At 57.3% G+C, this 55,198-nt stretch carries 54 protein-coding genes and 3 tRNA genes (1 of these 57 cut by a window edge); 28 read left to right on the top strand and 29 right to left on the bottom strand.

Translation table 11 applies throughout. The features are described 5' to 3' along the window. Nucleotides 1-168 precede the first annotated feature (168 nt). Entirely contained in the window at nt 169-2,193 is a 2,025-nt protein-coding gene (gene tkt, locus GOW16_RS07980) for a transketolase (RefSeq protein ID WP_170412889.1), read from the top strand. A gap of 54 nt (nt 2,194-2,247) precedes the next feature. Here tkt and GOW16_RS07975 read toward each other — a convergent pair whose 3' ends face one another. Together GOW16_RS07975 and GOW16_RS07970 are read right to left on the bottom strand one after the other, a co-directional pair. Beyond that, nucleotides 2,248-2,661 (bottom strand): hypothetical protein, encoded by a 414-nt coding sequence (locus GOW16_RS07975; RefSeq protein ID WP_170412887.1) that lies wholly within the window; start codon nt 2,659-2,661, stop codon nt 2,248-2,250. A gap of 14 nt (nt 2,662-2,675) precedes the next feature. Beyond that, nucleotides 2,676-3,647: a DUF808 domain-containing protein gene (locus tag GOW16_RS07970; RefSeq protein ID WP_170412884.1), complete on the bottom strand. Its 972-nt coding sequence runs from the start codon at nt 3,645-3,647 to the stop codon at nt 2,676-2,678. A 181-nt stretch (nt 3,648-3,828) separates the two neighbouring features. Here GOW16_RS07970 and gap (GOW16_RS07965) point away from each other — a divergent pair, with 181 nt between their 5' ends. The 3 genes from gap (GOW16_RS07965) to gap (GOW16_RS07955) all read left to right on the top strand — a co-directional run bounded on the left by gap (GOW16_RS07965) (nt 3,829) and on the right by gap (GOW16_RS07955) (nt 6,132). Beyond that, nucleotides 3,829-4,830, top strand: a complete 1,002-nt coding sequence (gene gap / locus GOW16_RS07965) for a type I glyceraldehyde-3-phosphate dehydrogenase (RefSeq protein WP_170412881.1) — start codon at nt 3,829-3,831, stop codon at nt 4,828-4,830. A gap of 71 nt (nt 4,831-4,901) precedes the next feature. Then, complete coding sequence (locus GOW16_RS07960) at nt 4,902-5,045, top strand: hypothetical protein (RefSeq protein ID WP_170412878.1); 144 nt, start codon at nt 4,902-4,904, stop codon at nt 5,043-5,045. Between the two features lie 82 nt (nt 5,046-5,127). Then, on the top strand, nt 5,128-6,132 hold the full coding sequence (gene gap / locus GOW16_RS07955; protein WP_170412875.1) for a type I glyceraldehyde-3-phosphate dehydrogenase: 1,005 nt from the start codon (nt 5,128-5,130) through the stop codon (nt 6,130-6,132). Here gap (GOW16_RS07955) and coaD read toward each other — a convergent pair. From coaD to GOW16_RS07940, 3 genes are all read right to left on the bottom strand, one after another. Continuing rightward, nucleotides 6,124-6,615 (bottom strand): pantetheine-phosphate adenylyltransferase, encoded by a 492-nt coding sequence (coaD, locus tag GOW16_RS07950; RefSeq protein ID WP_170412872.1) that lies wholly within the window; start codon nt 6,613-6,615, stop codon nt 6,124-6,126. The genes gap (GOW16_RS07955) and coaD overlap by 9 nt on opposite strands. A gap of 85 nt (nt 6,616-6,700) precedes the next feature. Then, nucleotides 6,701-7,138 (bottom strand): CBS domain-containing protein, encoded by a 438-nt coding sequence (locus GOW16_RS07945; protein WP_170412869.1) that lies wholly within the window; start codon nt 7,136-7,138, stop codon nt 6,701-6,703. 60 nt (nt 7,139-7,198) lie between these two features. Continuing rightward, nucleotides 7,199-8,101, bottom strand: coding sequence for a LysR family transcriptional regulator (locus GOW16_RS07940; RefSeq protein ID WP_170412866.1), 903 nt, complete (start codon nt 8,099-8,101; stop codon nt 7,199-7,201). Nucleotides 8,102-8,205: 104 nt separating this feature from the next. Between GOW16_RS07940 and GOW16_RS07935 the strand changes: the two genes are divergently transcribed. Further along, nucleotides 8,206-9,705, top strand: a complete 1,500-nt coding sequence (locus tag GOW16_RS07935) for a CoA-acylating methylmalonate-semialdehyde dehydrogenase (RefSeq protein WP_170412861.1) — start codon at nt 8,206-8,208, stop codon at nt 9,703-9,705. Nucleotides 9,706-9,771: 66 nt separating this feature from the next. Here the strand turns inward: GOW16_RS07935 and GOW16_RS07930 are convergent, their stop codons facing one another. Further along, on the bottom strand, nt 9,772-10,557 hold the full coding sequence (locus GOW16_RS07930; RefSeq protein ID WP_170412858.1) for an EF-hand domain-containing protein: 786 nt from the start codon (nt 10,555-10,557) through the stop codon (nt 9,772-9,774). Nucleotides 10,558-10,808: 251 nt separating this feature from the next. On the opposite strand from GOW16_RS07930, the gene GOW16_RS07925 reads away from it, so the two are divergent. Beyond that, nucleotides 10,809-11,408, top strand: a complete 600-nt coding sequence (locus tag GOW16_RS07925; RefSeq protein WP_170412855.1) for a L,D-transpeptidase — start codon at nt 10,809-10,811, stop codon at nt 11,406-11,408. Nucleotides 11,409-11,460: 52 nt separating this feature from the next. On the opposite strand, the gene GOW16_RS07920 is transcribed toward GOW16_RS07925, so the two are convergent. After that, entirely contained in the window at nt 11,461-11,937 is a 477-nt protein-coding gene (locus tag GOW16_RS07920) for a fasciclin domain-containing protein (RefSeq protein WP_170412851.1), read from the bottom strand. Between the two features lie 71 nt (nt 11,938-12,008). Then, nucleotides 12,009-12,860 (bottom strand): class I SAM-dependent methyltransferase, encoded by an 852-nt coding sequence (locus tag GOW16_RS07915; RefSeq protein ID WP_170412848.1) that lies wholly within the window; start codon nt 12,858-12,860, stop codon nt 12,009-12,011. 139 nt (nt 12,861-12,999) lie between these two features. Here GOW16_RS07915 and GOW16_RS07910 point away from each other — a divergent pair, with 139 nt between their 5' ends. The 5 genes from GOW16_RS07910 (at nt 13,000) to GOW16_RS07890 (ending at nt 17,729) form a co-directional block, all read left to right on the top strand. Beyond that, complete coding sequence (locus GOW16_RS07910; protein ID WP_170412843.1) at nt 13,000-14,115, top strand: carboxylate-amine ligase; 1,116 nt, start codon at nt 13,000-13,002, stop codon at nt 14,113-14,115. A gap of 117 nt (nt 14,116-14,232) precedes the next feature. Continuing rightward, on the top strand, nt 14,233-15,375 hold the full coding sequence (locus tag GOW16_RS07905; RefSeq protein WP_170412840.1) for an acyl-CoA dehydrogenase family protein: 1,143 nt from the start codon (nt 14,233-14,235) through the stop codon (nt 15,373-15,375). 7 nt (nt 15,376-15,382) lie between these two features. After that, a complete protein-coding gene (locus GOW16_RS07900; protein WP_170412837.1) occupies nt 15,383-16,423 on the top strand; it encodes an enoyl-CoA hydratase/isomerase family protein in 1,041 nt (346 codons plus the stop codon). 3 nt (nt 16,424-16,426) lie between these two features. Beyond that, a complete protein-coding gene (gene mmsB, locus GOW16_RS07895; protein WP_170412833.1) occupies nt 16,427-17,299 on the top strand; it encodes a 3-hydroxyisobutyrate dehydrogenase in 873 nt (290 codons plus the stop codon). A gap of 97 nt (nt 17,300-17,396) precedes the next feature. Continuing rightward, nucleotides 17,397-17,729, top strand: a complete 333-nt coding sequence (locus tag GOW16_RS07890) for a hypothetical protein (protein WP_170412830.1) — start codon at nt 17,397-17,399, stop codon at nt 17,727-17,729. Nucleotides 17,730-17,739: 10 nt separating this feature from the next. Here GOW16_RS07890 and uvrA read toward each other — a convergent pair whose 3' ends face one another. The 3 genes from uvrA to GOW16_RS07875 all read right to left on the bottom strand — a co-directional run bounded on the left by uvrA (nt 17,740) and on the right by GOW16_RS07875 (nt 20,973). Beyond that, nucleotides 17,740-20,598 (bottom strand): excinuclease ABC subunit UvrA, encoded by a 2,859-nt coding sequence (gene uvrA / locus GOW16_RS07885; protein WP_170412826.1) that lies wholly within the window; start codon nt 20,596-20,598, stop codon nt 17,740-17,742. A 175-nt stretch (nt 20,599-20,773) separates the two neighbouring features. After that, nucleotides 20,774-20,850, bottom strand: a tRNA-Asp gene (locus GOW16_RS07880). 46 nt (nt 20,851-20,896) lie between these two features. Further along, nucleotides 20,897-20,973, bottom strand: a tRNA-Asp gene (locus GOW16_RS07875). Nucleotides 20,974-21,185: 212 nt separating this feature from the next. Here GOW16_RS07875 and GOW16_RS07870 point away from each other — a divergent pair. Together GOW16_RS07870 and GOW16_RS07865 are read left to right on the top strand one after the other, a co-directional pair. After that, nucleotides 21,186-21,260: transfer RNA gene (locus GOW16_RS07870), tRNA-Val, on the top strand. A 126-nt stretch (nt 21,261-21,386) separates the two neighbouring features. After that, nucleotides 21,387-22,973 (top strand): APC family permease, encoded by a 1,587-nt coding sequence (locus GOW16_RS07865; RefSeq protein ID WP_170412823.1) that lies wholly within the window; start codon nt 21,387-21,389, stop codon nt 22,971-22,973. 51 nt (nt 22,974-23,024) lie between these two features. Here GOW16_RS07865 and lon read toward each other — a convergent pair whose 3' ends face one another. The 3 genes from lon to GOW16_RS07850 form a co-directional block, all read right to left on the bottom strand. Continuing rightward, the gene (gene lon / locus GOW16_RS07860) at nt 23,025-25,433 is read right to left on the bottom strand and encodes an endopeptidase La (RefSeq protein ID WP_170412820.1); all 2,409 of its coding nucleotides are present in this window, start codon (nt 25,431-25,433) and stop codon (nt 23,025-23,027) included. A gap of 211 nt (nt 25,434-25,644) precedes the next feature. Further along, entirely contained in the window at nt 25,645-26,775 is a 1,131-nt protein-coding gene (gene tgt / locus GOW16_RS07855) for a tRNA guanosine(34) transglycosylase Tgt (protein WP_170412817.1), read from the bottom strand. 64 nt (nt 26,776-26,839) lie between these two features. Beyond that, the gene (locus GOW16_RS07850) at nt 26,840-27,751 is read right to left on the bottom strand and encodes a nucleoside hydrolase (protein WP_170412815.1); all 912 of its coding nucleotides are present in this window, start codon (nt 27,749-27,751) and stop codon (nt 26,840-26,842) included. A gap of 177 nt (nt 27,752-27,928) precedes the next feature. Here GOW16_RS07850 and GOW16_RS07845 point away from each other — a divergent pair, with 177 nt between their 5' ends. The 3 genes from GOW16_RS07845 (at nt 27,929) to GOW16_RS07835 (ending at nt 29,557) form a co-directional block, all read left to right on the top strand. Further along, nucleotides 27,929-28,819, top strand: coding sequence for an SPFH domain-containing protein (locus tag GOW16_RS07845; protein ID WP_170412813.1), 891 nt, complete (start codon nt 27,929-27,931; stop codon nt 28,817-28,819). Continuing rightward, entirely contained in the window at nt 28,819-29,097 is a 279-nt protein-coding gene (locus GOW16_RS07840) for an NfeD family protein (protein ID WP_170412811.1), read from the top strand. Before GOW16_RS07845 ends, GOW16_RS07840 begins: the two co-directional genes overlap by 1 nt. A 97-nt stretch (nt 29,098-29,194) precedes the next feature. Further along, entirely contained in the window at nt 29,195-29,557 is a 363-nt protein-coding gene (locus tag GOW16_RS07835; RefSeq protein ID WP_170412809.1) for an SUF system Fe-S cluster assembly protein, read from the top strand. A gap of 94 nt (nt 29,558-29,651) precedes the next feature. On the opposite strand, the gene GOW16_RS07830 is transcribed toward GOW16_RS07835, so the two are convergent. Further along, a complete protein-coding gene (locus GOW16_RS07830; protein WP_254429716.1) occupies nt 29,652-29,912 on the bottom strand; it encodes a hypothetical protein in 261 nt (86 codons plus the stop codon). Between the two features lie 273 nt (nt 29,913-30,185). Between GOW16_RS07830 and GOW16_RS07825 the strand changes: the two genes are divergently transcribed. Beyond that, nucleotides 30,186-30,551, top strand: a complete 366-nt coding sequence (locus GOW16_RS07825) for a HesB/IscA family protein (protein WP_170412805.1) — start codon at nt 30,186-30,188, stop codon at nt 30,549-30,551. Here GOW16_RS07825 and GOW16_RS07820 read toward each other — a convergent pair. Next, nucleotides 30,548-31,459, bottom strand: a complete 912-nt coding sequence (locus GOW16_RS07820; RefSeq protein ID WP_170412803.1) for an isopenicillin N synthase family dioxygenase — start codon at nt 31,457-31,459, stop codon at nt 30,548-30,550. The two genes, GOW16_RS07825 and GOW16_RS07820, sit on opposite strands and share 4 nt — an antisense overlap. Nucleotides 31,460-31,582: 123 nt before the next feature. On the opposite strand from GOW16_RS07820, the gene tpiA reads away from it, so the two are divergent. Continuing rightward, the gene (gene tpiA, locus GOW16_RS07815; protein ID WP_170412801.1) at nt 31,583-32,332 is read left to right on the top strand and encodes a triose-phosphate isomerase; all 750 of its coding nucleotides are present in this window, start codon (nt 31,583-31,585) and stop codon (nt 32,330-32,332) included. A 2-nt stretch (nt 32,333-32,334) separates the two neighbouring features. Here the strand turns inward: tpiA and GOW16_RS07810 are convergent, their stop codons facing one another. Beyond that, the gene (locus GOW16_RS07810; RefSeq protein ID WP_170412798.1) at nt 32,335-32,646 is read right to left on the bottom strand and encodes a DMT family transporter; all 312 of its coding nucleotides are present in this window, start codon (nt 32,644-32,646) and stop codon (nt 32,335-32,337) included. A gap of 203 nt (nt 32,647-32,849) precedes the next feature. On the opposite strand from GOW16_RS07810, the gene GOW16_RS07805 reads away from it, so the two are divergent. Next, nucleotides 32,850-33,674, top strand: coding sequence for a hypothetical protein (locus GOW16_RS07805; RefSeq protein ID WP_170412796.1), 825 nt, complete (start codon nt 32,850-32,852; stop codon nt 33,672-33,674). Nucleotides 33,675-33,725: 51 nt separating this feature from the next. Here GOW16_RS07805 and GOW16_RS07800 read toward each other — a convergent pair whose 3' ends face one another. The 5 genes from GOW16_RS07800 to GOW16_RS07780 all read right to left on the bottom strand — a co-directional run bounded on the left by GOW16_RS07800 (nt 33,726) and on the right by GOW16_RS07780 (nt 40,227). Continuing rightward, on the bottom strand, nt 33,726-35,102 hold the full coding sequence (locus GOW16_RS07800; RefSeq protein WP_170412793.1) for a TRAP transporter large permease: 1,377 nt from the start codon (nt 35,100-35,102) through the stop codon (nt 33,726-33,728). After that, nucleotides 35,102-35,779 carry a TRAP transporter small permease gene (locus GOW16_RS07795; RefSeq protein ID WP_170412790.1) on the bottom strand — a complete coding sequence of 226 codons (678 nt, stop codon included), beginning with the start codon at nt 35,777-35,779 and terminating at the stop codon, nt 35,102-35,104. Before GOW16_RS07795 ends, GOW16_RS07800 begins: the two co-directional genes overlap by 1 nt. Nucleotides 35,780-35,895: 116 nt before the next feature. After that, complete coding sequence (locus tag GOW16_RS07790; protein ID WP_170412787.1) at nt 35,896-36,897, bottom strand: DctP family TRAP transporter solute-binding subunit; 1,002 nt, start codon at nt 36,895-36,897, stop codon at nt 35,896-35,898. A gap of 370 nt (nt 36,898-37,267) precedes the next feature. Continuing rightward, nucleotides 37,268-38,497: a sigma-54-dependent transcriptional regulator gene (locus tag GOW16_RS07785; RefSeq protein WP_170412784.1), complete on the bottom strand. Its 1,230-nt coding sequence runs from the start codon at nt 38,495-38,497 to the stop codon at nt 37,268-37,270. Beyond that, entirely contained in the window at nt 38,494-40,227 is a 1,734-nt protein-coding gene (locus GOW16_RS07780; RefSeq protein WP_170412781.1) for a sensor histidine kinase, read from the bottom strand. The genes GOW16_RS07785 and GOW16_RS07780 overlap by 4 nt, the downstream gene beginning before the upstream one ends. A gap of 47 nt (nt 40,228-40,274) precedes the next feature. On the opposite strand from GOW16_RS07780, the gene GOW16_RS07775 reads away from it, so the two are divergent. After that, a complete protein-coding gene (locus GOW16_RS07775; RefSeq protein ID WP_170413379.1) occupies nt 40,275-41,456 on the top strand; it encodes a cytochrome P450 in 1,182 nt (393 codons plus the stop codon). Here GOW16_RS07775 and GOW16_RS07770 read toward each other — a convergent pair. Continuing rightward, nucleotides 41,453-41,932, bottom strand: a complete 480-nt coding sequence (locus GOW16_RS07770; protein WP_170412778.1) for an Lrp/AsnC family transcriptional regulator — start codon at nt 41,930-41,932, stop codon at nt 41,453-41,455. The genes GOW16_RS07775 and GOW16_RS07770 overlap by 4 nt on opposite strands. 143 nt (nt 41,933-42,075) lie before the next feature. Between GOW16_RS07770 and cobA the strand changes: the two genes are divergently transcribed. The 7 genes from cobA (at nt 42,076) to infC (ending at nt 47,704) form a co-directional block, all read left to right on the top strand. Next, entirely contained in the window at nt 42,076-42,852 is a 777-nt protein-coding gene (gene cobA, locus GOW16_RS07765) for a uroporphyrinogen-III C-methyltransferase (protein WP_170412775.1), read from the top strand. Continuing rightward, nucleotides 42,852-43,166: a DUF2849 domain-containing protein gene (locus GOW16_RS07760; protein ID WP_170412772.1), complete on the top strand. Its 315-nt coding sequence runs from the start codon at nt 42,852-42,854 to the stop codon at nt 43,164-43,166. Before cobA ends, GOW16_RS07760 begins: the two co-directional genes overlap by 1 nt. Nucleotides 43,167-43,234: 68 nt before the next feature. Beyond that, nucleotides 43,235-44,899 carry a nitrite/sulfite reductase gene (locus tag GOW16_RS07755; RefSeq protein WP_170412767.1) on the top strand — a complete coding sequence of 555 codons (1,665 nt, stop codon included), beginning with the start codon at nt 43,235-43,237 and terminating at the stop codon, nt 44,897-44,899. Continuing rightward, nucleotides 44,889-45,650 carry a phosphoadenylyl-sulfate reductase gene (locus GOW16_RS07750; protein WP_170412763.1) on the top strand — a complete coding sequence of 254 codons (762 nt, stop codon included), beginning with the start codon at nt 44,889-44,891 and terminating at the stop codon, nt 45,648-45,650. The genes GOW16_RS07755 and GOW16_RS07750 overlap by 11 nt, the downstream gene beginning before the upstream one ends. Continuing rightward, nucleotides 45,647-46,054: a DUF934 domain-containing protein gene (locus GOW16_RS07745; RefSeq protein ID WP_170412760.1), complete on the top strand. Its 408-nt coding sequence runs from the start codon at nt 45,647-45,649 to the stop codon at nt 46,052-46,054. The genes GOW16_RS07750 and GOW16_RS07745 overlap by 4 nt, the downstream gene beginning before the upstream one ends. Nucleotides 46,055-46,161: 107 nt before the next feature. Then, nucleotides 46,162-46,995, top strand: coding sequence for a ferredoxin--NADP reductase (locus GOW16_RS07740; RefSeq protein ID WP_170413376.1), 834 nt, complete (start codon nt 46,162-46,164; stop codon nt 46,993-46,995). A 118-nt stretch (nt 46,996-47,113) separates the two neighbouring features. Continuing rightward, complete coding sequence (infC, locus tag GOW16_RS07735) at nt 47,114-47,704, top strand: translation initiation factor IF-3 (RefSeq protein ID WP_438826267.1); 591 nt, start codon at nt 47,114-47,116, stop codon at nt 47,702-47,704. A gap of 105 nt (nt 47,705-47,809) precedes the next feature. Here the strand turns inward: infC and GOW16_RS07730 are convergent, their stop codons facing one another. Together GOW16_RS07730 and GOW16_RS07725 are read right to left on the bottom strand one after the other, a co-directional pair. Beyond that, nucleotides 47,810-49,132 (bottom strand): aspartate aminotransferase family protein, encoded by a 1,323-nt coding sequence (locus tag GOW16_RS07730; protein WP_170412758.1) that lies wholly within the window; start codon nt 49,130-49,132, stop codon nt 47,810-47,812. After that, complete coding sequence (locus tag GOW16_RS07725; RefSeq protein ID WP_170412752.1) at nt 49,129-49,899, bottom strand: 3-keto-5-aminohexanoate cleavage protein; 771 nt, start codon at nt 49,897-49,899, stop codon at nt 49,129-49,131. The genes GOW16_RS07730 and GOW16_RS07725 overlap by 4 nt, the downstream gene beginning before the upstream one ends. 162 nt (nt 49,900-50,061) lie before the next feature. Between GOW16_RS07725 and GOW16_RS07720 the strand changes: the two genes are divergently transcribed. Then, nucleotides 50,062-50,889, top strand: a complete 828-nt coding sequence (locus GOW16_RS07720) for a MurR/RpiR family transcriptional regulator (protein WP_254429715.1) — start codon at nt 50,062-50,064, stop codon at nt 50,887-50,889. Between the two features lie 45 nt (nt 50,890-50,934). Here the strand turns inward: GOW16_RS07720 and GOW16_RS07715 are convergent, their stop codons facing one another. From GOW16_RS07715 to GOW16_RS07700, 4 genes are all read right to left on the bottom strand, one after another. Then, nucleotides 50,935-51,726 (bottom strand): FAD binding domain-containing protein, encoded by a 792-nt coding sequence (locus GOW16_RS07715; protein WP_170412746.1) that lies wholly within the window; start codon nt 51,724-51,726, stop codon nt 50,935-50,937. 94 nt (nt 51,727-51,820) lie between these two features. Continuing rightward, on the bottom strand, nt 51,821-54,181 hold the full coding sequence (locus GOW16_RS07710) for a xanthine dehydrogenase family protein molybdopterin-binding subunit (RefSeq protein ID WP_170412743.1): 2,361 nt from the start codon (nt 54,179-54,181) through the stop codon (nt 51,821-51,823). Between the two features lie 79 nt (nt 54,182-54,260). Next, entirely contained in the window at nt 54,261-54,746 is a 486-nt protein-coding gene (locus tag GOW16_RS07705) for a (2Fe-2S)-binding protein (protein ID WP_170412740.1), read from the bottom strand. 153 nt (nt 54,747-54,899) lie between these two features. Continuing rightward, nucleotides 54,900-55,198 carry the 3' portion of a molybdopterin-binding protein gene (locus tag GOW16_RS07700; protein WP_170412737.1) on the bottom strand. It continues 703 nt past the right edge of the window, so 299 of the gene's 1,002 nt are visible here — the last part of the coding sequence; its start codon lies off the right edge, out of view; the stop codon is at nt 54,900-54,902.

Raw genomic sequence — 55,198 nt, 5'->3', positions numbered from 1 at the left:
TTGGCCTAGTCTAACCGAATGAAACGGAAAATACCCACTGTTTGCTTTCAACCACTTGGAAAGCATTCTTGAACCACAAAAACAACGCAATCCCCAGTTCTGCTTGCACTTTGGGGGGTGGATGGTATTGAGCGCGTCATCTGCCTGTAATCCAAAGGAACAACGCCCGTGGACCTGACTGCGCTGCGCAATGCCAATCCTGAACACTGGAACAAGGCTGCGGCCATCCGCACCCTGACCCTTGACGCCGTCGCCGCCGCCAATTCCGGCCATTCCGGCATGCCGATGGGCATGGCCGACGTTGCGACCGTGCTGTTTGAAAAGCACCTGAAATTCGACGCCTCGGCCCCAAACTGGCCCGACCGCGACCGGTTCATCCTGTCCGCGGGACACGGCTCGATGCTGGTCTACTCGTTGCTCTACCTCACAGGCCACGCTGACGTGACGCTGGACGAGATCAAGAATTTCCGCCAACTGGGCGCGAAAACTGCCGGGCACCCGGAAAACTTCCTGGTGGAGGGTATCGAGACCACTACCGGTCCGCTGGGTCAGGGTATTTCCAACGCTGTGGGCTTTGCCATGGCCGAAGAAATCCAGCGCGCACACTACGGTAAAAAGGTTGTCGACCACTATACTTACGTGATCGCGGGCGATGGTTGCCTGATGGAAGGCGTCAGCCAAGAGGCTATCACCTTGGCTGGCCGTCATGAGCTGAGCAAGCTGATCGTTTTCTGGGACAACAACAACATCACCATCGACGGCACGGTGGATATCGCCGATCGCACCGATCAGGTGCGCCGTTTCAAGGCTTCGGGCTGGAACGTGATTGAAATCGATGGTCATGATCCGATCGCGATTGATGCAGCCATTGTGCACGCCAAATCGTCGAACAAACCAACCATGATCGCCTGCGAAAGCCATATTGCGCTAGGTCACGCTGCACAAGATACTTCCAAGGGACACGGCGCATTGACCGATCAGGATCAGCTGAAAGCCGCCAAAGATGGCTATGGCTGGCCCCACGACGCCTTTGTGGTTCCCGCTGATGTCAAATCGGCTTGGGAGGCCATCGGCGCCCGCGGCGCTGCCGAGCGCGCAGCGTGGGAAGAGCGTTTTGCACAGATTTCTGAGCGCAAGCAGGCCGAATTCAACCGAGCCTATGCCCTTGAAGCTCCCAAAAAACTGGCCGGTGCCATCCGCGCATTCAAAAAGCAGATGTCGGAGGATCAGCCGAAACTCGCCACCCGCGCATCTTCGGAAAAAGTTCTGAACGTTGTAAACCCGATCATGACCGAAACCGTCGGCGGTTCGGCCGACCTGACCGGGTCGAACAACACCAAATCGGCCGACATGGGCGTGTTCCTGCCGGAAAACCGCAAGGGCCGTTATATTCACTACGGTATCCGCGAACACGGCATGGCCGCAGCGATGAACGGTATGGCGCTGCACGGCGGTATCCGCCCCTATGGCGGCACGTTCATGGCCTTCACCGACTATGCTCGCCCTTCGATGCGTCTGGCCGCTTTGATGAAGGTGCCTTCGGTCTTCGTGATGACCCATGACTCGATCGGTCTGGGCGAAGACGGCCCGACCCACCAGCCGGTCGAACATCTGGCCATCTCGCGCGCGACGCCGAACACCTATGTGTTCCGCCCCGCCGACGTGGTCGAGACGGCCGAGGCGTGGGAACTTGCGCTGACCTTCAAAGACAGCCCTTCGGTTCTGTCGCTGACCCGTCAGGGCGTGCCGACCGTTCGTAAAGACCACAAAACCAAGAACCTCACAGCGCAAGGTGCATATGTTCTGGCTGATGCGGACAGCAAACGTCAGGCTATCCTGATCGCCACAGGCTCAGAGGTTTCGCTGGCGATGGAGGCCAAGGCGATGCTTGAAGCTGAAGGCATCGGCACCCGCGTCGTCTCCATGCCCTCGATGGAGCTGTTCGCCGAACAGGATGAAGCCTATCGCAAGCGCGTCCTGCCGGGTGGCCCTGTCCGCGTCGGAATCGAGGCCGCAGTCCGCGCCGGAGGCTGGGATCGCTGGTTGCTGGGCGAACGTGGCCGCGAAGCCAAGGCGGGTTTCATCGGCATGTCCAGCTTCGGTGCATCGGCCCCCGCCGGTGAACTTTACAAGCATTTCGGCATCACCGCCGAGGCGGCCGTCGCCAAGGTCAAGGAACTGCTGGGGCTGTAAACACTCGGCTCAACAATCAGAGATACAAAGGGCGGCTTTCTCGGCCGCCCTTTCCTATTCTGGCTGGTCCAGATTGGCCCTTAGCGCCTTATATGCCAGTTTCGCAAAGTCCAATCGCAGTTCGTACCGTTCCGCTGGCTCAATCCCTCCGGGTACGCTTTGCCCGACCCAGGACAAAACTTGCCGCACATGCGTTCCATAAAGCGGAACGAAATGCGCGGATTGGCCCGTGAGCAGGTTGAACATTCGCCCGCCCGTCCATTTGGCACGTTCGGCAGCTTTGTCCGCCGTGTCGATCCGAAAATGCAGAACCCGATACAGCGCGTTCGCGTCATACGGCATTTGCTCCGCGCCAAGGTTTATGGCGGCCAAAGCCGTTGCTTTGCGTTTGGCAGCGAGCCCCATCAGCTTAAACCGGGTCCGGATCTGAACCGGTCGAAGGGCTGGTAAATGACTTAGATCCGTCACTTCAGACCGTCGTTTCAGTGAGCATTGGGCTTACTTGAAGACTTCCCGATCATCGGCGCAATCACCTTCGTGGCAACCGGAATCAGGACAAATCCCCACGCCAAACCGAACACACCGTCCATCGTCGCCTTAGAGACCCATTCGACGACACCGGTCCATTGCTCTGACATGGAGTGACCGATGGCATACGCCCAGTCGTGGATGTGGTGCCCCAGCCAACCAAAGCCCAGAACCTCCATCCCGTGGATGATGATGGAGCCACCGACCCACAACATCGCTGCAGTGCCCACAATGGACAGGACCTTCATCACGACCGGCATCGCCTTGACTAACCCCCGGCCCAGCCCCCGGCCAATCGGCGTAGGCGCGTTTTGCGCGAGGTATAGCCCGACATCATCCATCTTCACGATCAGGGCAACTGATCCGTAGACGGCCACCGTGACCCCAATCCCCACAACCGCCAGTGTCGCGGCCTGCATCCATAGGTTTGGCGCTTCAATCGCGGCCAGTGCAATCGTCATGATCTCTGCCGAAAGGATAAAATCCGTCTTGATCGCCCCTTTGACTTTCTGCTCTTCCAGATGGCCGGGATCACGATTGGCCAAATCTTCTTCGATAACGTGACTGCCATGGGGGAAGAGGACATGGAATATCTTTTCGGCCCCCTCGAAACACAAATATGATCCGCCGATCATCAGCAAAGGTGTAATCAGCCATGGCGCAAAATTCGCCAGCAGCAAGGCAACCGGCAGCAGCAGAATAATCTTGTTGAACATCGACCCACGCGCGATGCGCCAGATGATCGGCAATTCCCGTGCGGGGGCGAATCCCTGAACGTATTTGGGGGTCACTGCGGCATCGTCGATAATCACGCCGGCGGTCTTTGCGCCCGCCTTTCCGGCAGCCGCGACCACATCATCCACAGACGATGCCGCAACCTTTGCAATACCTGCCACATCATCCAACAGGGCCAACAGACCGCTCATGGTGTTTCCTTTCTATTCACCTGCCGCACCCGGAGCCTACCCGATCCGACGGCTAGCGCAAGCGTTAGCGCAATCGGCGCAGGTTTGCGCTAACACGTTAAAAATATGTCACTTTTGGTCTTTTGAGAATGCGTTTTGACGGCTATATGGCGTCCAACGCAAGCGCATTTGGAGACAGCACATGACCATCAAGGTCGGTATCAATGGTTTTGGCCGCATTGGCCGCTGCACGTTGTCGCATATCGCGGCATCTGCCCGCAACGACATCGAAGTGATCAAGGTCAATGCAACCGGCCCGCTGGAAACCACGGCGCACCTGTTGAAGTATGACAGCATCCACGGACGTTTCCCCCGTGACGTCGCAATCGAAGGCACAACCATGGATCTGGGCCGCGGCCCGATGGAAATGTTCTCGACCTATGACATGAACGAACTGGACTGGGATGGCTGCGACGTCGTTCTGGAATGTACTGGTAAATTCAATGACGGCCTGAAAGCCAACACGCACCTGGAGCGCGGCGCGCAAAAAGTTCTGCTGTCTGCCCCCGGTAAGAACGTCGACAAGACCATCGTCTATGGTGTGAACCACAACAGCCTGGTCACCGAGGACAAAATGGTTTCGAATGGCTCGTGCACCACGAACTGCCTTGCTCCGCTTGCCAAGGTGCTGGACGAAGGTATCGGCATCGAGCACGGCATCATGACCACGATTCACGCCTATACCGGCGACCAGCCGACCCTCGACCGGCGCCACAGCGACCTGTACCGCGCACGTGCTGCGGCTATGTCGATGATCCCGACTTCGACGGGTGCTGCGAAGGCGTTGGGTGAGGTTCTGCCCAACCTGAAGGGTCGCTTGGATGGCTCGGCCATCCGTGTACCGACCCCGAATGTTTCGGCTGTTGATCTGACATTCCGCGCCGCACGCGATATCACTGTAGAAGAAGTGAACGCCGTCGTGCGCGAAGCTTCGCAAGGCTCGATGCAGCGCGTTCTGGGCTACGAGCCCGCCCCGCTGGTTTCTACCGATTTCAACCACACCGAAGAAAGCTCGATCTTCGCGCCCGACCAGACCCGCGTCGTCGGAGACCGTATGGTCCGCGTTTTGGCGTGGTACGACAACGAATGGGCGTTCTCGGTTCGTATGGCCGACGTCGCCGTTGCTATGGGTCGCCTTAACTAAGGCACCTAAGAAATCTTGAACCTTTTCGCCCGCTCAGGTTATCTGGGCGGGCGTTTTTGTCCGGGGCCTACATGACCAATCAAATCGCCATCTGGCTTGCCCTGCTCATTCTGGGTTTGTTCCTTATCAGCTATGCCCTCTTTGGAACTGAACAATTCGTGTTCCTTGGAAAGAAACTTTACGCCTTTCTGGACTGGCTCGCCTTCTGGCGGTGAAGTAGGTTTTACTTGACATTTTCTCTAATCTGTCTTTGTTAGCGCTAACTTTGTATTGATCGCTATTCGGACGGAGCAGGACATGACACTCAAGCTGGCAATCAACGGATTTGGACGGATCGGACGCGGGGTTCTGCGGGCGGTTATGGAATCTGGACGCACAGACGTTGAAATCGTTGCAATCAATGATCTGGCAAAGCCGGAGATGAACGCGCATCTGTTTGAGTTTGACAGCGTTCACGGCCGTTACACCAAGCCGGTAACTCTGTCTGACGCCGGCCTTGACGTTGGTGCTGGCCCAATTCGGCTGACCAGCGAACGTGATCCGGAAAAGCTGGAATGGTCCGATGTCGATGTCGTTCTTGAATGCACCGGCGTATTCCGCACACGCGAAGCCGCGTCTCGCCATTTCGCGAATGGATCGAAGAAAGTCCTGATCTCGGCCCCTGCCCGCGGCGATGGCAAGGTGAAAACGATCGTGTTCGGCGTTAACGATAAGGAATTGACGGCAGAGGATACCGTTGTTTCCAATGCGTCGTGCACCACAAATTGCCTGTCACCGGTTGCCGCCGCTTTGGACGCGGGCCTTGGCATCGTGCACGGCAACATGACCACCGTTCACGCGTACACCGCCAGCCAGCCTGTCCACGATACCGCAGGCAAAGACCCCTATTTGTCCCGCGCAGCTGCTTTGTCGATGATCCCGACCACAACGGGCGCAGCCTCTGCCGTTGGGCTCGTGCTGCCTCAATTGGCCGGCAAACTGACTGGCCAAGCCATTCGCGTGCCCACACCGAACGTTTCCGTGGTTGATCTGGTCGCCGAAGTCTCGCGCCCGACGACCGAAGAAGAAGTGAACGCATTGTTCGTCGAAGCAGCGGCCAAAATCCCTGGGGTTCTGGCAGCTGAGAACCGCCCGCTGATTTCGGTAGACTTCAACCACGACTCACACAGTTCGACCGTTTCATTGCCGGAAACCAAGGTGACCGACGGCACACTGGTGCGTGTGCTGGCGTGGTATGACAACGAATGGGGTTTCTCGAACCGGATGCTGGACACCGCCGCGGCGATGGGAGCCCTATCCTAAACGGTCACGCAGCGCAGCATTAACGCGGGGCGTGACGAATTTCGACACGTCCCCGTCCAACCGGGCGATTTCCTTAACCAGTTTGGAGGCAATGGCCTGATGCCGCGCCTCGGCCATCAGAAAGACCGTCTCGATCGAGTCGTCCAATGCCCGATTCATTCCGACCATCTGGAATTCATACTCAAAATCCGCAACCGCGCGAAGGCCACGGACAATGATCTGCGCCCCGACATCGCGGGCGCAGTCAATCAGCAGATTTTCAAAGGGATGCGCAACGATTTCGGTGCCGGTTTGTTCGGTCAGATGCGCACATTCCGCCTCGATCATGGCCACACGTTCTTCAAGTGAAAACAATGGCCCCTTGTCACGGTTGATGGCAACGCCGATGACAAGCTTATCAACCAAAGCAGCGGCGCGCCGGATGATATCAATATGACCCAAGGTGATTGGATCGAAAGTTCCGGGATATAATCCAACCCTCATCGCGGCCTCCTGCGCAACAAAATTTCTGCGCAAGCAAACATAACTTCGCCGCAGGTGCAAGAGGCAGCTTCAGAGGTCAAAGGCCTCAATGCCCCATGATCATGCCTTGCAGCGCGTCTTTTTCCATGGCCAGTTCCGCCAGTTGTGCCTTGACCACGTCCCCCAGTGTTACGATCCCAACCAGCTTGCCGTCTTCGAGAACGGGCATGTGGCGAAAACGTCCTTCGGTCATGCGTGTCATGATATCCTGAACCGTATCCTGCTGAGTGGCTGTAACAAGGTCACGGGTCATATAGGCACTGACAGGCTGCGTCAGGCAGCCACTACCGCTTGCGGCCAGTTCCCGTACGATATCCCGCTCTGAAAGAATACCAGATGCGGTTTCGCCGCCATCTTCAGATACAACAACCGTCCCGATCCGCTTTTCCGCCAGGATTTTTGAGGCGTCAGCCACAGTGATTGTCGGGCTGACCGTCTCGACCCCAACGGTGGCCTTGGATTTCAGAATGGCCTGAACGAGCATAAGCGTAACCTCCGAAATAATGTCCTGTTTTCCAAAGCGTTGCCGGAATGTTTAAACCTGTCAAGGTGACACTTGGGCCTCAAGTCGCTCAACCTCTTCGCGAATGCCTTGCGATAGGGCCTGCGCAAAACGGTTCAGCCTTTCGTTTCGCTGATCTCCCTGATGACGAACCAAATGAAAACTTCGGGTCAAACTCACCTGATCCGTCAGGATTTTCTGCAGATTCGGATGAAATGGCAGGGTAAAGTCATGCGCCACGCAAATCCCCGTGCCAAGCGTCACCTGCCGCAGCTGCACCGAGACCGAATTCGATGCAAGCGCAACACGGTCAACACCGATATCTACAAGGTAATCCAGCTCCCGATCAAAGATCATATCCGGAATGTAGCCAATCATACGATGACCACTCAGGTCCTGGATCGTGCGGATTGCCGGGTAAGAGGCCAGATAATCGCGCGTCGCGACGAGGTGCAGTTTGTAATCGGTGATTTTCTGAACCAAAAGGCTCCCGGCCGTTGGTGCGCTGACTGTCACCGCCATGTCGGCCTCACGCCGGGACAGGTTGATCACACGCGGCAGGGCCAGGATCTGAATATCCAGATCGGGGTTTGCATCGCTGATTTTCGCGCAGACCTGCGGCAAAAGATAGTTGGCCGACCCGTCTGGTGCGCCAATCCGGATTTGCCCGCTTAACGTTTTCGATGTGCCTGCCATCGCGCCTGCCGCCGCACGCATCGCCTCTTCGGCCTTCTGACCATGTTCCATCAGGCGTTCGCCGGCAGACGTCAAAAGATAGCCTTGCTGCGACTTGGTAAACAGCGGTGCATCCAGCGACGCCTCTAGCCGGGCGATCCTGCGTCCGACCGTTGCGGGGTCGATCTTCAACTGCCGTCCGGCGGCCGACAAGCTTTCTTCGCGCGCGACGGCCAGAAAGACCCGCATATCATCCCAGTTCGGTGTCACCACCTATCCTTTGCATTTTTGCAAAACATCTTTGAGACATTGCCTCTGTTCAAGTAATTTATGCAAGCCTATTGTGCGCGCAAACGCATCGGAGGAGATCTGCAATGACCGAGCTGTCCCATTTCATCAACGGTGAGAATGTCGCCGGAACCTCAGGACGATTTGACGACGTATTCAACCCTGCCACCGGCGAGGTGCAGTACAAGTGCCCGATGGCCAGTGTTGCGGAAACCACCGCCGCAATCGAAAGCGCGGCTGCCGCGCAACTGGCCTGGGGCGCAACCAACCCGCAGAAACGCGCGCGGGTCATGATGGCGATGGTTCACCTGATGAACCGTGACATGGACAAGCTGGCCGAAGCGCTGAGCCGCGAGCATGGCAAAACCATCCCTGACGCCAAGGGCGATCTGCAACGCGGCCTCGAAGTGATCGAATACTGCATCGGCGCGCCTCAGATGCTGAAAGGCGAGTTCACAGATAGCGCGGGTCCCGGCATCGACATGTATTCGATGCGTCAGCCTCTGGGTGTTGTCGCCGCGATCATGCCGTTCAATTTCCCCGCCATGATGCCGCTGTGGCATGTGGGACCGGCCCTGGCCTGCGGCAACGCGGTTGTGCTGAAGCCGTCCGAGCGTGACCCGTCCGTACCGCTGATGCTGGCCGAGCTGTTCGTCGAAGCCGGTTTGCCCAAGGGCGTTTTCCAGGTCGTCAACGGCGATAAAGAGGCCGTGGATACCCTGCTGGACAGTGACACCATCCAAGGCGTGTCTTTCGTGGGCTCGACTCCGATCGCGCAGTACATCTACTCCCGTGCAACCGCGAACGGCAAACGCGCGCAGTGCTTTGGCGGTGCCAAGAACCACATGATCGTCATGCCCGATGCGGATCTGGATCAGGCCGCTGACGCGCTGGTCGGTGCCGGGTTCGGCGCGGCAGGCGAACGCTGCATGGCGATCTCGGTTGCTGTACCGGTTGGAGAGGAAACCGCAGACGCACTGATCGAAAAGCTGATCCCGCGCGTCGAAAAGTTGAAGGTTGGGCCCTACACTGCTGGCGACGACGTCGATATGGGGCCTGTCGTAACCGGTGCTGCCAAAGAGCGTATTCTCGGCCTTATCAACTCAGGTGTCGAGCAAGGCGCAAAGCTGGTTGTCGACAATCGCGACTTCAGCCTGCAGGGTTATGAGGACGGTTTCTTTGTCGGCCCGCACCTGTTCGACAACGTGACGCCTGAAATGGACATCTACAAACAGGAGATCTTTGGACCGGTTCTGTCGACTGTACGCGCAGGGTCTTATGAAGAAGCACTGAAGCTGGCGATGGATCACGAATACGGTAACGGCACAGCAATCTTCACGCGCGACGGCGACACGGCGCGAGACTTTGCCAGCCGCGTGAACATCGGCATGGTGGGTATCAACGTTCCGATCCCGGTTCCGCTGGCCTATCACACCTTTGGCGGCTGGAAGAAATCCATGTTTGGTGACTTGAACCAGCACGGCCCCGACAGCTTCAAGTTCTACACGCGCACCAAAACGGTTACCGCGCGCTGGCCATCGGGCATCAAAGAAGGTGGGGAGTTCAACTTCAAAGCGATGGACTGATTTCCAGTATCGACATGACCAAAGGCCGCCCAACCGGGCGGCCTTTTTCGTTGCGCGACGAGGGGTCTAGTTCTGTAGAAACTCGCGCAGCGTAACTTTGCCGTCAAAATTCGCGTCGAATTCGGCCATGACCATCCGCAACTCGTGCGGGGGCACACAGGCGTTGGCAATGCCATCAATCTTTTCGCTTTCAACCATGGTCAGGCATTCAGCCGACAATGGTTCATCCATTTCCGGATCGGGAAACTCGATGAGATCCCGCACTTCCATCGCCACAAATTCGTCCGGCGTCACAACACCGTTCTCGTCGGCATCATATTCGAGAAACTCCACCGCACGCTCGGCCAGATAGAAAATCTCGAACTCGGAATACTCAACATGGCCGTCCGCATTGGAATCCGCCCGTTCGATCTCTTCTGCGGCGATGGCTTCGGCAGTGCAGGATTCGGAAGCCGCGTCGCAATCATCGGGCACAAACAACGCGTCCTCTTCCAACAGGAATTGATGGAATTCGGATTGGGTAATCTGCCCGTCGCCGTTTCTATCCAGTTCGGCAAAGAAGATCCGCGCCATCGGCGTTGCTTGTGCAGGTGTCTGACCTGATCCCCAGTATAAACCGGCCAGCAGCAGAACCGGCAGAACATAGAGGGTCTTGGGGGCAAAACGGCTAAGTGAACGAACGGGCATATCATCTTCTCCAACTGTGTTTGGTGACGGCCCTGCCAGCTCGCGGTCGATCACGCCGCGCACGAGCTCGCTCATCGACGATCCGCGTTGCTCGCTCAGATCAGCCAATTTGCTTTTCAACTCATAAGATACGCGAATTTCCAAGGTTTCCGATTTCTTGGTCATATCGTGTGGACTCCGAACTGCTTTGGGCCTGTCCCTTGGAATTGGAGCAGACATGTCGGAAAAAATACCCCAAGCCGTGTCCGGCAAACAGTAAAAACCTGTCCGGACACGGTACTATTCATCGTCCGGGCAAGCAAAAAACTGCGTCAAATGTGTAAATCTCACGGAAAATTTAAGCTAAACGTCTGGCCCTGACGGAAAGCAGTACCTAAATTGCCGGGAACTCTCGAGCAGTCCTTCAGGAGGCATCCGTGTCCAGTTCCCGTTTTAATCGTCGTACCGTTCTACTGGGTGCTGCGTCCGTCCTTGCGACACCGACGCTTTTGCGCGCCCAGAGCACAGATGCTTTCCCAACGACTGAAGAGGCGATCAGCACGCAATTGCCGGTACGCCGCAATGTCTCGTCCTTTTCGCAGCAGAGCTGGCAGGACCATTTCGACGAACTGGGTGTTGGAGCGTTGCTAGCCGATATCACCAGCCGCGCAGTGCACTACTGGGGTCCCGATGGCACCTACAAGCTGTATCCCAGCTCGGTACCGATGAGCGAAGAGTTGACGAAACGCGGCTACACCAAAGTTGTGCGCAAGGCAGAGAATCCAAGCTGGACACCGACCGCCTCGATGCGCGAGCGTGATCCGCTTTTGCCGGTGCGTATGGAAGGTGGCGATCCCGGCAATCCGCTGGGCACCCGCGCAATGTATTTGAGTTGGCCGGCATATCTGGTGCACGGCACTCACGATACGCGAAAGATCGGACGCCAGAGTTCGTCCGGGTGCATTGGCCTTTACAATCAACACGTCGAGGAGTTGTATCCTCTGGTTCAGGTCGGAACCCAGGTCAGACTGGTTTAACGACACAGCCCCGGCCGCATGGACCGGGGCTTTTTCATAAAATCAAAGTATCTTATTCCGGCAGGATCACAGCGTCGACGACATGGATGACGCCATTGCTGGTCTCAATGTCGGCCTGAATGACTTCGGCGTCGTTCACTTTGACACCGTTCCTGGCATTAACGCTCAAGCGGTCGCCTTGCACGGTCAGAACCTTGGCGCGTTTGCCCGCGATATCACCAGACATCACCTTGGCCGGCACCACGTGATAGGTCAGAATTTCGACCAGTTGATCCTTATTTTCCGGCAACAGCAGTGTTTCCACAGTGCCTTCGGGCAGAGCTGCGAAGGCTTCATCCGTCGGCGCAAAGACGGTGAACGGACCGTCGCTTTTCAGCGTATCGACCAGACCAGCGGCCTGAACAGCGGCGACCAGGGTATTGAAGGAGCCGGCCGAAACTGCGGTGTCCACGATGTCCGCGGCCTGGGCTTTTACAGGCAGGGTCAGTGCAAGTGCGGCGGCGGCGCCCATAAACGTACGACGAAACATGGCTGTCATCTCCTCTCCAGCTTGTTATGGAAAGGGGTACGGGCGCTTTGTTGCACCGGATCACTATCAGATCAATTTTCTTTGACCTGTACCCATATGCTCTGTGCGCGGCCGTTTTTCAAAAACGGCAGGGCTTCGATCGCATCAGGGCGGTCTTGCTGCAGGTAATAGCCGGGCCAAAGCATTGAATACGCATCAGATTGCAGCAATGAATGCAGCATGTACTGCTCGCCCCAGCCCGGACAGTCATAGAAGAACCTTTTCGGATATTCGTAGGGCAGAAAAACATCGTGCACATGGATGACCACACCGGGTTTGAGCGCCGGAATGACGCGGCAGAACAGGTGAGCGACATCATTGCTCATGCGGACGACGTGGCTGGAGTCGATGAACAACACGTCACCCGACTCGAGCTGCTCGAACAGCGCCGGATCGACCTCTTCCAGACGTTTTTGTTCGAACTGATCCACCACATGCGCGATATCTGCCCGGGGATATGGGTCGATTGCGGTGACCTTGGTCTGCAATCCGCCGTCGATTATCGCCTGGCGCGTCACACGGGTCGAGTTTCCGCAACCCACCTCGATCACACGCTTGGGTTTGAATCGGCGTATCATTAGATACAACGCATCCGCATCCGGGCTGTCGTAGTAGCCGTTGTTAATACGATATCCGGTCTTGTTGCGCGCAGGGTCTTTAAGAGCTTCCAGCAAAGCGGAATGCTCTTGGTACTCCGACACCAACTGGCTGATGTCGAACCCATCCATTCCCGGTGACAAGGCATAGGCTGGGCGGGTCAGTCCCCCTGCCCGTTCAAACGCCTCAAGGCGCGCACGCTCGTCCCGTTCGGTCACTTTATCGATCAGTTTCACACCAAACCGGTCAAGCACGGCGTTCAGCCGGGGGAATTTCCTGGGTTTCACGGGGGGCTCCGGGTTTGGTAACAATCTGGACGCCTCCTTACCTGTGCGCATAGGGGCTTCGCAAGAACCCAGCTGGCAAACACTTGGCAAAAAGACAATTTCCGTATTCACTGGTCCGAACACAGTTGCGAGGGCCGGAATGCAGCAGGAATTTACGCTGGGCATCGAAGAAGAGTATCTGCTGGTCGATCGAGACAGTTTGGAACTCGCCGAAGCGCCTGCCGCCTTGATGGAAGCCTGCCAGGCTGATTTTGAAGGCCAGGTCAGCCCCGAATTCCTGCAATGCCAGATCGAGGTCGGTACGCGCCCACATGTGACCATCAGTTCCGCGCGCGAGGATCTGAAACGCTTACGGTCCTGTGTCTCGAAACGGGCGGCGGAGCACAACCTTGCCCCAATTGCGGTATCCTGCCACCCTTTTGCTGATTGGAAAAAACAAACACACACGCGGAAAGACCGCTATGACGCGCTGCAACACGCGTTGGGGGGTGTCGCTCGGCGGATGTTGATCTGTGGCATGCATGTCCATATCGGGGTGGCTGACGCGGCCTTGCGCGCGGATCTTATTCCTCAGCTGTCCTACTTCCTTCCGCATCTCTTGGCCCTATCGACCTCGTCGCCCTATTGGAATGGTGAGGACACCGGTCTGTCTTCGTACCGGTTGACGGTATTCGACAACTTGCCCCGGACTGGACTGCCACCGGTCTTTTCCGGATGGTCCGAATATGAACGCACCACTGGCATTCTGGTCGAATTGGGCGTGATCGAGGACACCACAAAGATCTGGTGGGACTTGCGGCCCTCTCATCAATACCCAACGCTGGAAACCCGGATCATGGATGTGCAACCCCGGCTGGAGCATGCGCTTTCGCTGGCCGCAATGGTGCAGGCGTTGACGCGAATGCTGTGCCGGCTGAAAGACCGAAACCTCAGATGGCGGCAATATGATCGGTTCCTGATTGGTGAAAACCGCTGGCGCGCGCAGCGTTATGGTGTCGGCGAAGGCATGATTGATTTCGGAGACCGCTCGATCAAACCCATGCCGGAACTCATGGGCGAACTGATGGGCTTGCTCGCCGAAGATGCCGAAGCCTTGGGCACCATGTCCGAGCTGGCCAAACTGCAGCAGATTGCCCAGAACGGCACCTCGGCCACCCGCCAGCGCCGGGTACATGCCGAAGCTGCCGCAAAAGGTGATGACCCGGGCAAGGCCGTTGTTCAGCACCTGATCGACGAGTTTCATCAGGATCTCTGAACGCCCCTGACATTTCCTGCAGATGATTGTGCCAGTGATTGCTGGCCATGCAAAATTTCTGTAAGGATTGGGAAATAAACACTCGTTCAATTCACCGGGCAGCGTGGGAGGCAAGCCATGGATTTCGCAACAACCGAAGAGCAGAATGCGATCTTCGACATGGCCCATGATTTCGGGCAGGAAAACATCGCTCCATATGCCCGCCAGTGGGAGGCCGAAGGCACTATCCCCAAAGACCTGTGGCCGCGCATTGGTGAGTTGGGTTTCGGCGGTCTTTATGTGTCTGAAGACAGCGGTGGCTCCGGCCTGACGCGTCTGGACGCCACGCTTGTGTTCGAAGCTTTGTCGATGGCCTGCCCTTCGGTCGCAGCATTTCTGTCGATCCACAACATGTGCGCCAAGATGCTGGACAACTTCGCCAATGACGAGCTGAAATCCCGCATCATGCCCGACGTTCTAAGCCTGAATACAGTGCTGAGCTATTGCCTGACCGAACCCGGATCGGGTTCCGATGCAGCCGCATTGAAAACACGCGCTGAACGCACGAACGAAGGCTACACTCTGAACGGCACCAAGGCATTTATCTCGGGCGGCGGGTACTCGGATGCCTACGTCTGCATGGTGCGCACCGGTCAGGATGGACCCAAGGGCATTTCAACGGTCTATGTCGAAGACGGCACCTCCGGCCTAAGCTTTGGTGCGCTGGAACAAAAGATGGGTTGGAAAAGCCAACCTACCGCTCAGGTACAGTTCGACGATTGCAAGATCCCCTCCGACAACCTTGTCGGTGTCGAAGGCGACGGTTTCAAATACGCAATGATGGGGCTGGATGGCGGACGCCTGAACATCGCCTCTTGTTCATTGGGTGCCGCGCAAACCGGGTTGAACATGACACTACAGTACATGTCCGAGCGGAAGGCTTTCGGGCAGTCCATCGACCAATTTCAGGCTCTGCAGTTCCGTCTGGCAGATATGGAGATCGAATTGCAGGCCGCCCGGACATTTCTACGTCAGGCGGCGTGGAAGTTGGATCAGGGCGCGCCCGATGCAACAAAGTTCTGCGCTATGGCCAAGAAATTTGTGACCGAGACGGGATCGAAAGTGGTGGATCAGTGCCTGCAGCTACATGGCGGCTATGGTTATCTGGCCGATTACGGCATTGAAAAGCTTGTGCGCGATCTGCGCGTGCACCAGATATTGGAAGGCACGAACGAGATCATGCGGGTCATCGTTGCGCGCCAGATGCTCTCTCAGCGCTGAGGACTTTATGTCGGACATCTATATTCGCACCGCTGGCCGTGCCGGTCGTATCACCCTGACCCGGACCAAGGCGCTGAATGCGCTCAGCTATGATATGTGCCTGGCCATCGACACTGCCTTGCGCAATTGGCGCGAGGATGATGCGGTCGATTTGGTCATTCTGGATGCCGAAGGCGACAAAGCCTTTTGCGCGGGCGGCGACATTGCCGAGCTTTATGAGACCGGAACCAAGGGCGACTTCGACTATGGCCGAAAATTCTGGCGCGATGAATATCGTCTAAATGCGCTGATCTTCGAATACCCAAAGCCGGTTGTCAGCTTTCTGCAAGGATTCACAATGGGTGGAGGCGTCGGCATCGGGTGCCACGGCAGCCATCGCATCGTGGGTGAAACGTCGCAAATCGCCCTGCCCGAATGCTCGATCGGGTTGGTTCCGGATGTTGGCAGCACGCTCATGCTGGCTCTCGCACCCGGACGGCTGGGTGAATACCTCGGCACGACCGGGCATCGTATGGGGCCAGCTGATGCCATTCTGGCCGGTTTCGCAGATCACTACATTCCGATCCGGCAATGGCCGGATCTGATCGACATGGTCGAAGCATCGGGCGACGCCGGCATTCTTGAAAGCCATTCCGAAACACCGCCCGAAGGCTCGTTGGCTGCAATGCAGGACGCGATTGAGTCTGATTTCGGTGGCGAAACTCTTGGAGATGTACAGAACAGCCTGCGAAACTCGAACAATAACACCGCCGCTGATACGCTGAAGTTGATCGGGCGCAATTCGCCACTCTCCATGGCCTGCACGGTCGAAATGCTGCATCGTCTCCGCACCCCAAACCTTACCATGCGCAAGGCGTTGGAGCTGGAGTATCGCTTTACCTATCGCGCGATGGAACACGGGGACTTTCTGGAAGGTATCCGGGCGCAGATCATCGACAAGGATCGCAACCCGAGCTGGCGCCATCAAAACCAAGACATACCGGCCGTGGCCGTATCAAAAATGCTGCAACCATTGGGTGCGGACACGCTGACATTCGAGGAGGACTAAGAAATGAAAATCGGGTTTATTGGCCTGGGAAACATGGGCAATCCGATGGCGGCCAATCTTGCCAAAGCTGGGCATGATGTCAGCGGCTTTGATATGGCGGATGTCACTGTGCCGGGTGTCACCATGGTCGGTTCCGGCCCTGAGGCCGCGACCAGTGCCGATATCGTCGTGACCATGCTTCCGAACGGCCAGATCCTGCGGGCGGTGGCAAGTGAGATTATTTCCGCCATGACACCTGGCGCGGTCTGGATCGACTGTTCAACTGTCGATGTCGACAGCGCCCGCGCCGTCGCTGAACAGGCAAAGGAAGCGGACGTTCTGGCAGTCGACGCCCCAGTGTCAGGTGGCATCGGTGGTGCGGCGGCGGGTACTCTGACTTTCATGGCAGGCGGCAGCGATGCAGCTTTTGAGAAAGCATCGCCACTGTTCGACATTATGGGCCAGAAAGCCGTTCATTGCGGTGAATCCGGCGCCGGGCAGGCCGCCAAGATTTGCAACAACATGATCCTCGGCGTGACCATGATCGCCACCTGCGAAGCTTTCGCACTGGCTGACAAACTTGGGCTGGACCGGCAAAAGATGTTTGACGTGGTCAGCACGTCCTCGGGCTATAGCTGGACAATGAACGCCTACTGCCCTGCCCCAGGCGTCGGGCCTGCGAGCCCGGCGGACAATGACTACCAACCCGGGTTTGCGGCTGAACTGATGTTGAAAGACCTGCGGCTCAGCCAGCAAGCTGCGGAAAGCTCGGATGCAGACACTCCAATGGGACAGATCGCAACAGCGCTCTACGAACAGTTCGTCGAATCCGAAGGCGGCTTGGGTAAGGACTTTTCCGCCATGCTGCCACGTTTTGAGAAGCGTAACAGGAGCTAATCACCATAGGGTGGTAGCTTCCTGCCCATCGGGTTGATCCATTGGCAAACTAAGGCCATTTGTTTCCAAACCGCGCTTTAACGCGAAAGGGAACATGATGTCGCGAATTCTGTCTGTCACACTGACCATCGTCACGCTTGCTTTGAGTCCGGCAACAGCAATGGCAGGGAACGGCAATTCAAATGCCGGACACTGCCCGCCGGGCCTGGCAAAAAAAGTCGTGCCATGTGTGCCGCCCGGACAGGTTAAGAACCTGTACAAAAAAGGTGACTACATTACCCGCGATTATCGTTTGATTGACGATCCATATCGCTATGGCCTGAATCGCGGCGGCTATTACGTGCGCGCCGAGGACTACGTGTACCGTGTCGACCCCGACACACAGAAGGTTTTGAACCTGATTGGAGCTGTGGCCGATATCCTCAACTGAATTACGCCACTTACTCTGCAGCGACCCGCGCGCCATCCAGCATTTGTTTCAGATACCGCCCGGTATGGCTCCGCTCGACGGCAGACACGTCCTCGGGTGTTCCGGTTGCCACAATCTCACCACCTCCATCGCCACCCTCAGGGCCAATATCAATGATATGGTCGGCCGTTTTCACCACATCGAGATTGTGCTCAATCACGACGACCGTATTTCCCTGATCAACCAGTTCATGCAGCACTTCCAACAACTTACGAACATCTTCGAAATGGAGTCCGGTAGTCGGTTCGTCCAGAATATACAACGTGCGGCCGGTCGATCGTTTGGACAATTCCTTTGACAGCTTCACGCGCTGCGCTTCACCGCCCGAAAGCGTTGTCGCCTGCTGCCCGACCTTGATATAGCCAAGCCCGACCCGCGCCAGCGCATCCATCTTGTCTCGGATCGACGGCACGGCCTTAAAGAACTCCTGCGCGTCTTCGACAGTCATATCAAGGACATCAGCAATGGATTTGCCCTTGAATTTGATCTCAAGGGTCTCGCGGTTGTACCGCGCGCCTTTACAGGTCTCGCAGGTGACGTAGACGTCGGGTAAAAAGTGCATTTCGATCTTGATGACACCGTCACCCTGACACGCCTCGCACCGGCCGCCCTTGACGTTAAAGCTGAACCGCCCTGGTTTGTAACCTCGCGCCTTGGCCTCGGGCAGGCCCGCGAACCAGTCGCGGATCGGGGTGAAAGCCCCGGTGTAAGTCGCGGGGTTCGAACGTGGAGTTCGCCCGATGGGGCGCTGGTCAATGTCGATAACTTTGTCCAGGTGCTCCAACCCTTTGATCGTTTCGCAGGGTGCCGGAGTCTGGCGTGCACCGTTAAGACGCATCGAAGCGGTTTTGAACAAAGTTTCAATCGTCAGGGTCGACTTGCCCCCGCCGGAGACTCCGGTGACGCAGACAAACTTGCCCAGCGGAAACTCCGCCGTTACCTTTTTCAGGTTATTCCCGGTCGCTTTGACGACCGTTACCTTCTTTTTGTTGCCCTTCCGGCGTTCCGAAGGGACCGAGATTTCACGTGTGCCCGCCAGATACTGCCCGGTCATTGAGGCCGCGTCCGATGCGATCTGGTCAGGTGTTCCCTTACTGACAACCTGACCGCCATGCACACCGGCCCCCGGCCCAATGTCAAAGACATAATCCGCCTCGCGGATCGCTTCCTCGTCGTGTTCGACGACGATCACCGTGTTGCCCTGATCGCGCAGGTTCTTGAGTGTCCCAAGAAGGCGGTCATTGTCCCGCTGATGCAGTCCGATCGAAGGTTCGTCGAGGACATACAAGACCCCGGTCAGACCCGACCCGATCTGGCTGGCCAAACGAATACGCTGACTTTCGCCACCAGACAGCGTACCACTCGAACGCGACAACGTAAGGTATTCCAAACCAACGTTATTCAGGAATCCCAGCCGCTCACGTATTTCCTTGAGAATGGCGCGGGCGATTTCGTTCTTCTGAACGCTCAGATGGTTTGGGGCCTCTTCAATCCAGGTCAGAGCCTCGCGGATCGACATCTGCACTACCTGACCGACATGCAGACCTGCAATTTTGACGGCCAAGGCCTCGGGCCGCAGGCGATAGCCTTCACATGCGCCACATGGGCGGTTGTTCTGATACCGCTCGAACTCCTCACGAATCCACGCGCTGTCAGTCTCGCGATAGCGGCGTTCCATGTTCGGAATCACGCCTTCAAAGCTGCGGGTTACCTGATAGACTCGACCGCCCTCGTCATAGCGGAACTGGATTTCTTCCTCGCCGGAACCGCGCAGGAACACTTGCTGCACCTTCGGCGGCAGGTCTTTCCACGGCGTGTTCTTATCAAATTCATAATGCCGCGCGATCGCTTCGATTGTTTGCAGGAAGTACGGCGACTTTCCCTTACGCCAGGGTGCCAATGCACCGTCGTACAGTTTCAGGGTTTGATCCGGCACCACAAGGCGCTCGTCAAAGAACAGCTCGACCCCAAGACCATCACAATCCGGACACGCGCCGAACGGAGCGTTGAACGAAAATAAACGGGGTTCAATTTCAGGAATCGTGAAGCCGCTAACCGGGCAGGCAAAATTCTCGCTGAACGTAATCCGCTCTGGGTCACCGTCGCGCGGCGCAGTTTCCAGAATGGCGATACCGTCTGCCAAATCCAGCGCGGTACGCAAGCTGTCGGCCAGCCGCGTTTCCATACCTTCGCGAACGACAAGGCGATCTACGACCACATCAATGTCATGGCGGAACTTCTTGTCCAACGTGGGCGGTTCGTCCAGCTCGTAGAATTCGCCATCTACTTTGACGCGCTGAAAGCCCTGTTTGCGCAGTTCCAGAAACTCTTTTTTGTATTCGCCTTTGCGGTCACGCACGATTGGGGCCAGCAGGTATCCACGCGTCCCCTCCTCCATCGTCATAATGCGGTCGACCATGTCCTGAACCTGCTGGGCCTCAATTGGCTGACCGGTGGCCGGGCTGTACGGTGTTCCCGCGCGGGCAAACAGAAGGCGCAGGTAGTCGTAGATCTCGGTGACAGTTCCAACAGTAGAACGCGGGTTCTTGGACGTCGTCTTCTGTTCGATAGAAATGGCGGGCGACAGGCCGCTGATGTGGTCCACATCAGGCTTTTCCATCATATCCAGAAACTGCCGCGCATAGGCCGACAGGCTCTCAACGTAGCGGCGCTGCCCTTCGGCATAGATCGTATCAAAGGCCAGCGAGGATTTGCCCGAACCAGACAACCCGGTGATCACCACCAGCTGATCCCGTGGGATATCGACGTCGATCCCTTTGAGATTATGCTCGCGCGCGCCGCGCACCTCGATATTCTTCAGCTCAGCCATTCTGGCCCCCAACAAACACGTCCCTCAGAGATAGGCGAGCCGGGCTGAGTCTCCAACAGAAAAGTTAGAACAAAGTGTGAACGAACCGATTATTGCCGACACATCCTGACATCAGGCACAACTGCACGGCTAGACACACTCAATTTGCGCATAAATAGGTAAGATCGAAGGAAAATGGCGCGGTTGACGGGGCTCGAACCCGCGACCCCCGGCGTGACAGGCCGGTACTCTAACCAACTGAGCTACAACCGCGCATCTATTTTCGTGATCCCTTAACCCGGATCCAGGCTGACAGCAGTGGCGCGGTTGACGGGGCTCGAACCCGCGACCCCCGGCGTGACAGGCCGGTACTCTAACCAACTGAGCTACAACCGCCCGCTGTCTGTTCATCGCTGAACGTTTGGGTGTATTATGGCTACGCCCCGACATCGTCAAGCGGCGTTTTGAAGTTTTTTCAAAGAACCTGATTTTTTCCGAATGGGCCACCGGCCCGCCGCCCTAAAGCACTGGCTATTTTCAGATGATGATCGATTTCAGTCCCGGACATCTTGCGAAGCAATCCGAGTCGCTGTATCAGCCCCTCTCACGGGTGATTAGCTCAGTGGTAGAGCGCTTCGTTCACATCGAAGATGTCAGGAGTTCAAATCTCTTATCACCCACCATTCCCCTACTGAGAATCGACGCCCTCTAAACGCTTGAAATTACAAGGCTTGCCAGCCCGTAATCCAACTGCGTATCGTTCCTACATCTGCCGTGTGATCAATCGGCGCTGTTGCACGGGGTTTCGCATGGCCAAATTGAAGCGGGATATCGGCCTTGTTGGCCTGACCTTCATTTCGGTCGGCGGTATCATCGGTTCGGGCTGGCTGTTTGGCCCCCTTCTTGCGGTTCAACACGCAGGACCTGCAGCAATTCTGTCGTGGATCATTGGCGCGGTCGCGATGTTCATCCTTGCGATAACTTTCGCCGAGATCTCGGCCATGTTGCCAATTCCCGGTGGGATCGCGCGTGTCCCCCAGTTCTCGCACGGTAACATCGTTTCTATGGCTATGGGTTGGACCGCGTGGATTGGGTACAACACCACTGCCCCGATCGAAGTTGAGGCGATGTTGAAGTACCTCGCGCCTTACGCGCCGTGGCTGCACACAGCCGATACCGGCGATTTGACAGGCGCAGGCGTCACAGTGGCCCTGTTCTTCATGCTGCTATTCGTTGTCATCAACGCGTTGGGGGTCAAATTCTTCACGCAGGTCAACGCAACCCTGACATGGGCCAAAATCGGCATCCCTATCGTGCTGTCGGGCCTGCTGATCGCAAGTCGGTTTGACACCGCAAACTTTGCCCAACCAGGCGGTTTTGCGCCCTACGGGCTACACGGCATCATGGCGGCCGTTTCGACCGGAGGGGTCATCTTTTCCTTTATCGGCTTTCGCCATGTGGTCGATATGGCCGGCGAAGTCCGGAATCCCAAAGTAGCCATTCCGGCCGCTCTGGTGCTGTCCATTATTCTGTGCGCGGCCATCTATGTCGGATTGCAAATCGCGTTTATTGGCGCGCTTGACCCAGCGATGGTGAAGAGCGGCTGGGCAAACCTGAGTTTCGGCGGTCAGGGGCCATTGGACGGCGTCATCCTGTCAGTTGGAATTGTCTGGTTCCTGAGCTTTTTGAACATCGGCTCGGTCATCGGGCCTTTCGGCAACGGGTTGGTGTCTACCGGCTCGAACGCTCGGATCGCGCTGGCCTTGTCACAGAACGGGTTCCTGCCAAAGCGTCTGCAGATACTATCCTCATTCGGGGTGCCCTTATGGGCGTTGGCGCTGAACTTTCTGATCGGAATACTGTTCCTGCTGACGGTCCCCTTCACAACCGTCATCGCCCTGAATGGCGCCGCGATCGTCATGTCGTTTGCAGTTGGCCCCATCGCGGTCGTGTGTCTTCGTCAATTGATGCCGGACCATCCAAGATCGATCCGCATCCCTGCCGTAAAACTTGTCGCCATGACCGCTTTCGCCATCGCAACCCTGATCGTTTACTGGAGCGGTTGGGACACGGTCTGGAGGTTGGGGATTGCTCTGGCCGTTGGGATGGCTCTGCTCTTGGTGCGTTTCCACAGCCGGCTGGACGAAATGGACGTGACCGAGGCCTTGTGGCTGGTTCCTTACTTCGCCGGGATCGGTCTGATCTCGTTTCTCGGACAATTCGGGGAAGGAGCGCAAAAGCAGATCCCGTTTGGTTGGGACATAGCGTTATGCGTTCTCTTTTCGGCAGTCATTTTCGGCCTTGCGGTCCGGTCATCGCTTTCTGCTAAAAAGTTCCAAACTTACATCTCAGAGGAAGAGGTTTTGAACCCGAAGAAGCCCGTTATCGGCTTTTGAATACGAAAAGGCGGGGAAAACCCCGCCTTTTGTCATTCTATTCAGCTTAACTTAGTGCGTCGTGGCTGATGGGCCTGAACTTTTGGCGGCCTTCGCAGCGGCTGCGGCAGCCTCTTCGGCGGCCTCATCCCACTCAATGGCTTCCGGTTCCCGCACCAACGCCTCTTTGAGGACCTCGGAGACGTGCTTGACCGGGATGATCTTCAACCCTTCCTTCACGTTATCCGGGATTTCGGCCAGATCCTTTTCGTTCTCTTCCGGGATCAGAACAGTCTTGATTCCGCCTCGCAGGGCCGCCAGCAGTTTCTCTTTCAAACCACCAATTGGCATTGCGTTACCACGCAACGAAACCTCACCCGTCATGGCTATATCCTTGCGCACCGGAATGCCCGTCAGCACGGACACGATCGAGGTCACCATTGCCAGACCAGCACTCGGGCCGTCTTTGGGCGTCGCCCCATCCGGCACGTGGACGTGGATATCCAGCGAGTCGAATTTCGGCGGCTTCACCCCGATCTGAGGCGAGATTGACCGCACATAGGACGAGGCCGCATCGATGGATTCCTTCATCACATCGCCTAGCTTACCGGTGGTCTTCATCCGACCCTTACCCGGCAGTTTCAGCGCCTCGATATGCAGCAGGTCGCCACCCACTGAGGTCCAAGCCAAGCCGGTGACAACGCCGACCTGATCGTCCTGTTCGGCCAGCCCATAGCGGAATTTTGGCACACCCAGGAATTCATCCAGGTTGCCAGGCGTCACAGTGACCTCTTCCGCCTCTTTCTTGATGATCTTAGTCAGCGATTTACGCGCCACCTTGGCGATTTCACGTTCAAGGTTCCGCACTCCGGCTTCACGGGTGTAAGTGCGGATGATCTTCTGCAGCGCCTCATCGGTCAGTTCAAACTCCTTGGCCTTCAGACCATGGTTCTTGACCTGCTTGCTGATCAGGTGCTGCTTGGCGATCTCGCTCTTTTCCTCTTCGGTGTAGCCGGCCAGCGGGATGATCTCCATCCGGTCCAGCAGAGGCCCAGGCATGTTGTAGCTGTTCGACGTGGTCAGGAACATTACGTTCGACAGGTCGTATTCGACCTCCAAGTAGTGATCCATAAACGTGCTGTTCTGTTCCGGGTCCAATACTTCGAGCATTGCCGAGGCCGGGTCCCCACGGAAGTCCTGACCCATCTTGTCGATCTCATCGAGCAGAATGAGCGGGTTCGTGGTCTTCGCCTTTTTCAGCGCCTGGATGATCTTGCCCGGCATCGAACCGATATAGGTCCGACGGTGCCCCCGAATTTCAGATTCGTCACGCACACCACCCAACGAGATGCGAATGAACTCGCGCCCCGTGGCTTTGGCAACCGATTTACCCAAGCTGGTTTTACCCACACCCGGAGGGCCAACAAGGCACATGATCGGGCCTTTCAGCTTTTTCGAACGCTGCTGCACCGCCAGATATTCAACGATCCGCTCTTTGACTTTCTCAAGCCCATAGTGATCGGCATCCAGAATATCCTGCGCACGACCCAAATCTTTTTTGACACGCGATTTCGTACCCCAAGGTAGGGCCAGAATCCAATCCAGATAGTTGCGCACAACGGTCGCTTCGGCGGACATCGGGCTCATGTTGCGCAGCTTCTTCAGCTCGCCTTCGGCCTTTTCGCGCGCCTCTTTCGACAGCTTGGTCTCTTCGATCTTGGCTTCCAGCTCGGCGACTTCGTTGCCGCCGTCTTCACCATCTCCAAGCTCCTTCTGAATGGCTTTCATTTGCTCATTCAAATAGTACTCGCGCTGCGTCTTCTCCATTTGAGTTTTCACGCGCGTCTTGATCTTCTTCTCGACCTGCAGAACCGACATTTCGCCTTGCATCAGGCCATAGACCTTCTCAAGCCGTTCGCTGACGCTGAGGGTTTCCAGCAGCTCCTGCTTTTGCTCGACCTCGATACCCAGATGGCCCGACACAAGGTCGGCCAGCTTGGCTGGTTCGGCGGTGTCGCCCACGGCGGTCAAGGCCTCTTCGGGGATGTTCTTGCGTACTTTGGCATAACGCTCGAACTCGTCCGCGACGGTGCGCAGCAATGCCTCGGTCGTGGTCACGTCACCCGGAATCTCGGTCAGGTACTCGGCGCGGGCCTCAAAGAATTCTTCGTTTTCAAGGAATTCCGTGATTTTCACACGCGCCTGGCCTTCGACCAGCACCTTTACGGTACCGTCCGGCAATTTCAGCAGCTGCAATACATTGGCCAGCACGCCCGACCGATAGATTCCGTCCTCAGTAGGATCATCGTCGCTCGGGTCGATCTGGCTGGACAACAGAATTTGCTTGTCGTCCTGCATCACTTCTTCCAGCGCGCGGACGGATTTTTCCCGTCCGACGAACAACGGCACGATCATATGCGGGAAAACCACGATATCGCGCAGCGGCAGCACTGGGTACGAGGAATTCAGGGGCTCTTGCATGCTCAATCCTTATCATTGGCAAGACGGCTCTGGTCCCTCATCGAGGCAACGCCCGGCCGTCTCCTGTCTTGGACGATAAAGGTGGGGCTGTATGCGCCCTGTTTCAACCTTACCGCCATTTCTCGGGGTGAGAATGACCTGACGTGTTCAGGACTGCAAGGCACCTGATGGACTATTCGGCGATTTTGACCATCAAAACGCGATGTGCCTATCAAACAGGCTCTATATCGCCCTGCGCTCGTTGCGCATGGAATTCGACCTGCCACGCATCGAAGGTTCCGGCGGCGATCGCGTCCCGCATACCCTGCATGATCTCTTGGAAATAGTGCAGATTGTGCCAGGTCAGCAGCATGCCCGAGATCATCTCGTTCGAGCGGAATACGTGGTGAAGATAGGCACGGGAATAGTTTGAACAGGCCGGACAGGTGCAATGTTCATCCAACGGACGCGGATCATCGGCATGGCGGGCATTCTTGATGTTCACCACGCCGTAACGGGTGAAAACCTGCCCAGTGCGCCCGGACCGAGACGGCAACACGCAGTCCATCATATCAATGCCTCGTGCGACGGCGCCGACAATATCGTCAGGTTTTCCGACACCCATAAGATAACGAGGTTTGTCGACAGGCAGCATGTCTGGCGCAAAGTCCAGCACGTCGAACATCGCTTCCTGCCCTTCGCCCACTGCAAGACCGCCGACGGCATAACCTTCGAAACCAATCTCTGTCAGCGCCTCGGCTGATTCCTCTCGGAAATCCTTTTCCAGCCCACCCTGCTGGATACCAAACAGGGCATGGCCGGGACGATCCCCAAAGGCGTCGCGCGACCGCTGCGCCCACCGCATCGAAAGGCGCATCGAGTCTGCAATTCGATCCCGGTCCGCAGGCAGCGCCGGGCATTCATCGAAGCACATCACGATGTCAGAGCCCAACAGGCGTTGAATCTCCATCGACCGTTCGGGCGTCAGTTCGTGGCGTGATCCGTCGATATGAGATTTGAAGGTCACGCCCTTTTCGGTCAGTTTGCGCAACCCGGCCAGCGACATGACCTGAAACCCTCCGGAATCCGTCAAAATCGGGCGGTCCCAGTTCATGAACTTGTGCAACCCGCCCAGACGATCGATCCGTTCAGCGGTCGGGCGCAGCATCAGGTGATACGTATTCCCCAGTAGAATGTCCGCCCCTGTGGCGCGTACACTTTCCGGCATCATCGCTTTGACCGTCGCCGCCGTACCAACAGGCATGAATGCAGGCGTGCGCACTTCACCGCGCGGAGTGTGGATGACTCCGGTGCGGGCCTTTCCGTCTGTGGCCTTCAGGTCAAATGAGAAACGGTCTGTCATGTGAATGCCTCAGGGTCGCTGAACCGGGCAGCAATTGCCCGATCTTCGCATGTATTGCAAGACGTCAGGGCAGTGACGCGACGCGGTCCGTGAACAGGTTGACGACCCCTGCCCCGTTCACATCCCGGCAAACACGCACCGCCGGCCTGTTCGCATCTGGTCGGGTCGCCCCGAACTGCGCACCATCCGCCACCACACGCAGCCCGGTTTCGACCATCTCGAACATGGGTTCATGCGTACAGGCAATCACCGCTGTCGAATCGTGAAGGCCGCATCCCTCTAACCCGCCGATATCCCTGTAGAACTTCAGATAGAACTTCGAGATATCGCGCAGGAACCCGCCCATTTCTGCAGACCGTGCGGCCAGCGCCTCGAAGTCTGCGGTCTCGTACAAAGTCTTCAGCGTGACATCCAAACCAACCAGAACGGTGTCGGGCGGCGACGCAAACACAGCATCCGCGGCGTGCACGTCATGATAGATGTTGGCCTCGGCATGTTCTGTAATGTTTCCGGGGCTAAAGACGGCACCGCCCATGATCACGAGCCGCTTGATATTGCTGGAAAACTCGGGGTCCAGCTGCATGGCGTCAGCAATATTGGTCAGCGGGCCGACGGCACAGACGACCAGCTCACCCTTATGTTCGCGCGCTCGATCCACAAGGAATTCGGCTGCTGTTAATGAGTGGTTTGACCCAATTTGGGGAATCTCGGTTACGTCGCCGAACCCTTCGGGTCCGTGCACATGTTCGGAAGGAGTGTGGGCGTCGGTGCCACGCGCAAAAGGTGCGCCTTCAGCGACCGGAGCGTCAATCCCCAGTTTATGCAGCAAGAACCGCGCGTTGCGGCTGGATTGGTGCACATGGGTATTGCCGAAAACGGTGGTCAGGCCGATCAGGTCGATTTCAGGTGCAGCGGCGGCATAGGCAATGGCCATCGCATCGTCGATGCCCGGATCTGTATCAATTATCAGTTTCATCTCTGCCCGATAGCGCAATCAGCGCAGGATGCAAAGCAGTCACATTCTAAATTTTCCGGGCGACATTCCTGTTTTCAGAGATTTGCATCCAATGACATACCCGCCATACCAGAGTTGAAATCGGGCGAGTCAATCCCCAAGTGTATACCATAGTACACAATAATACAGAGGACAGTTATGACCGAAGACCAGATCATTGGCCTACTAACATCGAACATTATTTACCTGCTTGCGGCGGCCCTGATTGTCGTCGTTATTCTCAAAGGCATCAAAATCGTGCCTCAATCCGAAAAATACGTGGTTGAGCGCTTTGGCCGCCTGCACTCGGTGCTTGGCCCCGGCATCAACTTTATCGTTCCTTTTCTCGATGTTGCACGTCACAAGATATCCATTCTTGAACGCCAGCTGCCGAATGCGACACAGGACGCAATCACCAAGGACAACGTTCTGGTTCAGATTGATACGTCGGTGTTCTATCGCATTCTTGAGCCGGAAAAGACCGTTTACCGGATTCGCGACGTTGATGGCGCGATTGCAACGACCGTCGCAGGTATCGTTCGGGCCGAGATCGGTAAGATGGATCTGGATGAGGTGCAGTCCAATCGTGCGCAACTGATTGAACGCATTCAGGAAAGCGTCGAGACCGCCGTTGATGACTGGGGCATCGAAGTGACCCGCGCCGAGATTCTGGATGTGAACCTCGATCAGGCCACCCGCGATGCGATGTTGCAGCAGTTGAATGCAGAGCGTGCCCGTCGTGCGCAGGTGACCGAGGCCGAAGGTCAGAAACGCTCAGTCGAGTTGCAAGCCGACGCAGAGTTGTACGCCGCCGAGCAGACCGCTAAAGCCCGTCGCATTCAGGCCGAGGCCGAAGCCTATGCAACCGGTGTGGTCGCCAAGGCCATTCAGGACAATGGTATCGAGGCCGCCCAGTATCAGGTAGCATTGAAGCAAGTCGAAGCCCTGAATGCGCTGGGCAATGGCACGGGTTCGCAAACCATCGTGGTCCCGGCAAATGCGCTGGAGGCCTTCGGCGATGCCTTTAAGATGCTGAAAGGAGGCAAGTAATGGCTGATCCCTTCTGGCTGACATGGTGGCTCTGGCTTGCCGGGGCGCTCGCTCTGGGCATTCTTGAGATCGTCTTGCCGGGGTTCATCTTTCTTGGCTTTGCGATTGGTGCGGCAGTAACGGGGATTTTGCTTGCGATCCCCGGAATTGCCCCGGGCCTGCCGGTTCTGCTGTTGATCTTTGCGGCCCTTTCGCTGGCTTCGTGGCTGATTTTGCGGCGCATGTTTGCCCTACCCCACGGGCAGGTGAAAACCTTCCGCCACGATATCAACGAGTGATCCAAATCGACGCAGCGTCCGTGGACCGCACGGCACTACTGGACGCTGCCCCAGCCTTTCCCTATATAATTTCTCAGGTAACATCCCCGAGGCATGAATGACGCATCCTAGTGAACAGTTCGAAGGTACGCCGCTGATTGCGCCTTCGACCATCGATCATCCACTTTATGAATCCGTGGTCGAAGCTTGCAGGACCGTCTTCGACCCCGAGATCCCGGTGAATATCTATGACCTGGGCTTGATTTACACGATCGACATCACCAAGGAAAACGCGGTCAAGGTCATCATGACACTGACGGCGCCCGGCTGCCCTGTTGCCGGCGAGATGCCGGGGTGGATCGTCGAAGCAATCGAACCTGTCGCTGGCGTCAAAGAAGTTGACGTAGAACTGATATGGGAACCCCCGTGGGGCATGGAGATGATGTCTGACGAAGCACGTCTCGAACTGGGTTTTATGTAATACGACGTTCTGGTCCTCTGATTGGGCCGCTGAACTATTAAAAAGGCTGCCCTGAACTCGGGGCAGCCTTTTCGCGTTAAAGGGCACATACGGCCTATTTGATATTGCAAGTCGTCTTTATCTCGTCCGCGCGTTGATCCAGTTCCTTGACGTAGTCGCCATTCAACATGCTGAGCCTTTTCTTCTCGGTTCCCGTAGCCAGGCCCAACAATGCACCTGCCGGAGTAATCGCAAAGATACTCTCGGCCTGTTGGTCCTCTGCATGCTTTTTTTCGGCCGCAATGGCCCGAAGATCACCCTCGGCTGTCGCGCAGTTTACCGGGTGCCGGGCGTCATCCGTTGCTGCATGCGCCATTCCTGTCGTCATAATGGCTGCAACAACAGCATTCATCATATTGAATTTATTATGAAAATCCCATATTTTCACCATCTTTGTTCGCCCCTTGCGTAAATGTCTTGTCACAACTTGCAGGCTAAGGTGAAGACCGGGAGTGACGCAAGTTTGCATTGGGCACTGGTCGTCTGGTTGCGTCACCTCCGGTAAAAGTTAGGTCAGCAGGCCTGCTATGTCTTGAGCCTGGCGCCTGCCGGCCCTAGATTGGGGTAACGTAGCGCAACGGAGACCACCATGTTTGGCATTCCCGGCAAGCAGGCCGTGACCATGACGCCCAAAGCGGCCGAGCAAATCGCGCGCCTGATGGCGTCTGGCGGTCATACCGGTCTTCGTATCGGCGTCAAAAAAGGTGGCTGCGCAGGCATGGAATACACCATGGACTACGTGGATGAGGCCGATGCCAACGACGAAGTGGTCGAGCAGGACGGCGCGCGTATCATGATCGCTCCGATGGCGCAAATGTTCTTGTTTGGAACCGAAATCGACTATGAGGTTTCGTTGTTGGAGTCAGGTTTCAAGTTCCGCAATCCAAATGTTGTGGACGCATGTGGATGTGGCGAATCCATCAAGTTTGATGAGACGCTTTCCCCGCAAAACTAAGTCGTCTGAAGGTGCACGTAGGTTTCATTGTACCGCTGTGTCAGGTGATCGCCGGCGCTTATTGTTTTGTCGGAATTCGGCGGGGCAACATTGGTGTCATAGGATGGGTTGAAGAACAGCGGGACTGAAACACGTTCCTGCACCCCACCAACGACACGGTGCTCGGTAGCTTTGACTTTCCCGGCTGTCCAGAATTCCAGCATCTCGCCAAAGTTAATGATGAATGTACCCGGCGTGGCCGAGACCGGCTGCCAGCTATCATCCGGCATGCGAACCTCAAGCCCGGACACTCCGTCTGTCGCCAACAGAGTCAGGCACCCATAGTCCGAGTGCGCCCCAATGCCAAAATCCCGATCACCCGCCCATGTCGGGCGTTCGGGGTAATAGTTCCCGCGCAAAAGGGCCATCGGCGTATCAAAGGCGCGATCAAAGCTTGTTTCATCCCGGCCCAAAGCAACGGCAATAGCCCGAAGAACCCGCATCGCCACCGCACAGGCATCGGTGTAGTAAACCCGGATAACATTCTGGAATTCTGCGGGATTCTCTGGCCATAGATTCGGCGCATACACGCTCAGCCCCTTTTTGGCATAAGAATTTCCCGCAGGCAGTTCATACCCGCAATCGAACACTTCCTTGAAATCCGGATTGGCCTTGGGGTCGACCTGTTCGGATCGCGGCGCGCCCCACCCCCGGTTTGAACCGGTCTTCGCCATATCAACGACCTTTTTCTGGTCGACAGGTAAATGGAAAAAGGCCCGATACATCTCGATCACGCTACGGACTTGATCGGCATGTAACCCGGTATTCGACACGGTCAAAAACCCGACTTCACCAACGGCATGCAGCAGCTTGGCAAGCTCTGAATCGTCACGTTTGTCCAGTTTTTTCAGGTCCAGATCGTCGATCATACTGCCCCCTCGCTTTTGACGCGGAACCTGCCCTTGTGGCCAGACCTTTGCAACCGGAATTGTCAGACCCGGCTGGTGGTGCTATCCGGTGACGAAACAACGACTTATCTTGGGGGATGCGTTATGCGACGCAAGTTGGCAGCTGGAAACTGGAAAATGAACGGGACTGCGTCGGAATTGCCCGAACTTCAGTCGCTGGCAACATCGTTTCCAAACGCATCCGTAGATGTCCTGATTTGTCCCCCCGCAACTTTGCTGCATCGCGCGGCTAAGACGGTGAAAGACACTCAGATTACAGTCGGAGGCCAGGATTGCCACGCAGCCGAGTCCGGCGCCCATACTGGCGATATCAGCGCTCAGATGCTGATGGATGCAGGCGCAAGCGCTGTCATTCTGGGTCATTCTGAACGGCGCGAGGATCACGGCGAACAGAATGAGGACGTGCGCGCCAAGGCCCGCGCCGCGATGGACGCAGGCCTGAAAGCAATCATTTGTGTCGGCGAAAGTCTGGAACAGCGCGAAGCTGCAAACACGCTGGACATCATTGGCGGTCAATTGTCCGGCTCGATCCCCGACCAATCGACCGGTGAAAACCTGATCGTCGCCTACGAGCCAATCTGGGCCATCGGCACCGGCAAGGTCCCCACCCTGAATGAGATCGGAGAAGTGCACGACTTCATCCGCAACCGGCTGGAACGTCGATTTGGCGAAGGCGTTGGCCGCTCGGTCCGCCTGCTGTACGGCGGCTCTGTGAAGCCCAGCAATGCATCCGACATCTTTGCTGTTTCAAACGTGGACGGCGCGTTGGTAGGCGGTGCAAGCCTGAAGGCAGAGGACTTCTCAGGCATTATCGACGCCCTGCAGAAAGCCTGAGGTCAGGCCAGTTTCATCGTCACCAGCCCAGCCACGATCAAGGCCGCCGCGATCAGGCGGGGCGCGGTTATGGCCTCACCCAAAAACATCACACCAACCATGAAGGCTCCGACGGCGCCGATGCCGGTCCAGATCGTATAGGCCGTGCCCAATGGCAGATCCCGCATCGCCAGCGCCAGCAGGCCGAATGACCCGATCATCGACACGCCCATCACGGCGGTGGGCCAAAGGCGCGAAAATCCGGCAGATTGCTTCATGGCAACCGCCCAAACAATTTCCAACAGACCGGCAAACAACAAGAATATCCAGTGCATAAGGACACCTCATATCTGTTCGGGTCGTCCCGAATGATCAGCCAATATGGCGAGGTCGTCCTCTTGCCCGTACATAAATCCTCTTGACCGATATTCAAGAGGATGCGAGGTCCGGATCGCACAGGCAGAGCAGCTAGAAACGGCCGTTAAGCATGTATTCCATGACCTGCCCTGAAAAGAGCTTGCTTAGGTAAGGAACAAGAATGACTAATGCCGACCTGAAAGCACCCAAGACCTGCATAATCTGTATGAAATGGGGGGATGCGTTCGGCCCCGACTATGTCAATTTGCTGTATGCGGCCGTCAAAGACCACATGGCGCTGGATCACGATTTCATCTGTATCACGGACAATGCCGAGGGACTGAATCCGGGTGTCAAAGTCGCCCCACTTGCGTTCCCACAGCTGGACAGGAATCTGTGGGTTCATGGCAAATGGCCCAAGCTGTTGATGTTTGACCGGAAGATCGTAGGCGATTATGACGCGGCACTGTTTCTTGATCTGGATCTCGTGGTCACCGGCCAGTTGGACCCGCTGTTAACGATCATGCTTGAAAGAGGTGGTCTGTACCTGATGCCCAAATTCCGTGGGTTTGTTTGGCGCATGATCCCGGCAGTAATCTGGGATCAGATTCCGTGGTTCATGAACAAGGTTACGCGGGGCAATTCCTCGATCGTCGGTTACGTCCCGTCCGAGCAGTTTCACCTATATGATGACTTTGACGGGGCAAGGGATCTGCCGAAATACGAGAACGACCAGAACTATATCTCGGCTCTGGCCACGGATCGGAAATGCTATCCCAAGAACTGGTGCATCGGGATTATCCATCTGGTTTATTACTGGCCGTTTGGCCTGATCTTCAAGAAATACAAAAAGCGCCCAAAGAGGCCCAAGATCGTGATCTTCAATGGTCGCCCGAACCCGAATGAATTGCTGGATGACAGCATCGGCTACTGGGGTTCGCGCCGTCGCCGCGCCTATGGTGGGATCGAATGGGTCGCCGATTACCTCAAGAAATACGGCACATAAAAAAGGCCGGGTCTGGCAAAGACCCGGCCTTTCTTGTCGCGGGTAGACCCGCTAGTTGGTCACGATTTCCGGCCCCATGAAGGTATTGGGCAGGTAGGTCGAAATCCACGGTATGTATGTCACCATGATCAGGAAGACGAACAGAACCGCCAGGAACGGCAGCGCCGCCTTCACAACGCTCATCATCGGCATTCCGGCCACACCCGAAGTCACGAACAGGTTCAGACCAACCGGAGGCGTGATCATCCCGATTTCCATGTTCACCACCATGATGATGCCCAAATGGATCGGGTCGATGCCAAGCTCGATAGCAATCGGGAACACCAGTGGTGCCACGATGACCAGCAGGCCCGAAGGCTCCATGAACTGACCGCCGATCAGCAGAATCACGTTGACCACGATCAGGAATGTCACCGGCCCCAGCCCCGCCGACAGCATGGCACTCGCGATATGCTGCGGCACTTGTTCATCGGTCAGAACGTGCTTCAGGATCAGCGCGTTGGCGATTACGAACAGCAATGTCACTGTCAGTTTGCCAGCCTCGAACAGCGTGTGCTTGGTGTCGGGGTGGAAAAACGCCGTAATCAGAGCATAAGGCTTTTTCAGCAACGGGATATTCTGCCCATCCCCATTGGTGCTGAGCGGCCCCATGTCCTTGTAGACAAAGCTGGCGATAAAGAAGGCGTAGACTGCGGCAACGGCAGCAGCCTCGGTCGGTGTGAATATACCGCCGTAGATGCCACCCAGAATGATGACGATCAGGAACAGGCCCCAACCGGCTTCGCGTGCCGACGTGAATATCTCACCCCAGCCTTTCCAGTCGCCCTTCGGCAGGTTCTTGACCTTGGCCATCACATAAATCGTGACCATCAGCATCAGGCCCGCCATCAGGCCCGGAATGACGCCCGCAAGGAACATCCGGCCCACCGAAACCTCGACAGCCGCCGCGTAAACGACCATCACGATGGACGGCGGAATCAGGATGCCCAGTGTACCCGCGTTACAGATCACACCGGCGGCGAACTCTTTCGAGTATCCAACCTGCCGCATCCCTGCGATCACGATCGAACCAATGGCGACCACAGTGGCCGGAGAGGAGCCCGACAGCGCGGCGAACAGCATACAGGCAAATACACCCGCAATGGCCAGACCGCCCGGCAAATGGCCAACGCAGGCAATCGAGAAGCGGATAATGCGCCGCGCCACACCGCCAGTCGTCATGAAGGACGAGGCAAGGATGAAGAACGGAATGGCCAGCAGGGTAAAGTGCCCCTCGAACGCTTCGAACAGCGTCCCAGCGACCGACGCCAGCGAACTGTCGGAATAGATCAGAAGGAACAAGGTCGAACTGAGGCCCAGAGCGACCGCAATCGGCACACCAATCAGCAGAAGGCCGATGACCATAGAGAATAGAAGTACGACGTCCATTAGTCATGCTCTCCTTGCTGAGCGCGGACTTCTTCGATCTCGTCCTCAACTTCGTGGCTGGCGACAAGGCGATCGGTCTCGCCACGCCAGATTTGTACTGCGACCTGCGCAAAGCGGATCACCAGCAGCAGCATCGACACCGGCAGCACCAGATACGGCACCACCTTGGGCAGCTTTTCATAGCCTTCGCCATAGTTGATAAGGTCCTCGAGGAAGCGCAGTGGCGCGACCATGGGAATATCGTCAACTTCGTAAAAGCTTTGGCTGCGTGCGTCGAAATTAAACCCGGTCGGGAACCAGCGGCCCGAGGTGGGCGGCAAGTCCGCAAACACGGCCCAATAGTCATATGAGCCTTTCAGCAGCAGCAGCGAAAATACCAAACAGCACGCCACCGCGATCAGCGCCAGAATGCGGCGTGGTGCCGGGGCCAACATGTTAAGGATGGCGTCCACACCCAGATGCGCGTGTTTCTTGACCGCATACGAAGCACCCAAAAGGACCAGCCAGCCAAAGGTGAACACCGTCAGTTCAAGCGCCCACAAGATGTTGGAATTAAAAACAAAGCGCGCGATCACATTGGCGAAGGTCACGACCGTCATCAGGCCCAGCAACGCCGCAATCATGGTCTCTTCGATATGGTCGACCAGCCCGCCTTGGCCGGGTTTCGAACCAGACATTTATCTGTCCCCACATTATTGGTGATGAGAGTAAGGTTGGCGGGCCTTTAGACGGCCCGCCCGGCCCACGCGTCGATTACTCCCCAGTGCCCGGACGCGCGGCCTGTGTTTCGGGATTAGAACCCGGCGTTGATGGCCTGAGCGGCGTCGATCTTGTCCTGACCAACGTCACCTGCAAACTGGTCCCAAACTGGCTTCATCGCATCGACCCAAGCCTGACGCTGCTCGGGGTTCAGTTCCCGAATGATGCCGCCCGCGTCTGTGATCGAGGCTTTGGCCGCTTCGTTCACTGCGAAGGCTTCTTTGTTCCGTGTCTCGGTCACTTCGCCGAGGATGGTCAGGAACTGATCCCGCACGTCGGGGTCAAGGCTGTCCAGCCAGTCGACCGAGGTCACAACCAGATAATCGATGATACCGTGGTTCGTCTCGGTGATGCCGTCCTGCACCTCAAAGAACTTCTTGCCGTAGATGTTCGACCAGGTGTTTTCCTGCCCGTCCACAACGCCCTGCTGCAGCGCGCCATAGACTTCCGAGAACGCCATCTTCTGCGGGCTGCCACCGATGGCTTCCATCTGTGCAACCAGAACGTCCGAGGACTGCACACGGAACTTCAGGCCGTTTGCATCCGACGGATCCTCTAGCGGTTTGTTTGCAGACATCTGCTTCATACCGTTGTGCCAGAAGGCTAGGCCCTGCAGGCCGCGGCGCTGCATGCTGTCCTTCATCGCCTGACCGTCAGCCGAAGCCTGGAACGCGTCCACAGCTTCGATGTTTTTGAACATGAACGGCAGGTCGAACAGACGGAACTGTTTGGTGAATTTTTCGAACTTCGACAGCGACGGCGCGGCCAGTTGGACGTCACCTTGCAGCATCGCCTCAAGCACCTTGTCATCGTTATAGAGCGTGGAGTTCGGATAGACCTCCATGCACATCACGCCGTTCATCTCGTCGTTCACACGCTGTTCCAGCAGCGATGCCGCGATGCCTTTGGGGTGTTTGTCAGTGTTTGTTACATGCGCGAACTTGACCACGATCTCGCCGTCGTCACAGGCCGCCATGGCGGCCGAGGCCGAAACGCTCAGCGCCAGCGCGGTGGCAGCAGTTGTAAGGAATTTCATCTGTCTTTTCCTCCCAGACTTCCAGAAACCTTTCGTCGACGCCGGATCGACGTCGCATGGCGCGCAGTGAAGCGAATCAATGACCACCGCTCAACTTTTTGTTCACGAATCCCGAAACTTGATATTTATCGTTTGTTTTCTGATTGTTACAGAACATCCATTTGCTGCCACCTCGCTGGTGCGCATCTGGCCGTGCGGAATTCCGCACATCCATCCCTCCCAATGTGCGGAATTCCGCACAAGCTTCGAATCAGATGAGCCGACTCACGTCTTGATTCCCTTGTGACCAGCCGCAGCCCGCATCCGCGGGCTGTCTGGCCCAACGCCTTTAAACGCATGATAATGCGGCCAAAGGCGGCTTGAGCCCCCGTTAGCGCCGATAGTCTTCGGGGCGAATCTGATAGCGCGCAAGTTTGTCGTAGAAAGTCTTGCGCGGCAGCTTCAACGCTTTTGCGGCATCCGAGGCTTTGCCATTGTGTCGACCCAATGCCGCAATCAGTAACGAGCGTTCTACACGCGCCATTTGTTCGCTCAGCCCCAGATCGGCGGCGCGCGATACCTCTTCGGGCATCCCTAACACGAACCGCATCGCGGCGGACATCAGCGACCGGGCATTGCCCGGCCAGTCATTGGCCATCAGTGACGCCATATGTTCCGGGGTAACTTCGGGTTCAGCTATGCCCGCTTGCTCAGCCGCCTGTGCGACATAGTGGCGAAATATAACCGGAATATCCTCTGGCCGTTCCGCAAGCGAGGGGATGCGCACACGCATGACGTCCAGACGGTAGAACAAGTCGGCATTGAATTTGCCCTGATCCGACAAGACCGCCAGATCGGCGGTCGTTCCTGCAACGATCCTTGAATCTGTACCCTGCTCTACCAACTCAAGTGCGGCGTATTGCGTGGCATCCGGCATGGCCGAAACCTCATCCAGAAACAGCGACCCACCAGCCGCATCCTCGCACACGCGCACCAATCCTTCAGGTGTCAGCCCTGACGCCGGGCGCTTGACGAATGGTCCTTGGCCAACGGGCGACATCAGATGCACCACCTCGGCCACTTTCGATATTCCGCTGCCCGGCGGCCCTGTGACCAAAACCTCTGCACCAGTTGGAGCGACCGACCGAACACGTTCGCGCAAGGCCTCGGCCTGTGCGGACAGGCCGAACAAAAGCCGCGCAGCCGGATCGCCCCGCTCAAGCTCTGATTTCATCGCGCGTTGTTCGATCACCTGCGCGCGCGCAGCCAGAGCACGCTCTAGTACGGACAGCAGGTCCGCTGCTGCACATGGTTTTTCCAGAAAATCGAACGCACCCTGCCCCATGGCCTGCACCGCCATCGGGATGTCGCCTTCTCCGGTCAACAGGACAACCGGCAAATCGGGATCCACCTCGCGCGCATAGTTTAGCAGATGAAACCCGTCCCGGCCGGGCATACGAATATCTGATACGATAACGCCGGGAAAATCCTCGCGAATGTGGTCTTTTGCGGCCACGAAAGACCCCGCCGTAACAGGGTCATAGTCAGCCAGCTCAAGCGTTTGCGCCAAGGCCTCGCGGATGGCGGCGTCATCATCGACCAGTAGAATTTTCCGCGTCATGCGACCTCGTGTTCCGTGAAAGGCTCAAGCTCGACCGTAAACAGTGCACCGGATTCGAGATTGGTGCCCCGGATATTACCCCCGAAACTCTGCACCAAACCATACGAGATCGAAAGCCCAAGCCCCATCCCCTCAGACGAACCAACGGCCTTGGTTGTATAAAACGGCTCGAACAGTTTTTCCGAGTTTTCGATGCCCGGCCCTATATCCCTAACCGTCACAGCCAGTTTGCTTGCGCGTTCGATCCGGATGCGGATAAGGCGATCGTCTTGCCCGCTCATGGCGTCGGCGGCGTTATTTATCAGGTTCACGAACACCTGGACCAACCGAACTTCACCGCCCCACGCGTATACCGGGCTGTTGGGTGCAGCCCAGTCCATGCGGACGTCATCGCTCCGCAACCGCGCTTCGGTCAATTCCACAGCCGTGTCGATCACCTGAACCAGATTGACCTTGCCCATCGGCTCGCTTTCGTTGCGCGCAAAGGCGCGCAGGTTCTTGATGATACGCGCCATACGCGCCGCCATTGCCGAGATACGCGTCAGGTTCTCGGACGCTTTCTCATCCCGTCCGCGGGACAGAAAGGCGGCACCGTTATCCGCAAATTGCTGGATCGCCATCAGCGGCTGGTTCAGCTCGTGACTGATCCCTGCCGACATCTGCCCCAAGGCGCTGAGTTTACCTGCCTGGATCAGTTCCTCCTGCGCATGTTTCAACGCGGCTTCAGCCTCTTCACGTTCGCGCACCTCACGTCGCAGAGCAGTATTCGCAGCCGTCAACGCCTGGGTACGTTGCGCGACGCGGCTTTCCAAAACTGTGTTGGCCTCAGCCAACGCGCGCCTGCGTTCGGTTGCCAGATACAAGAGCGCGCCGAAGGCAAGACAGATTGCTGCAACGGTGGCGGCCTGCAGCCTCGCCAAACGCCGTGCTGGGGCCACATCGACCAGAACCTCGGCCGTCATGTCGATGACTGGTAGATCCAACATCAGGTGCAACGCGCGGCTGGGCAGGTATCGACCCCAGTTCAACTGCCACACCTCATGCGGGCCGACCAGAACCGAGGCGAAATCGACTTCCCCGCCGTCCGGAGGTGACAAGCCCAACTGCCCTTCATCTCGACGCCAAAACAACAAGTCCGATCGGTTCGAGATAAAAACGACGCCGTCCCCATCGATGAAAAACACCGCCTCGGTGCTGCCTCGCCAGGTCTGTTCCACATCCTGCACATCGGCCACAACGATCAACACGCCTTCGACCTGACCAGCAGCGCCAAATGCGGGGGCGGCATAGGAATACGTGCGATCACCGCTGCTTTCGGCAACACCATGCGCGCTGCCCATCGCACCCTGCATTGCGCGTTGGAATGCGGGATGGTCAGCCATGTCTGGCCGCACCACCGGCTGCGCCGCGGCCAGAACCCGCCCGGTTCGGTCCAAATACACCATATTAACGGCCGAGGTCTTATCGGCCACGTCAAGCAATATTGCCCGCGCTGTCCTTTGTTGCGCGGGCGTTTCCAGATCGCGCAGGACTGGATGCGTGGCCATCAGAACTGCAAGTTCCTGATAAACCTGCATCTGAGTGCTGAGACGGTCTGCTGCCAACTCAAGGTCGGCCTCGGCCTTTTCACTGAGCTGCAACAATGCCTGGCGGTAGCCATAGGACCAGACGCCAGCCGTCAACAGGCCGACTGCAAACAAAAATCCCAAAATGAGCCAAACGCGTTGCATGACATAGGGTCTTGCATTCGGCGCGCGGCATGGCAAGTCTGCGCCGCATGAAGAAGGTATTTCAATCTCCGGTCGATCCGGGTTTCGTACAAAACCCCTACCCGTTCTATGATCAGGCCCGCGCGAGTGGCGATCTCGTCTTTTGGGAGGATTATGGGAAGGTTGCCGCAGTTTCGCAGCGGGCTGTTTCGGCCCTTCTGAAAGACCGTCGTTTTGGACGGGAAATGCCGCAAGAAATGCAAACCCTTGGCCCAGCACATCTAGCGCCGTGGCTAGCGGTCGAGGCGCACTCTTTGTTGGAAGCGGAACCACCACGACATACGCGTTTGCGCGCGCTGGTGATGCGGGCGTTCACCTCGCGCGCCATTGCGGCGCTTGAACCTTCGATTCACGACCTGACACAGTCGTTGATAGATGCATTTCCCGACCAGCCTTTCGATCTGCTGACCGCCTTCTGCACGCAAGTTCCTGTCATCACGATCTGCCGCCTTTTGGGCGTGCCTGAGGAGATGGCACCCAACCTTCTGCGCTGGTCGCATGACATGGTGGCGATGTACCAAGCCAGCCGCACGCCTGAGACCGAGGCTGTCGCTGCAAGTTCATCTCAGGAATTCACCGATTTTCTGCTCGACTACATCGAACAACGCCGCAACGACCCGCAGGACGATTTGATCACACGTTTGATTGTGGCTGAGGAGGACGGTGAAAAGCTCTCGCGAGACGAGTTGGTCGCCACCTGTATCCTGCTTTTGAATGCCGGGCATGAAGCCACAGTGCACTCACTTGGAAATGGCGTGAAGACCGTTCTGCAACTTGGCATTGGACTTCAGGCTATTGCGCCGGACAACATCGACCGAACGGTCGAAGAAATTCTGCGCTTTGACCCGCCGCTGCACATGTTCACCCGCTATGCCTATGAGGACATAGAGGTTTTCGAACACTGCTTTAAACGCGGAGATGAGGTCGCGCTGCTGTTGGGCGCGGCGAACCGCGATCCCGCGGTCTGGAACGAACCGGACAGATTTGATCCCACCCGCACCATTGTCACGAACACCAGTTTCGGCGCCGGTCTGCACTTTTGCGTTGGCGCACCGCTGGCCCGCATGGAGATGCGCATCGCGTTGTCGGCTCTGTTCGAACGCTGTCCTGACCTTCGCCTGGCCGCCGAACCAGAATATTCGAACACCTACCATTTTCACGGGCTGACCAAATTGATGGTGCAGACCTAGCTTTCAATCAGCGCTTTCAGAGGCAACATGGTAGTGGACTTGATCTCTTCCATCGACAGTAAGGCGGTCACGTTGTGAACGCGCACTTCTGAAATCAGCGCCTGATAGAATTCGTCATAAGCGCGCGCATTTTTGACCCGCACCTTGAGGATATAGTCGATGTCTCCGGCCAGCCGATGCGCCTCTTGCACTTCGGGCCTGTCTCGGAGTGCTTTTAGGAACTTGTGCTGCCAGTCAGCCTCGTGTTCCGATGTGCGAATCAGCACGAAAAACGTGGCCTCAAACCCCAGCGCCTCGGCATCCAGCAAAACGGTCTGCTGACCGATCACCCCGGACCCTTTCAGCTTGCGTATCCGATTCCAGACCGGGGTCTTGGAACTGCCAACACGGGCGGCTATTTCGTCCAGCGATTGGCTTGCGTCCCGCTGCAGCTCGACCAGAATTTTCCGATCCGTATCGTCAATCCGCACCGACATTCCAATTTTCCTTTCGTTTCGAAACCAATGTCCCAATTTGTTATCAGCTCAGAACATTTGTCCTTATTTACCCGCCCATATGGCGCATTGGCGGGAATATTTCCTATATTGCAACTCAAGTCAAACCACACTCGGGACACGAAATGCAGCTTACGCAATCATATGATGGCACAGGACATGTCGACTTTGTCGGCGCGGGTCCCGGCGATCCGGAATTGCTGACGCTCAAGGCGCTGAATGCGTTCGAGCGTGCAGACGTTGTCCTGCATGACCGCCTGATTAGCGACGAGGTTCTGGCATTGGCCGGCAAGACCGCCAAACTGGTCGATGTCGGCAAGGCTGGTTTCGGCCCGTCGTGGAAGCAGGAAGACATTGACGCCCTGTTGGTCGACTACGCCCTGAAAGGTCAGCGCGTCGTACGCCTGAAATCCGGCGACCCGACCGTATTTGGTCGCTTGGATGAAGAGATCGAGGCAGTTGAGGCTGCTAGCATCTCGTGGCGGATCGTACCGGGTATCACCGCTGCATCCGCAGCAGTGGCCGGAATTGGTCAAAGCCTGACACGTCGCGGACGCAATTCTTCGGTTCGGTTTCTGACCGGCCACGACATGAAGGGATTTGCCGATCACGACTGGACTGCGCTGGCACGCGCGGGTTCGGTTGCGGCGATTTATATGGGCAAGAAATCCGCCCGGTTTATCCAGGGCCGCCTGATCATGCACGGAGCCGACCGGCAGACGCCTGTGACCCTGATCGAGAACGCCTCGCGACCCGATCAGCGCGTTCTGGAAACGACTCTGGATCAGCTTCCGACCGATCTGAACGCCGCCGAGATGGACGGCCCAACACTGACATTTTATGGCCTCGCCCCGCGCCAAGCGGCCCAGGCCCTGACCGAATTCAAGAAGGAGCACGCCTGATGGCCCGCGCTTTTACCCCCAAAGTGGTCACTGCCAACGATTTGTTGGAAGGTGACGTGATCTATCAAACCGAAGACGACCGCTGGTCGCGTGAACTGTCCGAGGCCGAGCTGATCACGGACGAGGCCCATGCGCAGGTGCGTCTGTTGGATGCGTCGCGTCAGGCCAACAAGATCGTCGGCGCCTATCTGGCCGACGCCGTCGCCGGTGACAACGGCCCTGAGCCGACCCACTTCCGGGAAGACTTCCGCCGCACCGGCCCGTCCAACTATGCCCACGGCAAACAAGAAACATCCACGCAGCCCCGGGCCTGACCTCTGGCCCGTCTCTCTCCCCTTCTAAAGGCCCCACGGTTCGGGGCTGCAACTAAGGACAGCTAAACATGTATCGCTACTCCGAGTTCGACACAGCATTTTTGGCAGAACGTAATGCGCAGTTCCGCGCGCAGGTCGAGCGTCGTATCGACGGCTCGTTGACCGAAGACGAATTTAAACCCCTGCGCCTGATGAACGGCCTGTATCTGCAGTTGCACGCATACATGCTGCGGGTCGCGATCCCCTATGGCACACTGTCCAGCGCGCAGATGCGCCAACTGGCCCTGCTGGCTGAGAAGTGGGACAAAGGCTATGGCCATTTCACCACCCGTCAGAACATCCAGTACAACTGGCCGAAACTGAACGACGTTCCGGACATGCTGGACGCGCTGGCCGAGGTTGGCATGCACGCCATCCAAACCTCAGGCAACACCATCCGCAATGTGACCGCCGACCATTTCGCCGGTGCTGCCGCAGATGAGGTTGCCGATCCGCGGCCCTATGCCGAGCTACTGCGCCAATGGTCGACCGACCACCCGGAATTCCAGTTCATGCCGCGTAAGTTCAAGATCGCCATCACCGGCTCGGAAAACGACCGTGCCGTGATCAAGGCGCATGACATCGGTCTGCAACTGGTCGAGCGTGACGGTGTGTTGGGCGCTCGCGTAATCGTTGGTGGCGGTCTGGGCCGTACGCCCATGATCGGCAAGGAACTGTCCGAGTTCGTCGCCTTCGACGACCTGCTAGCGTATCTCGAAGCCACCGTTTCCGTGTGGAACCAGATCGGCCGTCGCGACAACAAGTACAAAGCCCGCATCAAGATTACCGTGCATGAACATGGCATCGACGCGATCCGCGCCAAGGTGAACGAGCGCTTCCTGAAGGTCCGCCCGCAATTCAAAGGCGCGGATATGAACCTGCTGGAAGAGATCAAGGGCCACTTTGCCCCGCCAACCTTCCGCGAAGCCTCGGTTGCATCGTTCGAAAGTGCCTACACCAACGATCCGGTCTTCCGGTCTTGGGTCGACACCAACATCGCGCCGCACAAGAACGCGGACCACGCGATCGTCACCATCTCGATCAAGAAGCACGGCCAGACGCCGGGCGATGCGACAGCTGAGCAGATGCGCGTGATGGCTGATCTGGCCGAAGAGTTCGCCTATGACGAACTGCGCATCAGCCATGAGCAGAACGTGATCCTGCCGCATGTCCACAAATCGGACCTGCCCGCGATCCATGCGAAGCTGAAAGAGTACGAACTGGCAACTGCCAATATCGGCCTGATCAGCGATATCATCGCCTGCCCCGGCATGGATTACTGCGCACTGGCAACGGCGCGTTCAATCCCGGTCGCGCAAGAGATTGCGACCCGTTTCGACGACCTGAAGCTCGAGCATGATATCGGCCACCTAAAGATCAAGATCTCGGGCTGCATCAACGCATGTGGTCACCACCACGTCGGTCACATCGGCATCCTGGGTCTGGATCGTGCTGGCGTCGAGAACTACCAGATCACTCTGGGTGGTGACGCGACCGAAACAGCCGCCGTTGGCGACCGCACCGGTCCGGGCTTTGCCTATGATGAGATCGTGCCAGCCATCGAACGCATCGTGGACACGTATCTGACACAGCGTGACAGCGCCGAAGAAACGTTCTTGGAAACCTATCGCCGCGTAGGCATGGCACCGTTCAAGGCGGCGCTTTACCCCGAGGCACAGGCCAATGCCGCTTGACCTGATCCAGACGGAACTGGGCAAAGACCGCGCAGAGCTGACCGAACAGGTCGAAGCGCTGAACGCCCGGTTCCGCCACCACAGCGCCCATGATGTTATGCACGGCGCGCTGGAAGAGATCGAAGAACTGGCCCTAGTGTCCAGTTTCGGTGCGGAGTCGGTGGTGTTGCTGCACATGGCGGCGGTAGTCGATAAGATGACGCCGGTGCTGTTCGTGGACACGCAGATGCTGTTCACCGAAACGCTGGAATATCAGCAAGAGGTCAGTGAACGTCTGGGGCTGAAAAATGTCCGCATCATCCACGCCGAGGATGAGGACGTGCAGCGCGACGACCCCTATGGCGCATTGCGCCTGCGGGACACTGACGCGTGCTGCAATCTGCGCAAAACCTTCCCGCTGCAAAAGGCACTGGCGGGGTATGACGGATGGATCACCGGTCGCAAACGGTTTCAGTCGGGCACACGCGCCGCGCTAGACTTCTTTGAGGTCGAAGACGGCACTGGCCGGATCAAGGTCAATCCGCTGGCCCATTGGGCGCCCGAGGATGTGCGCGCCTATATGGACGAAAACAACCTGCCCCGGCATCCGCTGGTGGCCAAAGGTTACCCCTCGATCGGCTGTGCGCCCTGCACCTCGCCGGTCAAAGAAGGCGAAGACCCCCGCGCCGGACGCTGGCGCGATCAGAACAAAGAAGAATGCGGCATCCATTTTGTCGACGGCAAAATGGTTCGCGCTGGAGAGAAAACATGAACGTAATCGTAACGGATGAGGGGTTCGCCCCAGACGACTGGACAGATGGCTTTGTCACGCTCGAGGACGCAGCCAATGATGTGGTTGCGCTGGACGTGGCCTCGGACACTGACCCTGATGAGCTTGTCGACCGCCTGGGCAGCGCCCGGATGGTCCGCGTGGACTTCCCGTCTTCGGCGGATGGTCGCGGCTTTACCATCGCGCGCGTGTTGCGCCTGAAAGGCTACACCGGTCGTCTGCGGGCCAAGGGCCATGTTCTGGCCGACCAATACGCCATGGCGCGCCGCAGCGGGTTTGATGAGGTCGAAATCGACGACGCACTTGCCAGCCGCCAGCCCGAAGATCAGTGGCTGGCCCGCGCCGATTGGAAAGACCACAACTATCAGGCCCGCCTGCGCGGCTAAGATCGCCAATCGCCAGCTTGTGACTTCAAAGGGGCATTTAGCCCCTTTTCCTGACTTGGATCAAAGATTAAACGGAGATGTCGGTTTACCCAGCCGATAGTGAAACGATGACAGAGATGAAACCCGTGACCGAAGTAACCGCCGTCAAGGCCCCCGTCCTTCCGGACGCACAGACCGTAACAGACGTCAAACATTGGACCGACAGCCTGTTTTCCTTCAAGGTGTCGCGTCCTGCCTCGCTGCGGTTCCGTTCAGGCGAGTTCGTTATGATCGGCCTGCTTGGCGACAACGGCAAACCGCTGCTGCGCGCCTATTCGATCGCTTCGCCGTCCTGGGACGAAGAGCTGGAGTTCTACTCGATCAAGGTCCAGGACGGTCCGCTGACCTCAAAGTTGCAGCACATCAAACCGGGTGATCAGATCATCTTGCGGCCAAAGCCCGTCGGTACGCTGGTCCACGACGCCCTGCTGCCCGGTAAGCGTCTGTGGTTCTTTGCCACCGGAACAGGTTTCGCACCCTTCGCCTCGCTGCTACGCGAGCCGCAGACTTATGAGGATTATGACGAGGTCATCATCACCCATACCTGCCGGGAAGTGGCTGAGCTGGAATATGGCCGTCAGTTGATCGAAAGCATCCGTCAGGACGAAATGCTGGCCGAGCTGATGGGCGAAGGCTTTGCCGACAAGATCCGCTACTACCCCACCACGACGCGGGAAGAGAGCCCCAAGATGGGTCGCATCACCGAGTTGCTGAAAGACGGCACGGTCTTTACCGATCTGGGCATCGAAGGCGGCATCAAACCGGATACTGACAGGGCGATGGTTTGTGGTTCGCTGGCCTTCAACCTCGACATCAAAGAGATTTTGGAAGAGTTCGGCCTGCGCGAAGGTGCCAATTCCGAACCCAAGGAATTTGTCATCGAAAAAGCCTTTGTTGGTTAATCCAACACGCCAGTCCGGGGCAATTTACCCCGGACTGGCGAAAAACCCCTGACAAAACCCGGAATTTTCGGACTGGCCTGTACTTATGCCGCTTGAAACGGCGTGCAGGCCAGTCTAAATTCCGACCTCGAAATTCTGCAATCATCAAAGGAATGAACCCATAGCTCGCAGACCTCACAACGCGCCGCCGCAGAGAGACACCGGCCCCCGCGTCAATGACAAGATCCGTGCCCCTGAAATTCGCCTGATCGGCGCCGAAGGCGAAAACGTCGGGGTGGTTCATCCCGCCAAAGCCATGCAGATGGCCGCAGATGCCGGACTTGATCTGGTCGAGATTTCGCCCAACGCGAACCCGCCAGTCTGCAAGATCATGGACTTTGGTAAGTTCAAGTATGAACAGCAGAAGCGCGAAAGCGAAGCCCGCAAAAAGCAAAAAGTCATCGAGGTGAAAGAGGTCAAATTCCGCCCCAACACCGATACCCATGACTACGACGTGAAGATGCGGAACGTTTTCAAGTTTCTTGAAAACGGCGATAAGGTCAAAGTCACGCTGCGTTTCCGTGGCCGCGAGATGGCGCACCAGAACCTTGGACGTGAGCTTCTGGAACGTGTTGCCGCCGACACCAAGGAAATCGGCAAGGTGGAAAACATGCCGAAGATGGAAGGCCGTCAGATGATCATGATGATCGGCCCACTGCCACAGAAGTAAGCGCTGTGCTTTCTATTTGGAAACCCTGTCAGATCCGCTCTGACAGGGTTTTTTATTGGTTTTGAGGCACCGCGCCGTGCGAAGGTTCACGGGGCGCAGGACACCTTAGCCGGGGATCGAAGCTGAAATCGCCCGGCCAAGCTTGCCGACAAGCTCGTCTATCTGCGCATCCTCAATAATGAACGGTGGGGCAAGCAGGATGTGATCGCCCAGTCGCCCATCCCGCGTGCCGGACATCGGATAGCAGATCAGTCCCTCGGCCAGCGCCGCCTTCTTAACTTTGCCCGCAACACCGTGGGAAGGATCAAACGGCGTTTTTGTGTCACGGTCGGCCACCAGCTCCAGCCCTCGGAACAGGCCCCTGCCGCGGATATCGCCGACGTTCGGATGCTGACCAAACGCGGCCTGCAAAGCAGCTTGCAGCTTGTCGCCCATGACACCGGCGCGTTGCGGTAGTTCACGCGCGGTCAGTTCGGTGACAACGGCCAGGGCTGCGGCGGTTGCAACCGGATGGCCGATATAGGTGTGCCCGTGCTGGAAAAACCCGGATCCATCCCGGATCGCATCGTAAATCCGGCCTGTGCACATCATGGCACCAATCGGCTGGTATCCAGCCCCCAACCCTTTGGCGATGCAAAGGATGTCCGGGGCTACGCCGTCATGATCGCAGGCAAACAGATGCCCTGTTCGTCCCATGCCGCACATGACTTCGTCCAAAATCAGCAACACCCCATACTGGTCACAAATCTCGCGAATACGTTTGAAATATCCCTCAACAGCAGGAACTGCGCCCAGTGTTGCCCCCACCACCGGCTCTGCCATGAAGGCCATGACCGTTTCGGGACCCAAGCGCAGAATCTCAGCCTCCAGCTCATTGGCGACACGCTGGCCGTAGTCAAAGCTGCTCTCGCCATCAAGCTTTTCAGCATATTCGAAACAGGGAGCGATATGAGTCATTTCGATCAGCATCGGCGCAAACTGCGCCCGCCGCCATTCGTTGCCCCCTGCCGACAATGCCCCCAAAGTATTCCCATGATAGCTCTGACGCCGCGCAATAACGCGGCGACGCTCGGGCTGACCGATTTCAAGGAAGTACTGCCGGGCAAGTTTCATCGCTGCCTCGGTTGCCTCGGAACCGCCTGAGACAAAGTACACACCATCCAGATCGCCCGGCGCATGTTTCACCAGCAGATCAGCCAGCGCCTCGGCAGGTTCGGAAGTCATGAAACCGGTATGCGCAAATGCGATCTGTTCGACCTGCCGCTGCACGGCCTCTATAACCGCCGGGTTTGAATGACCAAGGCAGGACACTGCCGCATCACCACAATCCAGATAACGCTTCCCTTGATCGTCAATCAGGTAGCATCCGTCGCCGCCAACGGCGATCGGCAGATCAGATTTGGTATGACGAGGAAAAACGTGACTCATGGCTGAGTTCCTTTCAAAGCCGCGATCAGCGCCGATACCGACGCTGCGTTGTTAGCCCAGGTATTGCCGTCCCGGTCGGTCAGGCTGTTTTCAAATCCGACCCGTACATCCCCACCGCGCTCCGCTGCTGCCAAAAGACAAGCATGCTCTTGCTTTCCGAACGCACAAACCATCCAACGGGACGGGTTTTGCGGAAAGTGGTCAAGGTCTTGTGGCGTGGATTCCTGTCCTGAGGTGTACCGCCCCAGGACCAACAACCGATCAGTTTGTCCGTCTCGTACGATCCCACGGGCCTGCCAGTCCACCAGCAAAGCCGCGTCTTCATCGTTATAGAGAATATGCTGAACGCGCGTCCCTTGCTCCGCGCACAATCCATAAACCTTGTCCGCCAAATCTGGCGCTCGCGCAATTTCGCGGACAGAGATCGAGGCCCAATTCGGCTTCACTTGCTGCAAACACTGAAACTGGGCTGGGACATCAAATACACCTGCTGCTTCAGTCGTAATCTGAATGTCCACCGTGGGCACCGCACGACGCAACTCGGACATCGTCTCAAGGTAACGCCCGGAATCCAAAGAGTGCTGCCCCTGATCATCTCGCACATGCAGGTGAATTCCATCCGCTCCTGCCTGATAGCAGCTTTGCGCGGCGGATACGATTTCGAGCAACGACACTGGAAGCTGGGCGTGATCTACGTGTCCCCTACGTGCACCGTTCGGCGCTACCAAAACATAGGGCATTTGTGTTTGTGACAGTGTCTCGGACATAAGAATAACCTTTGCGACTGTTGATCCAGTTAATGACCTCACGTCCGTTTTCAATTTACATTTTTCATAACATTTGTTTTTCTTTTCCGCATGGCCATAACCCCGAACCAGCTCGCCGACATCTTGCGACGGCAGATAGACCAGCTGCCTCCTGGTTTGCAGATGGCCGCAAAGTACATTCTGGATCATCCCGCAGATTTCGGGCTGGATCCAATCCGGGAAACCGCAGCAAAGATCGGCGTCAGCTCGAACGTCCTGGTGCGGCTGGCGCATCGGATGGGGTTTGATGGCTTCGACGCTCTTCGTGCTCCGTTTCGCGGTGCTTTGGTCACGGATAGCGAGGATAACCTCAGCCAAAGCTGGCTTGCCGACATGCAGGACGATGACACATTCAGTGCTGCGCAGTCGAAATTCGCACAGAACGCACAGAACGTCGTAATGCGATCCCTGCGGTTAATGAACCCTGAACGCGTCAGGCAGGCCGTTGAAATCATGACGTCTGCAGACAGGTGCTTTGTCACAGCCACGCGCGCAAGCTATGCCTTGTCTTACTATTTTTCTTATGCCGGGCGCATGGCGCATCCCGGTCTCCAGCTTGTTCCCCGCCACATGGGGTCCGCGTCAGACGATCTGCTGGATGCAAACCCAAACGACTGCCTGATCGCCATCACCGTCCACCCCTATTCCGCCGACACCATCCAATCGATGCGACTGGCGCGGCGCATGAGCATGCCGATCATCCTGATTGCCGATAGCGAAGTAATCGCACCCGGGATCGAACCGAACGTGGTCTTCCCGGTCAGCACGCGGTCTCTGCATCACTTCTCAAGCTATGCCGGGGCCATGGTGGTTCTGGAATGTCTTCTGGGCCACCTGTTTCAGGCAGGCGGAGACGCTGCGCGCGATCGAGTAGACGAATACCAAAAATCCCGAGAAGACACAGGCGCATACTGGCGACCGTCTAAGCCGCCCAGAATACGACGCAGATGAAAAAGCCCCAGCGCAAGCGCCGGGGCTTTTTTGGCTGGCTTCACCTTACATACAGGCTTCAATGGCCCGCTTGGTCATGACACTGACCAAATGCGCGCGATATTCTTTGCTGCCGTGCAAATCACCAATCATGTTCGCAGGGTTGATGTTCAGCCCGGTCAGGGCATCCTGCCGAAACTCCTTATTCAGGGCTTCTTCGGCCTCGGACCACCTGAATACACCGTCCTCGCTGGCGCCGGTCACGGCAACGCGAACACCGTCCGCGAAACGTGCGAGATAAACGCCGACCAGCGCAAAGCGCGATGCGGGTTGCAGGAACTTCTGGTAGCTCGCCGCCTGCGGCACCGGAAAATTGACCGAAGTGATGATCTCACCCTCGTCCAAGGCCGTGGTGAACATTCCTTCAAAAAAATCGTCCGCCGCAATTTGGCGTGTATTGGTGATGATCGTAGCACCGGACGCCAAGGCGCCTGCCGGATAACAAGCGGCCGGATCATTGTTGGCCAGCGACCCACCGATGGTTCCGCGGTTACGCACTGCTGGATCTCCGATCTGTCCAGCCAGCGCAGCCAGCGCCGGATAATTGCTGGCGGCTTCTGACGCCACTGTCGCGTGCGTTGTTGCGCCACCAATGGCCACCGATCCGTCATCCTCAATGCAGACACCCTGCATATCGGGAATCCCACCCAGCGACACCAGCGTGGATGGCGCGGCCAAACGTTGTTTCAGCGTCGGGATCAGGGTCTGACCGCCCCCCAGCGCCTGCGCATCCTCGCCTCCCAACGCCGAAACGGCATCAGCAATGGTCGAGGGCTTCTCAAACTCGAAATTGTACATTTCGTCTTCCTTTCCGAAAGGCGCGGATCCGCCCTTCATCTGGCTAAAAATACCTCGGGGGTCCGGGGGCTGGCCCCCGGTCCACCCTTGTCGCTTAGCTGTTCATCGCCGCCCAGACACGTGACGGGCTCACCGGCATATCGATGTGATCGACCGCCTTGCCGCCCGAGTTCAGCGCATCCAGCACCGCGTTTACTACTGCAGGCGGTGAACCGATTGCTCCGGCTTCGCCGCAGCCCTTCACACCCAACGGGTTATGCGTACAGGGCGTCTGGCTGGAATGATCGACACCATAGAAAGGCACGTCATCCGCGCGCGGCATCGCATAGTCCATGAAGGACGCGCTCAGCAACTGACCGTTTTCGTCATAGGCACAGTTCTCCAGCAGCGCCTGACCAATACCCTGACCGATACCGCCATGGACCTGACCGTCCACGATCATCGGGTTAACGATGTTGCCAAAGTCATCCGCTGCGGTGAAGGCCTCGATAGTGACCTGACCGGTCTCGGGATCAACCTCGACCTCACAGGCATAGGCTCCTGCCGGGAAGGTAAAGTTGGCCGGGTCGTAGAACGCGGTTTCCTCCAGCCCGGGTTCGACTTCCAGCGGATAGTTGTGCGGCACGTAGGCCGTCAGGGTCACATCACCCCAGGCCACCGATTTATCGGTGCCCGCGACGCTGAACTGACCGTCCTTCAGCTCGATATCGGCCTCAGACGCCTCCAAAAGATGCGCCGCAATCCGCTTGGCCTTCTCGATCACCTTCTCGGTCGCCTTCACCATGGCCGAGCCACAGACGGCCAGCGAGCGAGAACCGTATGTGCCCATACCAAACGGGATCTTGGAGGTGTCACCATGAACGATCTCGACCATCGACTCGTCGATACCGATCATGTCAGCCACAACTTGCGGGAAGGCGGTTTCATGCCCCTGACCGTGGCTGTGTGCACCGACCATGACACTGATCGAACCGGTGGCGTTCACGCGCACCGTCGCGGCGTCATAGAGACCTGCCCGGGCCCCCAGCATACCGACAATGTTCGAAGGCGCGATCCCGCAAGCCTCGATATAGCAGTTGACGCCCAAACCGCGCAGCTTGCCGTTGGCTTCGCTTTGCGCACGGCGTGCCGCAAAACCGGCCAGATCGGCTGCAGCCTCAAGCTTGTCCATCGTCCCGTTGTAATCCCCGGTGTCATAGGTCAGCGCGACCGGCGTGTCATAGGGGAACTGGGTGACAAAGTTCTGACGGCGCAGGGCAATCGGATCGACGCCCAACTCTCGTGCTGCTTTATCGACGACACGTTCCAGCTGATAAGTCGCTTCGGGACGGCCAGCGCCACGATAGGCGTCCACCGGTACCGTGTTGGTGAACATCGCCTTCACATTCACCTGAATGACCGGTGTCTTGTAGTTACCTGCCATCAAGGTACCGTGCAGCCAAGTCGGAACCGAGCTGGAGAAGGTCGACAAATACGCACCAAGGTTCGCATAGGTGTTGGTGCGCAGGCCGATGAAGTTGTTGTCTGCATCCAGCGCCAGTTCGATCTTGCTGACATGGTCGCGGCCATGGGCATCGGACATGAACGCCTCAGACCGGCTGGACGTCCACTTGACCGGACGGTTGCAGGCCTTGGCGGCAAAGGTGCAGAACGCCTCTTCCGCATAATGGAAGATCTTTGTCCCAAAACCACCACCCACATCCGGGGCCACCACGCACACTTTATGTTCGGGCAGGCCCAGAACAAAAGCACACATCAGCAGGCGGATCACGTGCGGGTTCTGCGACGTGGTGAAGAGCGTGTATTCGTCCGTACCACGCTTATACTCACCCACCGCCACGCGCGGCTCCATCGGGTTGGCGACGAGGCGGTTGTTGACCAGATCCAGCGTCGTTACGTGGGCTGCGTTGGCAAAGACCTCATCGACCTTGGCGTCGTCCGTCTCACCCAGTTGCCAGTCATAGCAGATGTTGTTCTTCAGATCGTCATGAACCAGCGTCGACCCATCCTGAGCAGCAGCTTTCATGTTCATGACAGCCGGCAGTTCCTCGATATCCAGATCGATCACCTCGGCCGCATCACGGGCCTGTTCGAGACTGTCGGCCACAACGGCCGCAATCGGGTCGCCCACATGGCGTACCTTGCCTTGTGCCAAAATGGGGTGCGGCGGCTCCTGCATCGGCGCGCCGTGCTTGTCGGTCACCTCCCAGCCGCAGGGCATCCCGCCCACGCCTTCGAAATCCTTACCGGTGAAGACCTTGACCACGCCCGGCATGCCTTCAGCTGCAGAGGTGTCGATACTCTTGATCCGTCCATGCGCGATATCAGACCGCAGGAAATGTACATAGGCCTGGCCATGTACGTTGATGTCGTCGGTATAATTGCCCGCTCCGGTCAGAAAGCGTACGTCTTCGCGCCGCTTGGAACTGGCTCCGATGCCACTGTCTTTGGGCATTGCTTGTTCTCCTCCCATAAACGGATGCTGCGCATCCTGTCTCATCCCACGGGCGTCTCCCCTGACGCCCGCAGCGGCATCATTCGGCAGCGATGCTGCTGACGTCCTGACCGGATGCGGCCATGATCGCCTTGACGATGTTGTGGTAGCCGGTGCAACGACACAAGTTGCCTTCCAGATACTTGCGCACTTCGGCTTCAGTCGGGCGCGGGTTTTCTTTCAGCAGCGCAGCCGCGCTCATCACCATACCCGGCGTGCAGAAGCCACACTGAAGTCCGTGATGATCCTGAAACGCCTGCTGGATCACGTTTAGCGATCCGTCCGCGTTGGCCTGACCTTCGATTGTGCCCACATCCGCGCCGTCAGCTTCAAGCGCCAGCATGTTGCAGGATTTGACCGCTTCACCATTCACGTGCACTACACACGCGCCGCATTGCGCTGTGTCACAACCCACATGAGTACCAGTTAAGTTGAGATGATCGCGCAAGAAACCGGACAGCAACGTCCGCCCTTCCACGTCACCGCTCACGGTCTTACCGTTCACGGTCATTGAGACCTTGGTCATAAGATCCTCCCCTATTGGCTTTTATCGCTATCGTCGAGTTAAACACGGGAAAATTTGTTTGAGAACAAAAATATTTAGCGCCAATATCCGACGTTCGTAGGGGTCGTCTTTTCTATCTCGGCGGCCTAAGAAGAACGGCCAATTTCCGCCACATCATCTTTTGCGCGAAGCTCTTGGTTGCGGTCGTGTGGGGATTTCTTTCAACAATCCGCCAACACCCATCCCCGCAATGTCTGCGCCGGTTGTTTCGACCCCGCACGCAACGCGCGACAGGACCCAGTCCGCTCCGTTCAATGCCGGGGAACGGGCGCATCCGGGCAGTCCTATCACCGGCCTTGAACCTAACGTTCCCAGAAACAGCAGATTACCGGGATCGACGGGCATGCCAAACCTGTCCACCTGACCGCCTGCGGCACGAACGGCCTGAGGTGCGACGTCAAAAACATCAGAGG

Source organism: Ruegeria atlantica (assembly GCF_013033965.1).
GTDB classification, from domain to species: Bacteria; Pseudomonadota; Alphaproteobacteria; order Rhodobacterales; family Rhodobacteraceae; genus Ruegeria; species Ruegeria atlantica_D.
Note: the sequence above shows the minus strand (reverse complement) of the source record. Positions and strands in the feature narration are given on the sequence as shown.

What these genes read in the sequence shown, in the direction of transcription:
- GOW16_RS07970 (WP_170412884.1), bottom strand. Translation starts at nt 3,647, where the DNA reads ATGAGCGGTCTGTTGGCCCTGTTGGATGATGTGGCAGGTATTGCAAAG.
- gap (WP_170412881.1), top strand. Translation starts at nt 3,829, where the DNA reads ATGACCATCAAGGTCGGTATCAATGGTTTTGGCCGCATTGGCCGCTGC.
- GOW16_RS07960 (WP_170412878.1), top strand. Translation starts at nt 4,902, where the DNA reads ATGACCAATCAAATCGCCATCTGGCTTGCCCTGCTCATTCTGGGTTTG.
- gap (WP_170412875.1), top strand. Translation starts at nt 5,128, where the DNA reads ATGACACTCAAGCTGGCAATCAACGGATTTGGACGGATCGGACGCGGG.
- coaD (WP_170412872.1), bottom strand. Translation starts at nt 6,615, where the DNA reads ATGAGGGTTGGATTATATCCCGGAACTTTCGATCCAATCACCTTGGGT.
- GOW16_RS07945 (WP_170412869.1), bottom strand. Translation starts at nt 7,138, where the DNA reads ATGCTCGTTCAGGCCATTCTGAAATCCAAGGCCACCGTTGGGGTCGAG.
- GOW16_RS07935 (WP_170412861.1), top strand. Translation starts at nt 8,206, where the DNA reads ATGACCGAGCTGTCCCATTTCATCAACGGTGAGAATGTCGCCGGAACC.
- GOW16_RS07930 (WP_170412858.1), bottom strand. Translation starts at nt 10,557, where the DNA reads ATGACCAAGAAATCGGAAACCTTGGAAATTCGCGTATCTTATGAGTTG.
- GOW16_RS07920 (WP_170412851.1), bottom strand. Translation starts at nt 11,937, where the DNA reads ATGTTTCGTCGTACGTTTATGGGCGCCGCCGCCGCACTTGCACTGACC.
- GOW16_RS07910 (WP_170412843.1), top strand. Translation starts at nt 13,000, where the DNA reads ATGCAGCAGGAATTTACGCTGGGCATCGAAGAAGAGTATCTGCTGGTC.
- GOW16_RS07905 (WP_170412840.1), top strand. Translation starts at nt 14,233, where the DNA reads ATGGATTTCGCAACAACCGAAGAGCAGAATGCGATCTTCGACATGGCC.
- GOW16_RS07900 (WP_170412837.1), top strand. Translation starts at nt 15,383, where the DNA reads ATGTCGGACATCTATATTCGCACCGCTGGCCGTGCCGGTCGTATCACC.
- mmsB (WP_170412833.1), top strand. Translation starts at nt 16,427, where the DNA reads ATGAAAATCGGGTTTATTGGCCTGGGAAACATGGGCAATCCGATGGCG.
- GOW16_RS07890 (WP_170412830.1), top strand. Translation starts at nt 17,397, where the DNA reads ATGTCGCGAATTCTGTCTGTCACACTGACCATCGTCACGCTTGCTTTG.
- uvrA (WP_170412826.1), bottom strand. Translation starts at nt 20,598, where the DNA reads ATGGCTGAGCTGAAGAATATCGAGGTGCGCGGCGCGCGCGAGCATAAT.
- GOW16_RS07865 (WP_170412823.1), top strand. Translation starts at nt 21,387, where the DNA reads ATGGCCAAATTGAAGCGGGATATCGGCCTTGTTGGCCTGACCTTCATT.
- lon (WP_170412820.1), bottom strand. Translation starts at nt 25,433, where the DNA reads ATGCAAGAGCCCCTGAATTCCTCGTACCCAGTGCTGCCGCTGCGCGAT.
- tgt (WP_170412817.1), bottom strand. Translation starts at nt 26,775, where the DNA reads ATGACAGACCGTTTCTCATTTGACCTGAAGGCCACAGACGGAAAGGCC.
- GOW16_RS07850 (WP_170412815.1), bottom strand. Translation starts at nt 27,751, where the DNA reads ATGAAACTGATAATTGATACAGATCCGGGCATCGACGATGCGATGGCC.
- GOW16_RS07845 (WP_170412813.1), top strand. Translation starts at nt 27,929, where the DNA reads ATGACCGAAGACCAGATCATTGGCCTACTAACATCGAACATTATTTAC.
- GOW16_RS07840 (WP_170412811.1), top strand. Translation starts at nt 28,819, where the DNA reads ATGGCTGATCCCTTCTGGCTGACATGGTGGCTCTGGCTTGCCGGGGCG.
- GOW16_RS07835 (WP_170412809.1), top strand. Translation starts at nt 29,195, where the DNA reads ATGACGCATCCTAGTGAACAGTTCGAAGGTACGCCGCTGATTGCGCCT.
- GOW16_RS07830 (WP_254429716.1), bottom strand. Translation starts at nt 29,912, where the DNA reads ATGGCGCATGCAGCAACGGATGACGCCCGGCACCCGGTAAACTGCGCG.
- GOW16_RS07825 (WP_170412805.1), top strand. Translation starts at nt 30,186, where the DNA reads ATGTTTGGCATTCCCGGCAAGCAGGCCGTGACCATGACGCCCAAAGCG.
- GOW16_RS07820 (WP_170412803.1), bottom strand. Translation starts at nt 31,459, where the DNA reads ATGATCGACGATCTGGACCTGAAAAAACTGGACAAACGTGACGATTCA.
- tpiA (WP_170412801.1), top strand. Translation starts at nt 31,583, where the DNA reads ATGCGACGCAAGTTGGCAGCTGGAAACTGGAAAATGAACGGGACTGCG.
- GOW16_RS07810 (WP_170412798.1), bottom strand. Translation starts at nt 32,646, where the DNA reads ATGCACTGGATATTCTTGTTGTTTGCCGGTCTGTTGGAAATTGTTTGG.
- GOW16_RS07805 (WP_170412796.1), top strand. Translation starts at nt 32,850, where the DNA reads ATGACTAATGCCGACCTGAAAGCACCCAAGACCTGCATAATCTGTATG.
- GOW16_RS07800 (WP_170412793.1), bottom strand. Translation starts at nt 35,102, where the DNA reads ATGGACGTCGTACTTCTATTCTCTATGGTCATCGGCCTTCTGCTGATT.
- GOW16_RS07795 (WP_170412790.1), bottom strand. Translation starts at nt 35,779, where the DNA reads ATGTCTGGTTCGAAACCCGGCCAAGGCGGGCTGGTCGACCATATCGAA.
- GOW16_RS07790 (WP_170412787.1), bottom strand. Translation starts at nt 36,897, where the DNA reads ATGAAATTCCTTACAACTGCTGCCACCGCGCTGGCGCTGAGCGTTTCG.
- GOW16_RS07785 (WP_170412784.1), bottom strand. Translation starts at nt 38,497, where the DNA reads ATGACGCGGAAAATTCTACTGGTCGATGATGACGCCGCCATCCGCGAG.
- GOW16_RS07780 (WP_170412781.1), bottom strand. Translation starts at nt 40,227, where the DNA reads ATGCAACGCGTTTGGCTCATTTTGGGATTTTTGTTTGCAGTCGGCCTG.
- GOW16_RS07775 (WP_170413379.1), top strand. Translation starts at nt 40,275, where the DNA reads ATGAAGAAGGTATTTCAATCTCCGGTCGATCCGGGTTTCGTACAAAAC.
- GOW16_RS07770 (WP_170412778.1), bottom strand. Translation starts at nt 41,932, where the DNA reads ATGTCGGTGCGGATTGACGATACGGATCGGAAAATTCTGGTCGAGCTG.
- cobA (WP_170412775.1), top strand. Translation starts at nt 42,076, where the DNA reads ATGCAGCTTACGCAATCATATGATGGCACAGGACATGTCGACTTTGTC.
- GOW16_RS07760 (WP_170412772.1), top strand. Translation starts at nt 42,852, where the DNA reads ATGGCCCGCGCTTTTACCCCCAAAGTGGTCACTGCCAACGATTTGTTG.
- GOW16_RS07755 (WP_170412767.1), top strand. Translation starts at nt 43,235, where the DNA reads ATGTATCGCTACTCCGAGTTCGACACAGCATTTTTGGCAGAACGTAAT.
- GOW16_RS07750 (WP_170412763.1), top strand. Translation starts at nt 44,889, where the DNA reads ATGCCGCTTGACCTGATCCAGACGGAACTGGGCAAAGACCGCGCAGAG.
- GOW16_RS07745 (WP_170412760.1), top strand. Translation starts at nt 45,647, where the DNA reads ATGAACGTAATCGTAACGGATGAGGGGTTCGCCCCAGACGACTGGACA.
- GOW16_RS07740 (WP_170413376.1), top strand. Translation starts at nt 46,162, where the DNA reads ATGACAGAGATGAAACCCGTGACCGAAGTAACCGCCGTCAAGGCCCCC.
- GOW16_RS07730 (WP_170412758.1), bottom strand. Translation starts at nt 49,132, where the DNA reads ATGAGTCACGTTTTTCCTCGTCATACCAAATCTGATCTGCCGATCGCC.
- GOW16_RS07725 (WP_170412752.1), bottom strand. Translation starts at nt 49,899, where the DNA reads ATGTCCGAGACACTGTCACAAACACAAATGCCCTATGTTTTGGTAGCG.
- GOW16_RS07720 (WP_254429715.1), top strand. Translation starts at nt 50,062, where the DNA reads ATGGCCGCAAAGTACATTCTGGATCATCCCGCAGATTTCGGGCTGGAT.
- GOW16_RS07715 (WP_170412746.1), bottom strand. Translation starts at nt 51,726, where the DNA reads ATGTACAATTTCGAGTTTGAGAAGCCCTCGACCATTGCTGATGCCGTT.
- GOW16_RS07710 (WP_170412743.1), bottom strand. Translation starts at nt 54,181, where the DNA reads ATGCCCAAAGACAGTGGCATCGGAGCCAGTTCCAAGCGGCGCGAAGAC.
- GOW16_RS07705 (WP_170412740.1), bottom strand. Translation starts at nt 54,746, where the DNA reads ATGACCAAGGTCTCAATGACCGTGAACGGTAAGACCGTGAGCGGTGAC.